General features: G+C 49.2%; 44 protein-coding genes and 2 pseudogenes (1 of these 46 running past the window's edge). 41 read left to right on the top strand and 5 right to left on the bottom strand.

What is annotated here, in order from left to right:
* The 27 genes and pseudogenes from WMO65_RS14800 to WMO65_RS14675 all read left to right on the top strand — a co-directional run.
* Positions 1-213, top strand: a pseudogene (locus tag WMO65_RS14800) (urocanate hydratase); the annotation flags it as partial.
* 23 nt (positions 214-236) lie between these two features.
* On the top strand, positions 237-1,490 hold the full coding sequence (hutI, locus tag WMO65_RS14795) for an imidazolonepropionase (RefSeq protein WP_054352853.1): 1,254 nt from the start codon (positions 237-239) through the stop codon (positions 1,488-1,490).
* 35 nt (positions 1,491-1,525) lie between these two features.
* Positions 1,526-2,419 carry a glutamate formimidoyltransferase gene (gene ftcD / locus WMO65_RS14790; protein WP_033142736.1) on the top strand — a complete coding sequence of 298 codons (894 nt, stop codon included), beginning with the start codon at positions 1,526-1,528 and terminating at the stop codon, positions 2,417-2,419.
* Between the two features lie 56 nt (positions 2,420-2,475).
* The gene (locus tag WMO65_RS14785; RefSeq protein ID WP_033142737.1) at positions 2,476-3,111 is read left to right on the top strand and encodes a cyclodeaminase/cyclohydrolase family protein; all 636 of its coding nucleotides are present in this window, start codon (positions 2,476-2,478) and stop codon (positions 3,109-3,111) included.
* A gap of 132 nt (positions 3,112-3,243) precedes the next feature.
* On the top strand, positions 3,244-3,516 hold the full coding sequence (citD, locus tag WMO65_RS14780; protein ID WP_033142738.1) for a citrate lyase acyl carrier protein: 273 nt from the start codon (positions 3,244-3,246) through the stop codon (positions 3,514-3,516).
* Positions 3,513-4,391 (top strand): HpcH/HpaI aldolase/citrate lyase family protein, encoded by an 879-nt coding sequence (locus WMO65_RS14775; RefSeq protein WP_033142739.1) that lies wholly within the window; start codon positions 3,513-3,515, stop codon positions 4,389-4,391. The genes citD and WMO65_RS14775 overlap by 4 nt, the downstream gene beginning before the upstream one ends.
* Complete coding sequence (gene citF, locus WMO65_RS14770) at positions 4,384-5,787, top strand: citrate lyase subunit alpha (protein ID WP_243128852.1); 1,404 nt, start codon at positions 4,384-4,386, stop codon at positions 5,785-5,787. The genes WMO65_RS14775 and citF overlap by 8 nt, the downstream gene beginning before the upstream one ends.
* 20 nt (positions 5,788-5,807) lie before the next feature.
* On the top strand, positions 5,808-6,245 hold the full coding sequence (gene glmS, locus WMO65_RS14765) for a methylaspartate mutase subunit S (RefSeq protein ID WP_018594830.1): 438 nt from the start codon (positions 5,808-5,810) through the stop codon (positions 6,243-6,245).
* Positions 6,246-6,260: 15 nt separating this feature from the next.
* Positions 6,261-7,649 (top strand): methylaspartate mutase accessory protein GlmL, encoded by a 1,389-nt coding sequence (glmL, locus tag WMO65_RS14760; RefSeq protein ID WP_033142741.1) that lies wholly within the window; start codon positions 6,261-6,263, stop codon positions 7,647-7,649.
* Complete coding sequence (locus tag WMO65_RS14755) at positions 7,633-9,081, top strand: methylaspartate mutase subunit E (protein ID WP_033142742.1); 1,449 nt, start codon at positions 7,633-7,635, stop codon at positions 9,079-9,081. The genes glmL and WMO65_RS14755 overlap by 17 nt, the downstream gene beginning before the upstream one ends.
* Before the next feature lie 90 nt (positions 9,082-9,171).
* The gene (locus tag WMO65_RS14750) at positions 9,172-10,422 is read left to right on the top strand and encodes a methylaspartate ammonia-lyase (RefSeq protein WP_033142743.1); all 1,251 of its coding nucleotides are present in this window, start codon (positions 9,172-9,174) and stop codon (positions 10,420-10,422) included.
* Positions 10,423-10,511: 89 nt separating this feature from the next.
* On the top strand, positions 10,512-11,450 hold the full coding sequence (locus tag WMO65_RS14745; RefSeq protein WP_033142744.1) for an alanine-tRNA synthetase second additional domain-containing protein: 939 nt from the start codon (positions 10,512-10,514) through the stop codon (positions 11,448-11,450).
* Positions 11,451-11,483: 33 nt separating this feature from the next.
* Positions 11,484-12,329, top strand: a complete 846-nt coding sequence (locus WMO65_RS14740) for a fumarate hydratase (protein WP_033142745.1) — start codon at positions 11,484-11,486, stop codon at positions 12,327-12,329.
* A gap of 32 nt (positions 12,330-12,361) precedes the next feature.
* Entirely contained in the window at positions 12,362-12,898 is a 537-nt protein-coding gene (locus WMO65_RS14735) for a Fe-S-containing hydro-lyase (protein WP_033142746.1), read from the top strand.
* Between the two features lie 216 nt (positions 12,899-13,114).
* Positions 13,115-14,722, top strand: coding sequence for a sensor domain-containing diguanylate cyclase (locus WMO65_RS14730; RefSeq protein ID WP_225305344.1), 1,608 nt, complete (start codon positions 13,115-13,117; stop codon positions 14,720-14,722).
* A 161-nt stretch (positions 14,723-14,883) separates the two neighbouring features.
* Entirely contained in the window at positions 14,884-15,750 is an 867-nt protein-coding gene (locus WMO65_RS14725; RefSeq protein WP_148393485.1) for a hypothetical protein, read from the top strand.
* 12 nt (positions 15,751-15,762) lie between these two features.
* Positions 15,763-16,587 (top strand): MBL fold metallo-hydrolase, encoded by an 825-nt coding sequence (locus tag WMO65_RS14720; protein WP_033142747.1) that lies wholly within the window; start codon positions 15,763-15,765, stop codon positions 16,585-16,587.
* Between the two features lie 276 nt (positions 16,588-16,863).
* Positions 16,864-17,655 carry an SseB family protein gene (locus tag WMO65_RS14715; RefSeq protein ID WP_033142748.1) on the top strand — a complete coding sequence of 264 codons (792 nt, stop codon included), beginning with the start codon at positions 16,864-16,866 and terminating at the stop codon, positions 17,653-17,655.
* A 14-nt stretch (positions 17,656-17,669) separates the two neighbouring features.
* A complete protein-coding gene (locus WMO65_RS14710; protein WP_148393484.1) occupies positions 17,670-18,476 on the top strand; it encodes an amidohydrolase family protein in 807 nt (268 codons plus the stop codon).
* Positions 18,477-18,521: 45 nt separating this feature from the next.
* On the top strand, positions 18,522-19,355 hold the full coding sequence (locus tag WMO65_RS14705) for a PHP-associated domain-containing protein (RefSeq protein ID WP_033142750.1): 834 nt from the start codon (positions 18,522-18,524) through the stop codon (positions 19,353-19,355).
* Between the two features lie 2 nt (positions 19,356-19,357).
* Complete coding sequence (locus WMO65_RS14700; protein WP_148393483.1) at positions 19,358-20,650, top strand: homoserine dehydrogenase; 1,293 nt, start codon at positions 19,358-19,360, stop codon at positions 20,648-20,650.
* A 2-nt stretch (positions 20,651-20,652) separates the two neighbouring features.
* Entirely contained in the window at positions 20,653-21,858 is a 1,206-nt protein-coding gene (locus WMO65_RS14695) for an alanyl-tRNA editing protein (protein WP_148393482.1), read from the top strand.
* Positions 21,859-21,865: 7 nt separating this feature from the next.
* Positions 21,866-21,997 (top strand): annotated as a pseudogene (locus WMO65_RS26565) (hypothetical protein); the annotation flags it as partial.
* On the top strand, positions 21,948-23,012 hold the full coding sequence (locus WMO65_RS14690; protein WP_353964000.1) for a phosphotriesterase family protein: 1,065 nt from the start codon (positions 21,948-21,950) through the stop codon (positions 23,010-23,012). The pseudogene WMO65_RS26565 and the gene WMO65_RS14690, both read left to right, overlap by 50 nt.
* Before the next feature lie 390 nt (positions 23,013-23,402).
* On the top strand, positions 23,403-24,380 hold the full coding sequence (locus WMO65_RS14685; protein WP_148393481.1) for an Rpn family recombination-promoting nuclease/putative transposase: 978 nt from the start codon (positions 23,403-23,405) through the stop codon (positions 24,378-24,380).
* Between the two features lie 394 nt (positions 24,381-24,774).
* Complete coding sequence (locus WMO65_RS14680; protein ID WP_148393480.1) at positions 24,775-26,577, top strand: ABC-F family ATP-binding cassette domain-containing protein; 1,803 nt, start codon at positions 24,775-24,777, stop codon at positions 26,575-26,577.
* A 132-nt stretch (positions 26,578-26,709) separates the two neighbouring features.
* Entirely contained in the window at positions 26,710-27,645 is a 936-nt protein-coding gene (locus tag WMO65_RS14675) for a tocopherol cyclase family protein (protein WP_148393479.1), read from the top strand.
* Here WMO65_RS14675 and WMO65_RS14670 read toward each other — a convergent pair.
* Complete coding sequence (locus WMO65_RS14670; protein ID WP_227210010.1) at positions 27,615-27,998, bottom strand: winged helix-turn-helix transcriptional regulator; 384 nt, start codon at positions 27,996-27,998, stop codon at positions 27,615-27,617. The two genes, WMO65_RS14675 and WMO65_RS14670, sit on opposite strands and share 31 nt — an antisense overlap.
* Before the next feature lie 234 nt (positions 27,999-28,232).
* Between WMO65_RS14670 and lon the strand changes: the two genes are divergently transcribed.
* On the top strand, positions 28,233-30,500 hold the full coding sequence (lon, locus tag WMO65_RS14665; protein WP_148393478.1) for an endopeptidase La: 2,268 nt from the start codon (positions 28,233-28,235) through the stop codon (positions 30,498-30,500).
* 48 nt (positions 30,501-30,548) lie between these two features.
* On the top strand, positions 30,549-31,175 hold the full coding sequence (locus WMO65_RS14660; protein ID WP_148393477.1) for a flavodoxin family protein: 627 nt from the start codon (positions 30,549-30,551) through the stop codon (positions 31,173-31,175).
* Positions 31,176-31,226: 51 nt separating this feature from the next.
* On the opposite strand, the gene WMO65_RS14655 is transcribed toward WMO65_RS14660, so the two are convergent.
* Positions 31,227-33,689: a cation-translocating P-type ATPase gene (locus WMO65_RS14655; RefSeq protein WP_118594059.1), complete on the bottom strand. Its 2,463-nt coding sequence runs from the start codon at positions 33,687-33,689 to the stop codon at positions 31,227-31,229.
* A gap of 143 nt (positions 33,690-33,832) precedes the next feature.
* Here WMO65_RS14655 and WMO65_RS26560 point away from each other — a divergent pair, with 143 nt between their 5' ends.
* The 9 genes from WMO65_RS26560 to WMO65_RS14615 all read left to right on the top strand — a co-directional run bounded on the left by WMO65_RS26560 (position 33,833) and on the right by WMO65_RS14615 (position 42,741).
* Positions 33,833-33,997, top strand: a complete 165-nt coding sequence (locus WMO65_RS26560) for an aminoglycoside 6-adenylyltransferase (RefSeq protein ID WP_353963999.1) — start codon at positions 33,833-33,835, stop codon at positions 33,995-33,997.
* A gap of 119 nt (positions 33,998-34,116) precedes the next feature.
* A complete protein-coding gene (locus WMO65_RS14650; protein ID WP_187370673.1) occupies positions 34,117-34,839 on the top strand; it encodes a hypothetical protein in 723 nt (240 codons plus the stop codon).
* A 64-nt stretch (positions 34,840-34,903) separates the two neighbouring features.
* Complete coding sequence (locus WMO65_RS14645; RefSeq protein ID WP_033142759.1) at positions 34,904-35,170, top strand: DUF1905 domain-containing protein; 267 nt, start codon at positions 34,904-34,906, stop codon at positions 35,168-35,170.
* 166 nt (positions 35,171-35,336) lie between these two features.
* Positions 35,337-36,212 (top strand): Rpn family recombination-promoting nuclease/putative transposase, encoded by an 876-nt coding sequence (locus tag WMO65_RS14640; RefSeq protein ID WP_033142760.1) that lies wholly within the window; start codon positions 35,337-35,339, stop codon positions 36,210-36,212.
* 747 nt (positions 36,213-36,959) lie between these two features.
* A complete protein-coding gene (locus tag WMO65_RS14635) occupies positions 36,960-38,642 on the top strand; it encodes an ABC transporter substrate-binding protein (protein WP_148393475.1) in 1,683 nt (560 codons plus the stop codon).
* Positions 38,643-38,855: 213 nt separating this feature from the next.
* On the top strand, positions 38,856-39,872 hold the full coding sequence (locus tag WMO65_RS14630) for an ABC transporter permease (RefSeq protein ID WP_033142762.1): 1,017 nt from the start codon (positions 38,856-38,858) through the stop codon (positions 39,870-39,872).
* A gap of 5 nt (positions 39,873-39,877) precedes the next feature.
* A complete protein-coding gene (locus WMO65_RS14625) occupies positions 39,878-40,768 on the top strand; it encodes an ABC transporter permease (protein WP_033142763.1) in 891 nt (296 codons plus the stop codon).
* Between the two features lie 13 nt (positions 40,769-40,781).
* Complete coding sequence (locus WMO65_RS14620; protein ID WP_033142764.1) at positions 40,782-41,756, top strand: ABC transporter ATP-binding protein; 975 nt, start codon at positions 40,782-40,784, stop codon at positions 41,754-41,756.
* Position 41,757: 1 nt separating this feature from the next.
* The gene (locus WMO65_RS14615; RefSeq protein ID WP_054352864.1) at positions 41,758-42,741 is read left to right on the top strand and encodes an ABC transporter ATP-binding protein; all 984 of its coding nucleotides are present in this window, start codon (positions 41,758-41,760) and stop codon (positions 42,739-42,741) included.
* An 87-nt stretch (positions 42,742-42,828) separates the two neighbouring features.
* On the opposite strand, the gene WMO65_RS14610 is transcribed toward WMO65_RS14615, so the two are convergent.
* Together WMO65_RS14610 and srtB are read right to left on the bottom strand one after the other, a co-directional pair.
* A complete protein-coding gene (locus tag WMO65_RS14610; protein ID WP_148393474.1) occupies positions 42,829-43,548 on the bottom strand; it encodes a hypothetical protein in 720 nt (239 codons plus the stop codon).
* Positions 43,549-43,623: 75 nt separating this feature from the next.
* Positions 43,624-44,499: a class B sortase gene (srtB, locus tag WMO65_RS14605; RefSeq protein ID WP_052099632.1), complete on the bottom strand. Its 876-nt coding sequence runs from the start codon at positions 44,497-44,499 to the stop codon at positions 43,624-43,626.
* A 160-nt stretch (positions 44,500-44,659) separates the two neighbouring features.
* Here srtB and WMO65_RS14600 point away from each other — a divergent pair, with 160 nt between their 5' ends.
* From WMO65_RS14600 to WMO65_RS14590, 3 genes are all read left to right on the top strand, one after another.
* The gene (locus tag WMO65_RS14600) at positions 44,660-46,111 is read left to right on the top strand and encodes an O-antigen ligase family protein (protein WP_148393473.1); all 1,452 of its coding nucleotides are present in this window, start codon (positions 44,660-44,662) and stop codon (positions 46,109-46,111) included.
* 161 nt (positions 46,112-46,272) lie between these two features.
* Positions 46,273-50,283, top strand: coding sequence for an efflux RND transporter permease subunit (locus tag WMO65_RS14595; protein ID WP_148393472.1), 4,011 nt, complete (start codon positions 46,273-46,275; stop codon positions 50,281-50,283).
* On the top strand, positions 50,264-50,887 hold the full coding sequence (locus WMO65_RS14590) for a TetR/AcrR family transcriptional regulator (protein WP_033142769.1): 624 nt from the start codon (positions 50,264-50,266) through the stop codon (positions 50,885-50,887). Before WMO65_RS14595 ends, WMO65_RS14590 begins: the two co-directional genes overlap by 20 nt.
* 54 nt (positions 50,888-50,941) lie before the next feature.
* Here WMO65_RS14590 and WMO65_RS14585 read toward each other — a convergent pair whose 3' ends face one another.
* Positions 50,942-50,977, bottom strand: the end of a protein-coding gene (locus tag WMO65_RS14585) for a 6-phosphofructokinase (protein WP_181014444.1). Its footprint extends 1,191 nt past the window's final position; only the last 36 of its 1,227 coding nucleotides appear in the window; its start codon lies beyond the right edge, outside the window; its stop codon occupies positions 50,942-50,944.

Genomic DNA, 50,977 nt, shown 5'->3' with positions numbered 1-50,977 from the left:
GAGATCTTACGGGCAGCGATCCCGTGGGATACCATGATCGGTGTATCGAGAAGGAGCTGGGGAAGATGCGAGCACTCCATCGAGACCGTAGCAGAGTACAACAAGACAAGGGAAGGGCAGGATTACATCACCATGCCGTACCTTGCAGATGAAGATATGATCGAGAGAGTATGCAAAGACGTTGTAGTGGAAGAGCATCACGCACATCACTGAGAAGCAGGAAAAGGAGATAAGACATGAAGAAACGTTACATCCGCCATGCCTCCGAGCTTGTGACCTGTAAGGGCAAAGCGCCGAAGCATGGAAAAGAAATGTCAGATATCGGCCTGATCTATGACGGCGCAGTGATCATCCATGACGATAAGATCATCGCTGTGGGCACCACAGAGGAACTGGATAAACAGGTAAATTCGGAAGAATACGAAGTGATCGACGCAGCGGGCAAAACCGTTATGCCGGGATTCGTGGATTCCCATACACATTTCATTTTCGGCGGATACCGTGCAGATGAATTCTCCTGGAGACTGAAAGGTGACAGCTACATGTCAATCATGGAACGCGGCGGCGGCATCAACGCCACCGTGGTTCCCACCAGAGAAGCTTCAGAGGAAGAACTGATGGAAGCCGGCAAAGAGCGCCTGAACCGCATGCTGGAATTCGGCGTGACAACCGTGGAAGGCAAGAGCGGCTACGGCATGGACTGTGAGACAGAGCTGAAAATGCTCCGTGCCATGAAGAAGTTAAATGAGACCCATCCGGTGGACATTGTATCCACATTTTTGGGCCCTCACAGCGTACTTCCCCAGTGGAAGGGAAAAGAAAGAGAATTCCTGGACGAACAGTTAAACCATGTAATGCCAAAGGTAAAAGAAGAGAATCTGGCAGAATTTGCGGATATCTTCACAGAGAAGAATGTGTTTACCGTGGAGGACTCCGAGTATTATATGACAAAAGCAAAGGAGATGGGCTTTAAGCTGAAGATCCATGCAGATGAGATCTACCAGCTTGGAGGCTCTGAGCTGGCGGCGAGAGTGGGAGCGGTTTCCGCAGACCATCTGCTGAAGGCATCCGATGAGGGCATCCGCCAGATGCGGGATGCCGGTGTGATCAGCACCATCCTGCCCCTGACTGCTTTTGGCTTGAAGGAGGAGTATGCCCCCGCAAGGAAGATGATCGACGAGGGCTGCGCAGTTGCATTGGCTTCTGATCTGAATCCGGGAAGCTGCTTTTCCAACTCCATCCCCCTGATGGTTGCCCTTGGATGCATTTACATGAATATGTCCATAGAGGAAGTCATCACAGCTCTGACCATCAACGGCGCAGCCGCTGTTGACCGCGCTGACAAAGTGGGAAGCATAGAGCCGGGGAAAGCTGCGGACATTATTTTCCTGAAATTCCCGTCCATTCATTTCATGCCGTATCATACCGCCATCAACCTGGTGGAGACGGTCATCAAGAATGGCGATACTGTTTATCATAAAGAGTGGTAACCCTAAATTCATTAAAACATAAAGGAGAAAATATCATGGATAGAATTATCGAATGCGTACCTAATTTCAGTGAAGGAAGAGACAAAGAGAAAGTCGAAAAGATCGTTGACTGCTTCCGTAACAGAGAGGGCGTTAAACTTTTGGACTACACTTCCGATGAAGACCACAACAGAAGCGTTGTAACCGTTATCGGTGAGCCGGAGCCATTAAAAGACGCAATGGTTGCAGCAATCGGTAAAGCAGTGGAACTGATCGACATGACAAAACATCAGGGCCAGCATCCCCGCATGGGCTGTGTGGACGTTGTTCCGTTCATCCCCATCCGCGGCGTGACAGTGGAAGACGCTGACGCAGTGGCAAAAGCAGTGGCAAAAGAGGCATCTGAGAAATTCGGACAGCCGTTCTTCTTATATGAAAAATCAGCGACAGCTCCTCACAGAGAGAATCTGGCAAAGGTTCGCCAGGGACAGTTTGAGGGTATGGCTGAGAAAATGAAAGACCAGGAAAAATGGAAACCGGACTTTGGCCCGAACACCATCCATCCTACCGGCGGTGTGACAGCGATCGGCGCAAGAATGCCTCTGATCGCCTACAACATCAACCTGGATACTCCAAATGTGGAGATCGCACAGAAAATCGCAGATAAGATCCGTCACGTAAAAGGCGGCTTCCGTTTCTGCAAAGCTATGGGCGTTATGCTGGAAGACAGAAATATCGCACAGGTATCCATGAACCTGACAGACTATACAAAGACTTCTGTTTACACTGTATTTGAAACCGTACGCATGGAAGCCAGACGCTACGGTGTCAATGTACTGGGCAGCGAGGTAGTAGGACTGATCCCGCTGCAGGCTATCGTTGACTGCGCAGAATACTACTTAGGCTTTGAAGGCTTTGATTCCAAACAGGTTCTGGAGACACGTCTGTAAGAAAACGGCAGGACACTGCACGTAATATAGAGTGGAATAAAGAGAGGTTATACGACATGAAAAATATGACAGTAGAACAGTTTGCCATGCAGACAGCCTCCAATGAACCAGTACCGGGGGGCGGAAGTATTTCCGCCCTTGCTGGTGCCCTGGCGGCAGCGCTGACAGAGATGGTGGCAGGACTCACCATCGGCAAGAAAAAATACGCGGAAGTGGAGGAGGAGATGAAGAAGGCAGTTGCTCCCATGCATGAGATCTGTGAGCACCTTCTGGATGACATCAAGCGCGACAGCGAATCCTTTGACCTCTACATGCAGGCCCTGACCCTTCCGAAGGAGACAGAGGAGGAGAAAGCAGCCCGTACGAAAGCCATGCAGGACGGCTTAAAGGCAGCCGTTGCGGTTCCTTTATCTGTGGCAAAACGTGCCTATGAGGTTATGCCCTACGCGGAAGTTATGGTGACAAAAGGCAACAAGACAGCAGTGACCGACGCACTGGTAGCCACTATGATGGCCAGAACTGCAGTCCTTGGAGCCCTTTTCAATGTAAAGATCAATCTGGAATCCATCAAAGACGAGGCTTTTGTGGAAGAGACCGCCAAAGAAGTCGCAGTCATAGAAAAAAATGCTCTGGCATACGAGAAAAAGATTCTGGCACAGGCCGGTGTCTCCAAGAGCACAGTGGAGGAATGAGAAAAAGCCGATTGACTTCGGCTTTTCCAGAAGGTTCCGTGTACGCGGAGGTTTCTGCAAAAGCCGGAGTCGACGGATTTTTGCGCGGAGGAAAGAAAGAAAAGAATATGTAATGCAGAAAGGAGAAAACCTGTGAAGATTCTCAAGAATGCAGTAGCAGGAACCCTGGAATCCAGTGATTTGTTCATTCAGATCGAACCGGATGACAAAGAGCTGATCCTGGAAATTGACTCTGTAGTAGCCAACCAGTATATGGATTCCATTCGGGCCGCTGTACTGGACACACTGAAAGAATTTGAAGTGTCTACAGGGAAAGTTTTTATCAAGGACAAAGGCGCATTGGACTGTGTGATCCGTGCGCGTATGGAGACCGCATTAAAAAGAGGGGGAGTTGAACAGCCATGAGACGAACCATGTTGTTTTTGCCGGGAAATACGCCGAACATGCTGATTAACGGTGACACCCTGGGAGCTGATACCATCATCTTTGATCTGGAGGATGCGGTATCTCCGGATGAAAAGGACGCAGCCAGAATACTGGTGAGAAACGCCCTTCGCTACCAGTCCTATCCGGGCTGTGAGACTGTGGTGCGGATCAATCCCACAGACACCGCGTTCTGGAAAGAGGATTTGAGAGCTGTCATTCCCCTGAAACCGGATGTGATCATGCCCACAAAAGTAAACGGCGGTGCCATGATCCGGGAAGTATCTGCCTGTATGGCAGAGGTGGAACGGGCAGCAGGAATAGAGGAGGGAACTGTTAAGATCCTTCCGCTCATTGAAACTGCTATGGGTGTGGAGAAGGCTTTTGAGATCGCGACTGCGGATGCCAGAGTGATCGGCCTGTTTTTAGGCGGTGAGGATTTTACCGCTGACCTGCACTGTAAACGGACAAAAGAGGGAAATGAGATTTTCTATGCCAGAACCAGGCTGGTGTGTGCAGCCAGGGCCTGCGGCATCGAAGCATACGATACACCGTTCACGGATGTGGAGGATATGGAGGGCCTTGAAAAAGACACAGAGTTTGCCAAGAGCCTGGGATTTGCCGGCAAGGCAGTCATCTCACCGCGCCATGTGGACATAGTCAATGCCGTATTTTCACCCACAGAGGCGGAGATCGCCTATGCCCACGATGTGATGGATGCCATTGAAGAGGGCAAGCGTCAGGGCAAGGGCGTGATCTCCCTCCGCGGCAAAATGATAGATGCCCCCATAGTAAAACGCGCCTCCCAGGTGCTGGAAATGGAGAAAGCCATTTATGGAGGTGCGCAGTATGAGTAAATTACTCGGTTCATTAAAAGAAGCCATTGAAAAGACAGGTTTGAAGGATGGAATGACGATTTCCTTCCATCATCATATGAGAAACGGAGACTATGTGCTGAACATGGTGCTCGCCCAGGCTGCCGAGATGGGAATCAAGAATCTGACCGTGAACGCAAGTTCCATATTTGATATCCATGAACCCATTATCGGACACATCGAAAGCGGTGTTGTCACTGGCCTGGAGTGCAACTACATGGGCGGCAAGGTGGGAAAAGCCATCTCCCGGGGAATCCTGGAAAAGCCCGTGATCTTCAGAAGCCACGGCGGAAGGGCCGGGGACATGGAGAACGGTTCCTCCAAGATTGACATTGCGTTCATCGCCGCACCCTGTGCGGACAATATGGGAAACTGCAGCGGCAAGTACGGACCGTCTGCCTGCGGTTCCCTGGGCTATGCCTTCTCTGATGCCATGCATGCGGACAAGGTGGTGGTTCTGACTGACAATCTGGTGCCCTACCCACTGAAAGATACCTCTATTGCGGAAGGATATATCGACTATGTGGTGGAAGTGGAGCAGATCGGCGACCCCACAAAGATTGTCTCCGGAACAACCAAGATCACCCGTGACCCGGTGGGACTGCGCATCGCAGGACTGGCCGCGCAGGTGGTAAAGAACTCCGGATACTTAAAAGACGGATTCTCCTTCCAGACAGGAGCCGGCGGTGCATCCCTGGCTGTTGCCAAATACGTGGAGGAGATGATGGAAAAAGACCATATCAAAGGCAGCTTCTGCATGGGCGGGATCACCGGATATCTGGTCGATATGGCGAACAAAGGGTATTTTGAAACCATTCTGGATGTGCAGTGCTTTGATTTAAAAGCTATCGAATCCATCCGTGAGAATCCAAAGCATCAGGAGATATCCGCTATGCGCTATGCTTCTCCGGCAGCGAAAAGTGCCGCGGTAGACAGCCTGGATGTGGTGATCCTGGGAGCTACCCAGGTGGACACGGACTTTAATGTAAATGTACATACAGACTCCAATGGTTACATTATGGGCGGCTCCGGCGGACACTGCGATACAGCGGCAGGCGCCAAGCTGGCGATCGTGGTGGCTCCCCTGATAAGGGCAAGACTTCCCCTTATCGTGGACGAGGTGCTCTGTAAATCCACACCGGGCAGCACCGTGGATGTGATCGTAACGCAGAGGGGCATTGCAGTCAATCCGGCCCAGAAGGAACTGAGGGAGAAATTAGAAAAAGCCGGACTTCCGGTAAAAGATATCAAAGAATTAAAGAAGATCGCAGAAGAGATTGCGGGCGTACCGAAGGCCGTAGAACGGGGAGACAGGGTCGTTGCGAAAGTCCTGTACCGCGACGGCACACTTTTGGATACCATTAAAAATACTATATAACTGGAAGGGAGCGGTTTACAGTGGATAAGAAAAAATTAGTCATCGGTGTTATCGGAGCCGATGTGCATGCGGTAGGCATCAGTATTCTGGAACATGCATTTACGGGTGCAGGGTTTGAGGTGATCAATCTGGGGGTTATGGTTTCCCAGGAAGAGTATATTTCAGCAGCCATCGAGACCAATGCTGACGGCATTATGGTTTCCTCTCTCTACGGACACGGAGAGCTGGACTGCAGAGGTCTTCGCGACAAATGTGATGAGGCCGGATTAAAAGGCATCCTTCTCTATGTGGGCGGCAATATCGTAGTAGGAAAACAGCCCTTTGACGAGGTGGAGAGACGCTTCAAAGCCATGGGCTTTGACCGTGTATTCGGGCCGGGCACTGCACCGGAGACAACCATTGCAGCGCTTTATGAGGACCTGGGAATCCCGGAAGAAGACCAGCAGGCAGCAGAATAAAAGGGGCGATGGAAAATGAAACCAGTTCTTTTGGTGGACTTTGGAAGTACCAACACCAAAGCGACAGCTGTTGACGTGGAGAATTGCGAGATTCTGGGAACGGCGGCGGCATATACAACAGTAGAGACAGATATCAACAATGGTCTTCATGATGCCATACAGATTCTGGAGAAGACCACAGGCCATCTGGAATTCGGTGAGACGTACGCCTGTTCCAGCGCAGCCGGCGGACTGAAAATGATTTCCTGCGGACTGGTTCCCGAGCTCACAGCCCAGGCTTCCAGGGAGGCATCTCTGGGTGCAGGCGCAAAGGTATGGAAGACCTATTCCTTCCAGCTCACAAAAGGCGACATGAAGGAGATTGAGGAATACCATCCGGATATTATCCTGCTTACAGGGGGAACAGACGGCGGAAATACAGACTGCATCCTGTACAATGCAAAGATGCTGGCAGGACTCAGCTATGACTGTCCTGTGGTCATTGCAGGCAACCGCTGCTGTGCGGATGACTGCCAGGAGATCCTGGCCGGTAGGACCACTTACATCTGTGAGAACGTGATGCCGAGGCTGGGCGAGCTGAACATTGAACCCACGCAGAAGCAGATACGGGAGATCTTCCTGAACCGCATTGTGCAGGGAAAGGGACTGACCCAGGCCATGGATCTGATGTCCGGCATTATCATGCCCACACCGTCAGCCATGCTGACAGCCATGGAACTTCTCTCAGACGGCTGGGACGAGATCCCCGGGATCGGAGAACTGGTGGGCGTGGATCTGGGCGGGGCCACCACGGACGTATATTCTGTGGCAGAAGGAAGCCCGGCCAACACTATGACCGTTATCAAGGGACTGCAGGAGCCTTACACCAAGCGGACCGTGGAGGGTGACATAGGGATGCGGTACAGCGTCAGGGGCATCATGGAAGCAGCAGGAGACAGAAAGCTTGCCAAGATCGCGGGACTTGCCCGGAACAAGGTAAACGAGCTTGTGGACTATCTGGAACACCACACAGATTACATTCCTGACAGCGAAGAGATGGAAAAGATGGATTATGCACTGGCATGTGCAGCCGTTGAAACCGCGGTTGCCCGCCATGCCGGTTCTCTGGAACAGGTCTATACCCCCAGCGGGCTGACCTTTGTACAGAGCGGAAAGGATCTGCGCCGCGTAAAATACGTGGTAGTTACGGGGGGCGCATTGATCCATGCAAAACACACAGAAGAAATTGCAAAGTATGCACTATTTGATGAAAGCAGTCCTGCCTCATTAAGGCCGGAAAAAGCGGAAATCTTAGTGGATAGAAAGTATATCCTGGCTGCCATGGGACTGCTATCAAAACAGTACCCCCAGGCTGCCCTGGAAATCATGAAGAAGGAGATTGCTTATTATGGACATAAGGAATAAGAAATTATCTGATGATGAGTTCTATGGAATACGGAAAGAGGTTATGGAACAGTGGCCTACCGGAAAAGAAGTAAACTTCGAGGAGGCCATAGATTACCATAAAGCGATGCCGGAGAGCAAGAGCTTTTCACGGAAACTGGCAAATGCCAAAAAAGAGAGAAAAACACTGATCCAGCCAAGAGCCGGTGTGGCACTGATCGACGAGCATATCAAACTGCTGCAGTATCTGCAGGATAAGGGCGAGGCAGATTTACTGCCCACCACCATTGATTCCTATACCCGTCAGAACCGCTACGAAGAGGCTGAGGTGGGAATCAAAGAATCTATCCACACACAGAAATCCATGCTGAACGGTTTTCCGGCTGTAAACCATGGCGTATTCGGCTGCCGTTCTATTATCGAGAATCTGGATACCCCGGTACAGGTACGCCACGGCACACCGGATGCCAGACTGCTGACAGAGATCTGTTATGCAGGCGGCTTCACAAGCTATGAGGGAGGCGGTATTTCTTATAATATTCCCTATGCCAAAGATGTGCCTCTGGAGAGAACGATTTATGACTGGATGTATGTTGACCGTCTGACAGGCATCTACGAGGAAGCAGGTGTTTCCATCAACCGTGAGCCATACGGCCCTCTGACCGGAACACTGGTTCCGCCCTCCATGTCCAACGCAGTGGCTATCATTGAGGCCATGCTGGCGGCAGAACAGGGTGTAAAGAACGTGACAGTAGGCTATGGCCAGTGCGGTAACCTGGTTCAGGACGTTGCAGCCCTCAGAGTTTTAGAGGAGCTGACAGAGGAATATCTGGAAAAATACGGCTATGAGGACGTGACCGTTACCTCCGTGCTCCATCAGTGGATGGGCGGTTTCCCGCAGGATGAGTCCAAAGCATTTGCGGTTATCTCCTGGGGAAGCTCTGTGGCGGCCCTGGCAAAAGCTACAAAGGTGATCGTAAAGACACCTCATGAGGCTATGGGCGTTCCTACCATGGAAGCCAATGCACAGGGACTGCGCTGTACCAAACAGGCTATCTCCCTTTTGGCAGACCAGGAACTGAAAAGCTCTGCCTTAGAGCTTGAAAAAGCCATCATCAAAGGTGAGACCTGTGCGATCGTGGACAAATGCTTTGAGCTTGGCATGGGAGATCTGGCACTGGGCGCCATCCGCGCAGTGAAGGCAGGTGTCCTGGATATTCCGTTTGCACCCAGCAAATACAATGCAGGCAAGATGCTTCCGGCCCGTGACTTTGAAGGCGCTGTGCGTTACCTGAACGTAGCCAACGTGCCGCTGCCAAGAGAGCTTAAAGACTTTAACCAGGGCAAGATTGAGCACAGAGCGAAAATGGAGAAGAGAAAAGCATCCTTCCAGATGGTCATTGATGACGTATATGCCATCAGCAAAGGCAGACTGGTTGGTAAACCAAAATAAAATCACAGCATAACCCGGAATATAGAAAATCAGAACTGCCCGGACATTCCGGGCGGTTACAGAAAATCACAATAATAGGAGAAGTGTATCATGAAAATTGTAGACGTTGTTTGTTCCAAAGCAAGAACAGGTTTTTTCTTTGATGACCAGAGAGCGATCAAAAAAGGTGCTGTAGCAGACGGTTCCGCGTACTTTGGAGAGACTGTGACACCGGGGTTCAAATCCGTAAGACAGGCAGGAGAAGCCATCTCCGTTATGCTGATCCTGGAAGACGGACAGATCGCATGGGGAGACTGCGCGGCTGTTCAGTATTCCGGCGCAGGCGGAAGAGACCCGCTGTTCTTAGCAGAAGACTTTATTCCGATCATTGAAAAATATATCAAACCGGAACTGGTAGGCAGAGAGGCAGACAGCTTTAAAGACCTGTGTGCAATGCTGGAAAACCTGCAGGTTGACGGTAAGAGACTGCACACAGCCATTCGCTACGGTGTAAGCCAGGCAATTCTGGATGCTGTTGCAAAATCCTCCAAGAGACTGATGTGTGAGGTAGTGGCAGATGAGTACGGCACAACCGTTTCCGAGGAGCCGATTCCCATCTTTACCCAGTCCGGTGACAACAGATATGACAACTCTGACAAGATGATCTTAAAGGGAGCGGCAGTTATGCCTCATGCCCTCATCAATAATGTAAAGACAAAACTGGGCGAGCACGGTGAGCTTTTGAAAGAGTATGTAAAATGGTTAAGTGACCGTGTGCTGAAACTGCGCAATGACGAGAATTACATGCCTGTATTCCACATTGACGTATACGGCACCATCGGCGCTATCTTCGGCGTGGACAACTACACCGCAATGGCAGATTATCTGGCAGAGCTTGAGGAGGCCGCAAAACCTTTCCACTTGAGGATCGAAGGACCTATGGACGCAGAGGAGAGAGAAAAACAGATGCTCTGCTTAAAGGGATTAAGAGAAGAAGTGGACAGAAGAGGCATTGACGTGGAGCTGGTTGCCGACGAATGGTGCAACACTCTGGAAGATGTAAAATACTTTGCAGACAACAAAGCAGGCCATATGGCTCAGATCAAAACACCTGACCTGGGCGGCATCAACAACATTGTGGAAGCTGTTCTTTACTGCAAGGAAAAAGGCTTCGGCGCTTATCAGGGAGGTACCTGCAACGAGACAGACCGTTCCGCACAGGTCTGCGTAAACTGCGCAATGGCTACCAAACCGGACCAGATCCTGGCAAAACCGGGTATGGGTGTTGACGAAGGATACATGATCGTCTACAATGAAATGCAGAGGATCATTGCCCTTAGAAATGCGAAAAAAGCAAATTAAATGAAAATGAATGACTATGCCAGACGGTTCTGCGGGCTTCTGCCTGCAGGATTGTCCGGCTATTTCAGCATTTTGGGAAGGAACAGTCTATGGCATATTCAAAACAGATGCAGGAAGGAAACCTGTACAGCTTTTATTTTGCGCCCAGAGGAAACCGTCGTATGGCGGATCTGGGGATGCAGCTCAGTCAGATGTATTTGAGCCCTTTTGACCATATTATAGGAATCATAGGAGATGCCGGAGCGGGAAAGAGCCTGCTCATAAAAGGTATGTTTCCCGGTATTGACCTGACCAATGACGATGAGGGCGTGAATATCAGGCCCCTGCCCCTGCTGCATGAGGACCTGACGGACCCGTTCTCCCCGCATACTTATCATCTGGATATCCGCTTTGAATCCGCATTTACCCAGATGCATGTGCTGGCGGACACCATTCTGGATGCCGCCAATCACGGGAAACAGGTCATTGTGGAACACTTTGATCTGATCTACCCCATGTTGCACAGAAATGCGGATCTGCTTGTAGGCATTGGCGAGGAGATCATCATCACCAGACCGAACATGTTCGGCCCTCTGCCGGAGAATATAGCGAATATTGTGCACAAATCCGTAAAATACAGGAAGATGGCCCATACCCTGGAGGATCTGTGCGTGTACTATATGGGAGACGGCTTTGCCCAGGACGGCCCGCGCTCGGATGTGCGCCACGGATTCGTGCTGGAGTTTGAGGAAAAGCCGGATGTGGATTTATATGAGCTGGAGAAAAAGGTGAAGGATGCAGTGAAGCAGGATTTATCTGTATCCTACTATGATGAGAACCACGTGCAGATCGGCGAGATGGTCCTGGAGTGTCTGGGGCCGCGTATGCATGTATCCAGCACAGGAAAAATAGAGGATTTCACCCTGGTAAAAGACTATCCCATTGATCCCAGAACCGGCTATTATATGCTGGTGGGACTGATCGGTAAGCACAGGTCTGAGGATTTGTCAGACTTTAACCGCATTGACGTGAAGCGGCAGTTAAGCTGAGCAGGGAAGAAATAAGATTTGGAGGAAAAAGGCATGGTTCGTAGTGTAAACGTTGAACTTTTAACAGATAACATCAAAGAGATGTGCATTCAGGCCAACCACTATCTTGCCCCGGATATGGACAGGGCAATGAAGAATGCCTGTGAGCGGGAGACAAAACCGCTGGCAAAACAGATTCTGGGACAGCTTCTGGAGAATCTGGATATTGCGGGAAAAGATATGATCCCCATCTGTCAGGATACAGGCATGGCGGTGGTTTTTCTGAAGATCGGACAGGATGTGCATTTTGAGGGCGGCAGTGTGGAAGAGGCTGTAAATGAAGGTGTGCGCAGAGGGTATGAGGAAGGATATCTTCGGAAATCCGTTGTGGGGGATCCTCTCATCCGTGTGAACACAAAGGACAACACCCCTGCTATCATCCATTATGAGCTGGTCCCCGGTGATCAGGTGGAGATCACGGTGGCACCTAAGGGCTTCGGAAGCGAGAATATGAGCAAGATCTATATGCTGAAACCGGCGGACGGCGTGGAGGGTGTAAAGGACGCCATTATAAACGCTGTGCGGGAAGCCGGGCCTAACGCATGTCCACCTGTAGTTGTGGGTGTGGGCATTGGCGGCACCTTTGAAAAAGCGGCCATTCTGGCAAAGAAAGCCCTCACAAGAGAGGTGGGAACCCATTCAGAGCTGGAGCATATCAAAGCGCTGGAGGAGGAACTGCTGGCAAAGATCAATGGTATCGGTCTGGGACCTGCAGGTCTGGGCGGAGACACCACTGCCCTTGCCGTGAATATCAATACATATGCCACCCATATTGCGGGCCTGCCTGTGGCAGTGAACATCTGCTGTCATGTAAATCGGCATATTGTGAGGACAATCTGATCAGAATCTGATGAGAGTAAGGAGGTTACGCTATGGATAGATATTTGAAAGCGCCGCTTGACAGGGAAGAAGTGAAGACACTCCAGGCAGGCGATTATGTGTATATTACGGGAACTATTTATACAGCAAGGGATGCGGCCCATCTCCGCATGGATCAGACACTGGACAGAGGGGAAAAGCTTCCCATTGAGATGGAAGGCAATGTGATCTATTACATGGGTCCCACACCTGCCAGGGAGGGACGTCCCATCGGCTCCGCGGGACCGACCACGGCCAGCCGCATGGACAAATACGCGCCCAGGCTTCTCGACCTGGGCCTTACCGGAATGATCGGCAAGGGAAAGAGGAAAAAAGAGGTGACAGATGCCATTGTCAGAAACGGAGCTGTGTTCTTCGCAGCCGTGGGCGGGGCAGGAGCTCTGCTCTCCAAATGTATCAAGAAAGCAGAGGTCATCGCTTATGACGATCTGGGAACAGAGGCTATCCGCCGGCTTGAGGTGGAGAATTTCCCTGTGATCGTAGTCATTGATTCCCAGGGCAGGAATCTCTATGAGGAAGTAATGAAATAGTATAGGAACCGGTACAGCGGAAGGAAAATACACCTTCCGCTGTTTTTGTATATATCTCACAGTTACATGACAAAAATATACAAAAAAGAACAGAACGGGACAACGCTTCACCTTTACCTCTTCCTTTGTTATATGATATAATTACATAAAATGCAGGAAAAGTAAAAAGGATATAAAAGTGTAATGGAAGACTACAAACCTGGGGGGAATACGTTTATGCAGCGGAAAAAACTGGAGGGCCGGAAAAAGACGGCGGTTATGGCAGCCGTCTTTCTTGCGGTCAACATACTGGCAGTCTGTCTGATCGGCAGAGGGGAGATAAGAGCAATTGACGGAAATCTGGCAGAACATGCAGGTGACACGGGAACGGCTTTCCATGAGATCATGGAGAATTACAAGCACTCCTTCCGGCTGTTTGCAGAGATGATGACCCAGGAGATCGGAAACCATCCCGAGCCTGACTCCATCTGGGATTATTTAAAAAGCATGGATTCTAAAATGCTGGAGATTGAGGGAGACACTTTTGACGGGCTTTATATGTATTACAAAGGCCGCTATCTCTATAGCTGGGACACGCCATATTCCCAGTACGAGGAAACCGGGTATGTTGCAACTGAGCGTCCATGGTACAAAGCTGCTGTGGAGGGAAAAGGAGAGATTGTATTCACACCCCCTTATATGAGCTACGCAAACCATTACATTCTGACTACGATCTCACAGCTTCAGCCTGACGGGGAGACTGTCTTTGCCTATGATATCAAAATGGGGGATATCCAGAATCTGGTGTCAGGACTGGACCGCTATGAGAAGGAACAGGTAATGATATTCGACGGCAGCGGAACCGTTATAGGAAGCACGGAAGAAAAGTATCTGGGAGGCAGCCTGTACGCGTCTTTGGATGAAACAGCAGACAGTGTGGAGGCTGCCAAAAAAGAGATGGAGGATGCCGCATCCGGTGCCCCGGAGGAACTGGCAAAGGCCAAAGATAAGAAGGAAGCAGCAGAGGCATTCTATGCTTTCAGGCAGGATTTGGGGAACGGGATGGAGAAGCTTCTTGATAAAAAAGAAGAGACGGTCCGTCTGAACCTGAACGGCAGGTCACAGTTCGGATACCTGCACAGGGAGCAGGATTTTAACTTTCTTGTATTGGTGCCTGCCATGTCCATTGTGAAGGCCACCATGACGGTATGGCTGATTCCTCTGCTTCTGACGGAGCTTCTGCTCATCTACGTCATAGGACGTGTCAGCAAGGGAATAAAGAACCGGGAGCTGAGAGATGCCTATGTGGAGCTTGGACAGACACAGAGAAGACTTGAAATCGCCCTGAGCGCGGCCCAGAAGGCTGCGGCAGTGGATGACCTGACCGGAATGATGAATTTCAAGTCCTTCCGCAAGGAAATCACCTCAGCCCTGGATGATATGGAGGAAGAGGAGAGAGGTATTCTGGTCATGATAGACGGAGACCATTTTAAAAGCATCAATGATAACTACGGACACAGTGTGGGGGATGAGGTGATCAAACTGACCGCACAGATGATCATCGGACGAATCAGGACCGTGGATCTGGCTTCCCGTCTTCACGGCGATGAGTTCGCAATTTTTATTGCCAACACCTCCGATTATTCGGTTGCCAGACGGATCATGGAGGATATCAACAACACCATCGGCAAAGAGGCAAAACGCCGCAATATGCCGTCCATCACCCTGTCAGCAGGCGCTGTGATCGCCGGACACGGGGATACCTATCTTTCCCTGGCAAAGGCGGCAGATGAAGCGCTCTATGAAGCAAAGGTCACCCACAACGGCGGATTTGCTTATCAATAAAAGAATATCTGACTTGTGAAAAGAAAAGCACAAAGGCTGTAGGCTCCGGCAGAGAAGGAGTGGCAGCTTTTGTGTTTTTATTGTTTTATGGTTATATCTGTCATTGGAATAAACGGAAACTTAGGGTATAATATGGAATAGAAACAGGAAAGGAAAACGCCATGAAAAAAAAGACATTGATTATAATTGCAGTAACAGGTGTGCTGGCCGCTGCTGCGGCTGTTTCGGTTTTCTGGTTTGGAAAGGAAAAAAGGGACAGGGAGGCAGAAGCTGCGTCTTTGGAAGCCCTGTTTTTGCGGGACGGGACCGGTGAGACGGTGGGAAACTATCTGTTCGTAGATACCAGAAACGGAACCCCTTTTACAGGCCCTCTTCCAGAGGGTGCTGTTCTGGATGAACGGGGAGATGAGCTGGAATCGTGGGAGCTTGAAAACGGCGACGTGGTAAAAATCTACGGCAACGGCGCTATGACCATGTCCTATCCGGGTCAGTATCCGGGTATCACCAAAATCGTAAGGATGGAAAAAGAGAACCGGGAGCTGCTGGAACAATACGGTGAACTTCTGAAGCAGTTCAGTTTCCAGGAAGAAGCCTCCTCCCTGCCTTTTTTGAATCTGGAGTACAGCCAGCCTCAGGCAAATGTCACAGCAGCAGTAAACACTGTCGGCGGCTACCGCTGGGAATATGAAAATGAGGACGGTGAGACGGTCAGTGAAACCACAGACGCACCTTCCATTCTGCAGTGGAGCCAGTATGAGGAGATAAAGATACAGGAGCATACGGAAGTAAAACTTGTGTTTTCAAAAGAACCGGAAGAGATCACGGTGATCCGGTACGACTCTTCCATGCAGGGACAGGCAGGGGAGTCAGGGACAGAACCTGAGGGGGAATCCGTGGCGGTCTCTGCGGGGGAAGAGGGCAGTGTCCTGCAGGCAGAACCGGGATTTATCTACAGTGTAAAAGTGAAATGGGACAACGGGGAAGCGGAATACGGATTTCAGACCTTCCCCATGCCTTCCCTGCAGTAGAGGAGGCAGCAGATGAAGATAACGATATTGAATGAAAATACAGTTTACAGACAGGGGCTTTTTGCAGAACACGGGCTGTCTGTTCTGATCGAGGAGAATGACAGAAGGTTTCTGATGGATACAGGGCAGAGCGATGTGTTTTTAAAAAATGCGGAGACCCTGGGTGTGGACCTGACAAAACTGGACGGTATCATACTGAGCCACGGCCATTATGACCACTGCGGAGGCATGGAATATCTGGATGGCAGCGGCGGGATGCCTCCTGTGTACATACAAAAAAGCGCCTTTGAAAAGAAATACAGCGGTATGGAAGAAGACAAGCGCTTCATCGGCATTCCGGACAGCCACGCTGACTGGATGGCCCATGTCCGCTATACCAAAGACCTGGAAGAGATTGCCCCAGGCTTCTGGCTGATCGGGAAGATCCCGTACCGCACGGATTTTGAAAAGCGGCCTGCCGGCTTCTGGATCCGGGACAAAAAAGACGGAGGGCTTTGCTGGCGGGCAGATGAGATGGAAGATGAACAGATACTGGCCGTGAGCACAAAAAAAGGACTGTGCCTGTTCATGGGCTGCAGCCACAGAGGTGTGGTCAACTGCATTCTGCGGGCAGAGGAAGCCTTGCCGGATATACCTGTTTACAGTGTATTTGCAGGTATGCATCTTGGCAGGGCAGGGGAAAAACAGATCACAGGGACGATTGAGAGCCTGCAGAAGATGAACATCCCGGTGCTCATGCCGGTCCACTGTACGGGAAAAAGGGCAGCAGGCATGATGGCAGCGGCATTTGGAGATTCCTGTATCCTGCCGGAGACCGGACAGGTGCTGGAGTTTTGAGGTTACTGTTCACTGCGTGCCCAGCAACCCGCTTTGCGATGCACAGATATGGAGCATTCTGCTCCATATCGCGCTGGCTGTCTCGGGATTTTCATGCCTTCGGCCTGAAAACACCTCGCGGGACAGTGGCGTGTGAACAGTAATTTGTAAATTTCCTGCCATAACACAGAATGCAAATTTTTGAGGACAAGAACGGGATTTGGGTGTATACTAAAAGAAGAAAAAGCTGGCAGATTTCTGCCGTTAAAAAAATATACAACAGGAGAACATAGAACAATGGACAAAGTAAGAATGGAGACAATTAAGAAAATTCAGCAGATGGAAGCCTTTTACGTGCTTTTTTCCAGAGGAACCAACAATCCTTTTATCATCTGCGATCCGGAGACATATAATGATCAGGTGTGGGTCTTTGAGGACAGCAAGGATTTGGAGGAAAAGGCAAAACCGTATATGGAGCAGAAAAATCCTGTGGCCTCCATCAAGGTGGAAAACAAAAGTTTCCTGAATTTTTATTCCACACTTTTTACACTGGGTGTCAATGAGGTGGTTTTTGTGGAAAAGGATAAGACCACGGAATTTGACCTGGAGGAGATCGTGCGCAGACCGGATTTTTCCCAGCTCCCGGAGAACCAGAGACCGCTGTTTAATCCCCAGCTTCAGCTCACAGGCATTTATTTCATGCAGGAATTCAGAAGGGGCGTGGAAATGTCTGAGAAGGCGAACATCAATGAGCTGGAAGAAGAGATGGCAGCCAATCTGGTAAAGAGCAAATTTCTGGTGGCAGTGGAGAAGCAGGAGGAAGGCCAGGAAAATGTCCAGGTCCCCTATATCAAGAACAAGAACGGCGATGTATTCCAGCCTATTTTTACAGACCCGGGCGAATTCGCAAAGTTCAACAAAGATAAGAAGTTTAAGGCTGTCGTGGTAGAATTTAAAAATCTGGACAAAATATTAATTCCGCTGGCAAAAGGCGTTGTGGTCAATCCCCAGGGCTTTAATCTTATTGTCATGAGTGAACAGTTTGAAAATCTGCTGAAGCGTTTCGGAATCCAGAAAGAAAGCAAATAGGCGGGGCATCCAAAATGATCATAGATTTCCATACACATATATTCCCGGATAAAATAGCCGGGGCTACCATAGAAAAGCTTTCAAAAGCATCCGATTCTCCGGCATATACTGACGGAACCAAGGACGGACTTAAAAGATCCATGGAAGAGTCCGGGGTGGATATATCCGTAGTCCTGCCGGTGGTGACAAAGCCGCAGCAGTTTTCGTCCATTAACCGCTACGCAAGGGAGATCACTCCGGAAGAGTTCTGCGGCGGCGGTGAGTTTCTCTCCTTTGGCGGCATCCATCCGGACACGGAGAATTATAAGGCAGAGGTGGACCAGATCGCGGATATGGGCCTGAAGGGGATCAAGCTGCATCCGGACTATCAGAGAGTATTTATTGACGATATCAGGTACATGCGTATTATGGACCGGGCGGCAGAGCGGGGACTCATTGTCGTTGCCCATGCAGGGGTGGACGTGGGGCTTCCTGAAGTGGTACACTGTACACCAAAACGTGTGGAACATGTGCTTCGCCAGATAGACGGGGGAATCCTGGTAATGGCACACATGGGCGGCTGGAACTGCTGGGAGGATGTGGAGAAGTATCTGGCAGGCAGCAGGCTTTATTTTGATACCGCTTACAGCCTGGGACATATGGAGGATGAACAGTTCATACGTCTGTCCCAAAAACACGGCGTGGATAAAATTTTGTTTGCCACGGACAGTCCATGGGATGGTCAGAAGGAATTTTTATGCCGTTTACGGGAAATGAATATGAAAGAGGATGAAAAAGAAGCCATTTTGGGGGAGAATGCGAGACGAATTTTAAAGCTGTAGATTTGTTTTGAGATCTGCAGCCTGTTGGGAAGGAGATGTTTTGTCGTGAAAATTGACATGCACTGCCATACAAAAGAAGGATCTATAGACGGCAAAGTGAGCATCGAAGAATATATCCGTATGCTGAGAAACCAGGGATTCGGCGGAATGCTCGTGACGGATCATGATTCTTATGGGGGATTCCGCCATTGGAAAAAGAATATCAAGGGTCAGAAATACTCAGATTTTGTGGTGCTCAAAGGAATCGAGTATGACACGCTGGATGCAGGACATATTATTGTCATTATGCCGGAAAGCATCAAGCTTCGTCTGTTGGAGCTGCGGGGGATTCCCATTCAGATGCTGATTCCCATAGTACACAACTATGGCGGAATCCTGGGACCGGCTCATCCCTGCGGGGAAAAATATATGAGCTTTATGAATGCCAAGGCCTATAAGAGGAATCCTGATATTTTAAAAGAATTTGATTTTATTGAGACCTTTAATGCCTGTGAATCCTTAGAGGTCAATGAAAGGGCAGCCAGGCTGGCAGAGAAGTACAATCTGACAGGCACGGGCGGAAGTGACGCCCACAGGGCTGACTGCGTGGGAAAAGCATACACAGAGGTGCCGGACACCATTACCTGTGAATCGGATCTGATCACGGAGATCATCAAAGGCACCAAGTTTGAGTGCGGCGGCGAGATCTATAATAAGACCACCAAGGACAAAATAGGTAAGGCCAATGCGGTTCTGGTCCATTCCTTTTGGGTCTATAACAAGATTGGTGGATGGAGCAAGGCCTTTAAACGGAATAACAAGATGAAAAAAGGGTTTATCGAGAGGGTGGAGCAGGTTGTGAAACCCAAAAAGGAGGAGCCGGAGGACGGAGAAGAATAGTTATGAGTGAAAAAGTGATAAAAGCTGCCCTGCTGGGGCTTGGAACCGTTGGAAACGGTGTATATAAAGTTCTGAAAAACCAGAGAGAAGAGATGGAGAAAAAAATCGGAGCCGTGGTGCAGGTGGAGAAGATCCTGGTCCGCAATCTGAAGAAAGCGGCTGCCAAGGTGGAAGATCCTTCCATACTGACCAATGACTGGAAGGCCATTCTGGAGGATCCGTCCATTGAGATCGTGATCGAGGTCATGGGTGGATTTGAGCCTGCAAGGACTTATATTCTGGAAGCGCTGCGGGCAGGCAAGCATGTGGTGACGGCAAACAAGGATCTGGTGGCCTCCAATGGCGGGGAGCTGTTAGACTGCGCGGCTGAGCACCAGTGTGATTTCCTTTTTGAAGCAGCAGTGGCCGGGGGCATACCCATTATCCGGCCGCTGAAGCAGTGTCTGGCCGGCAATCATATTGAGGAAGTCATTGGCATTGTAAACGGCACTACCAACTTTATCCTGACCAAAATGACCCAGGAGGGGATGGAGTTCTCTGAGGCGCTGGCTCTGGCCACAGAGCTTGGCTATGCGGAGGCGGACCCGACTGCGGACATCAGGGGATATGACGCAGGGCGCAAGATGGCGATCATGGCATCTATTGCCTTTAACTCACGGGTGACTTTTGAGGATGTGACCACTGAGGGCATCACCCATATCACAGCAAAGGATATCCGCTATGCAAAAGAGCTGGGCTGTCTGATCAAGCTGCTGGGACTTGCAAGGAACACAGAGACGGGAATCGAAGTGCGGGTACAGCCCATGCTGATCTCCGAGAGCCATCCCCTGGCTTCTGTGAATGACTCCTTCAATGCGGTCTTCGTAAGAGGAGACGCTGTGGGAGATACCATGTTCTACGGCCGAGGTGCCGGCGAAATGCCCACAGCCAGTGCCATCGTTGGGGATATATTTGATATTGTAAGGAATATCCGGTTCGGCTGTACCGGAAGGATAAGCTGTACCTGTTACAAAGAGCTGCCTGTGAAGAAGGCAGATGACATGGACAGCCGCTTCTTCCTGCGCCTGCAGGTGGATGACAGACCTGGTGTGCTGGCCAGCATCGCCAGTGTGTTAGGCAATAACGACGTGAGTATTGCGCAGATGATACAGAAAAATAAAGACGGGGATCTGGCTGAGATCGTGGTCGTGACATCAAAAGTGCGGGAAGGCAATTTCAATGATGCCATGATGATAATCGAGGGCATGAGTGTGGTACATAAGGTTTCGGCCCTGATCCGCGTGTATGGAGACTGAACATGACTGAAAAATTATTTTACAGAGACAGCATGATAAAAGAATTTCAGGCGAAGGTGGTTTCCTGCAGCCCGCTGTCTGAGGAAGAATATACAAATAGAGGAATAAACTATGAGGTGGTTCTTGACAGAACCGCCTTTTTCCCGGTGGGGGGAGGCCAGTATGCGGATACCGGTGTTCTGCGCCTGGCGGATTCGCAGATCCGCGTTCTGGATGTGAGAGAGCAGGACGGCATTGTCCTTCATTGTACGGACATACCGGCAGAGCCCGGGACTGCTGTTACGGGGGTACTGGATTTTGAGGAGCGTTTTTCCAAAATGCAGCAGCATACGGGAGAGCACATTGTATCCGGGATCGTAAACCGGCATTTCGGTTACCGGAATGTGGGATTTCATCTGGGAGATGAAGCTGTGACCATGGATTATGACGGCCCTCTTTCCGGGGAAGAGCTGCGCAGGATCGAGTGGGAAGCCAATCAGGCAGTGGCAGAGGATATCCCCATAGAAGTCCTGTATCCCACTGAGGAGGAGCTGGATACCATGGTCTACCGCAGTAAGATCGAGATCGAGGGTCAGGTCCGCATTGTCCGTATTCCGGGATATGATACCTGTGCCTGCTGTGCGCCCCATGTAAAGACAACCGGAGCGGTGGGAATGATCAAGATCACCGGTGCTATCCATTATAAAGGCGGCATGCGGGTGAATATGCTCTGTGGTTTCCGGGCGCTTGAAGATTATAACAGAAAAGAGGAGAGCGTGGCAGCCATATCGGTCAGACTTTCAGCCAGACAGGAGGAGGTCGTGCAGGCAGTTTCCCGCCTGGAGGAAGAGATTGCCGGACAGAAAGAGAAGATCAAACGTCTGCAGGAACACTATCTGAAACGCCGTTTGTCAGAGGTCACACCTGATACACCGGCAGTGCTTCTGTTTGAGGAGGAGCTGGACCCGGCCGCTATGCGTCGTTTTGTCAATGATGCCATGGAGATCACTGAGGGTATCTGCGGAGTATTTGTAGGCAGTGACAAGGCGGGCTACCGCTATGTTCTGGGCAGTTCAGGAAGAGATATCACTGCTCTTGCAAAAGAGATGAATCAGGCCTGCAGCGGAAAAGGCGGCGGCAGACCACCCATGGTACAGGGGTCTTTGACAGGGAAACGGAAAGACGTAGAGAAGGTGCTTTGGGGCCGGAAAATCTCCCGCAAAGTGTGACGTACAGGCTGCTGAAAGCAATTTTCAGACACGCTCCGGCGTATATTTATGGATTGGAGGGTTTTACATTTATGAAACGAGTAACAACCGTGTGCGGGGATATTGCTCCGGAAGAATTGGGATTTACGGATATGCATGAACACATTATGTTCAACGGCGCAGATATGGGGGCAATCTGCAGACCGGCCATGCCCACGGACCTGCCGGTCAAATACGAGGATAAGGTCTCCCTGGAGAATATCGGATTTTTGAAGAGAAACTTTCCGCTGGTGCAGGATGCCATGGATCTGAACGACGAGGCCGCCATGACCCGGGAAGTGCAGGAATATAAAGATTCCGGCGGAGATTCCATGGTGGAGCTGAGTGTCCCCGGAATCCGTCTGGATGTGGAAGCAGTCAGACGGATCTCAGAGAAGACAGGCGTCCATGTCATTACCGCTGCCGGTTATTATGTGGAGACTTCCTGGAATGGAAAATATGACGGATGGAGTATCCGGCAGTTTTATGACCATCTGATGGATGAGATCGAAAACGGAATCGAGGATACGCAGATCCGGCCGGGCTGTGTAAAGATTGCACTAAACGATTTTACAGAGGCGGAGGAAAAAGCGCTGAGAGCCGGCGGCCAGGCGGCAAAAGACACGGGGATGTCCATTACCGTACATCCGGATTATGCCTTCGGCGGCACGCCGGGTGAAATCGTGGAGATCCTCATGGAAGAAGGCGTGAATCCGGAGAAGATTGTTATCGCCCACATGGAGACAACCGTGAAAAGACCCATGAAGGAAATGGTCCTCTATCCGGAAAAATGGGGACTGGATCTTGACGTGGCAAAACGTGTGCTGGATAAAGGTGCAAATTTTTCAGTGGAATTTTTATCAGGTGACATCGGCCTGGAGGCCCTCGGAACCGCGCCGATTCCGGACTGGATGAAAATGGCAGGCATTGTGCGCCTTATCCAGCAGGGATACAGCCGCCAGATCGTACTCGGCACAGACATGTGTGTAAAGACCATGTGCCGACAGTTTGGCGGAGAGGGATACTGCAGGCTGACAAAGTTCGGTGTGCCTGCCCTGAAGAAATACGGTGAGGTCTCTGACCTGGCTGTCCGCAATATGACTGTAAACAATCCGGCCAGGATTCTTGCATACTAAATCAGGGCACTGTATTTTTTTGTTAAGGGTATAAAGAAATTACATAATGCATAGGAAACAGGGGTATCGTTCCGTCTTTGGGAATCGGATACTCCTGTTTTTTTGCTTCAAAGTGTGCTGTTGTCTATAGGAGTACCGGTATATAGTTGTTCTTGAGCAATATTAAAAACAGATATTGCAATATAATAATATGCATTATATAATAGGAGTATAAGCAGAAGAAATAATGTTTATTTGTTCTTATTAAATTTTATAGAAAGTTCATTTGCTCTTTTTTTCTCCGCATGATATTCTGGAAACATCAAATCGCTGCATCCAGCAGCATATGTATCCATTCCGGCCGTTCGGCCAGACGATTTCCAGAAATTAAAAATGATATAAGGAGGAAAAATGGGAGTAAAAGATAATATCATTACGCCGTATTTTGAGGACTCTACTGTGTTCTGTGATTTTATAAACGGTGCTGTTTTTAAAGGAAAACAGGTATTGCGGCCGGAAAACATAGAACAGTTACCAAGAGAATTGATCATGCAGCTTCCCTGGGAAACGGATGACAGATCAAATCAAAAGACCTTGATAAGAGATACAGTGAAACAGGCATATTTTCATACAATGTACGTGATCTTTATTTGTGAAAATCAAAGTGAGGTGCATTATGGAATGCCGGTGCGTATGCTTCTATACGATTCTGTCCAATATGGGGAACAGATGAAAAAGAGGCAGAGAGAAAATAAGAAAACCGGAGACTTGAAAACATCAGCGGAGTTTCTGTCTGGTCTTCATAAAGGAGAGAAACTTATGCCGGTAGTAAGCGTTGTTTTTTATTATGGAGACAGTCCCTGGGACGGACCGCTCAGCATGGAGGAAATGATTCTGCTGCCGGATGATACGGCAGAATTAAAGGAGTATCTGCCGGGGTATAAAGTGCATTTGATCGATGCCAGGAACACAGACCCGGATAAATTTTCGGGTGATTGGAAAGTGATCCTGGAAACATTGAGATGCGGAAACTGTAAGGATGATCTGATAAGATATGTAGAAAGTCATGAAAAAGAACTGGAAGAATTATCGGCGAAAGCAAGCAGAGCTCTGCTTACCATGCTGGGCCGGGATATAAAAGCAGAAAAGGATAAGGAGGAATTTACTATGTGCAGAGCATTGGAAGAATTAAAAGAAGAAGCAAAAATGGAAGAAGAGATTCATGTGATCCGCAAATTGCTGAAAAATGAACTCACACCGGCAGCCATCAGTCATTGGCTTGATATGGACAAGGCATATATTGATAGGATTGTGGAACTGCAGAATCAATACCCTGACTACAGCAATGCACAAATCCTGGCTGAATATGAGGTATCAAATGCAAAATAATTTTACAAATGATGCAAAACCTTTCTATCCTGAACCCATATGAGGGCACAGCAGCCTGAAGTCTTCAACATCCTGACAGGAAATCCACCATGCATCCGGCGGACCTGGTGTATGCCATAGATAAGGGAAGGTTACTGTTCACGGCCAATGTCCCGGGAGGTGTTTTCCCCAAGGGGATGCTGCGCGATGCGAAGCAAAATCCCGAGTTAGCCAGCGCCAAAATGCAATTTATTGCATTTTGTGTGCATCGCGAAGCGTGTTACTGATCACAGAACTGTGCTTTTGCAGGGCCGTGAACAGTAACAAGGGAAGGCTGTCCGGATAGAAGTTGACGTTCTGTTAAAAATCATTTATGATGAATATGGTCAGAATGAGAATAAGAGGAGCGTCACAAATGAACATATTAAATATAGAACATATCAGTAAAATATACGGAGAAAAGACAATCTTCGAGGATGCATCTTTCGGCATCCACGAAGGTGATAAGATAGGCATCATCGGGATCAACGGCACAGGAAAGACCACACTTCTCAGAATGGTTGCGGGAATCGAGGAGCCGGATGCAGGACAGATTGTCAGACAGAACGGACTGCGCATTGCATATCTGCCTCAGAACCCGGAATTTCCTCAAGATGCAACGGTCTCTTCCTATGCCCTAGGAAAGTCGGCGGAGACAGACTGGAAGGTGCAGAGCAATCTGACGAAGCTTGGAATCGCGGAGTATGACACACCGCTTGCACAGTTGTCAGGAGGGCAGAGAAGGAAGGTGGCTATGGCTAAAGTGCTGGCCTCTGATTTTGACGTTCTGCTGCTTGATGAGCCTACCAATCATCTGGATGAGGAGATGATCGTCTGGCTGGAAGAGTACCTGCGGGAGTACAGGGGCGTGGTACTCATGGTGACCCATGACCGCTACTTCCTGGATAAGGTTTCCAACCGGATTTTAGAGATCAGCCGGGGAAATATGTACAGCTATGATGCCAATTATTCCAGATTCCTGGAGCTGAAGGCCGAGCGGGAGGAGATGGAACTGGCATCTGAGCGCAAACGGCAAAGTGTCCTTCGGATGGAGATGGAGTGGGCGAAGCGCGGCTGCAGAGCAAGGAGTACAAAGCAGAGGGCAAGGCTGGAACGTCTGGAAGCTTTGAAAAACGGTAAGGCTCCGGTACAGGACCAGGCGGTGGAGATGGATTCCGTGGAGACAAGGATGGGGAAAAAGACCATCGAACTGCACCATGTGAGCAAAAGCTATGGTGAAACCAAATTGGTGGATGATTTTGACTACATTGTGCTGAGAAACCAGAGACTGGGCATTATCGGTCCCAATGGCTGCGGAAAATCCACCCTGATCAGAATGATCGCAGGTCTGATACAGCCGGACGCGGGAGAGATTGAAATCGGGGAGACCATAAAGATCGGCTATCTGGCACAGGAAGAACCGGATCTGGATACGAACCAGCGGGTGATCGACTATATCAAGGATATTGCGGAGTATGTGCAGACAAGAGACGGAAAGATTAGTGCCTCCCAGCTCCTGGAACGCTTTTTATTTACACCGGATATGCAGTACACGCCTGTGTGTAAACTCTCCGGCGGAGAGAAGAGAAGACTGTACCTGCTCTCCGTGCTCATAAGCGGAGCCAATGTGTATATTCTGGATGAGCCATCCAACAATGTGGATATCCCTACGCTCACCATTCTGGAGGATTATCTGAATTCTTTTTCCGGGATCGTGATCACAGTGTCCCATGACAGGTATTTTCTGGACAATGTGGTGGACCGGATCTTTGAATTTGACGGCAATGGCCATCTGCAGCAGTATGAGGGCGGATACACGGATTATCTGGAAGCCAGGAAAAACAGGTCTGCAGGTACGGACAGCGGTGTTTCCCTGAAAAAGGAGATACCGGAGAAAAAAGAAGGGTCCAAAGAGTGGAAGCAGAGCCGTCCGGCCAAACTGAAATTTACGTTCAAGGAACAGAGAGAATATGATACCATCGACGATGACATTGCGGCTCTGGAGGAGAAGATAGAAAAACTGGACAGAGATATGATGGCAAATGCCACCAATTCATTAAAGCTGTCTGAGATTACTGCCGAGAAGGAAAAGGCGGAGGCAGAACTGGAAGAGAAGATGGAGCGCTGGGTCTATCTGAATGACCTGGCGGAAAAAATAGAAGAACAGAAAAACGCCTGAACAAACAGCGTATAGCGTTTAGAAATGCCGTACATCCTAACTATGTCAATAAAAAAGACGCAGTCATATGGGTACAGCCGGTAAAACACCGGTGCCCATGTGCAGATGAATTGAGACATAGAGGTGAAGAACATGAAAGAAACATGTATTCATAAGGGATGTGCGGCATTTTTGTTCCCTTATTTTGAAGGCTGGTATCTGAAACACCAGAACCGGGACGATACCATTGCATTTATTCCCGCAGTCCATGCGGATCAGAACGGACAGTGGACCGTATCCCTGCAGATCGTGACAGAGGAGGGTTCCTGGTATTTTACTTATCCCAAGGAGGCCTGCCGCATCAGCAGAAAGCCCTTTGGTGTAAGGGTGGGGAGAAATATTTTTACGGAAAAGGGGATAAAGCTGGATATAAAAAGCAGAGATTTGACAGTAAAGGGAAGTATTGCGTATGGGCCTTTTGACAGGCTGAAGTATGATATTATGGGATTCTTTAAATATATTCCTTTCCTGCAGTGCAGCCACGGTGTGCTGAGCATGCATCACAGTCTCAGAGGCGGACTGACGGTAAACGGCAGGAAAATCTCTATGACAGGCGGAAGAGGGTATATAGAGACAGACAAAGGCCGTTCCTTTCCGAAGTCCTATCTCTGGACGCAGTGCGGATTCGGGGAACGCAGCAGTGTTATGCTGTCTGCTGCGGATATTCCCTTTTTGGGTTTTCATTTTCAGGGGTGTATCTGTGTGGTACACTGCAGGGGCAGGGAATACAGAATGGCAACTTATCTGGGCGTCCGCATAGAGGAATACGGGGAGGGCAGAGTGACTGTCAGGCAGGGGAAGATGCGGCTCTGTGTACACAGGCTGGAGGAGGCATCCCATGACCTGAAAGCCCCCGTGCGCGGGGAGATGACCCGCACGATCCGGGAAAGCCCTTCCTGCCGCGTCAGATATGAATTCTGGCTGGGGGACGGGCTGGTATTTGATATTATTTCAGAACATGCATCCTTTGAGCAGGCAGATGAAAGTGAGGGCAGCACCTATTTTACCTCCCGGCATTCTCCGCAGTAGGGGGATTGTGTCCGGAGTTTATCCATATGGATTTTCCCCCATTCGGACAGGCTTTCAAGCGGCTCCAGAATGCTGCGCCCTTCTTTTGTGAGGGAATATTCCACCCGGGGCGGTATCTCATTATACTGTTCCCGGTGGACAATTCCGTTTTCTTCCAGTTCTTTTAGAGACTGGGAGAGCATCATATTGGTGATACCTACAAGCTTTCGTTTCAGGCTGTTGTACCGCACGGATTCTTCCCGTGCCAGGATACAGATAATGGGGAGCTTCCATTTTCCTCCCACCAGATTCAGGGCGTACTTCAGCGGACAGACCGTGTTGTTTTCCTCTTTTTCCATGGATGATGCGTACATAAATCCTTTCCTGCAGCCGTTCAGTCAGTTGAACAGCTGCCTTTTCCTTTCTATAGGATCTGAGTAGGTATGAAAAAACATACCTGGTATGAAAATACTGCGTACTTGTAAAATAATTATTGAATGGTAAAATTATATCACAATACTTGGCGGATTCCAACGGATTCGCTATATATTTTAACTTGATGCTAGCACTCGATTGGATTGAGTGCTGATAAAGTGAGGAGGATGTATATGATTACAATACCTATTTTTGATATGATGATACTGCCGGGCGTTACCTTTTTTTTCAAAAAAGATATTTTTACAGACCAGGAGATAACAGCAGAGCATGTGGGCGAGGATGTTCTGTTCCTGATGATGAAGCAGGATAAGAAACGGGAGGACATGACACCGGAGGATATCTGTCCCATAGGGGTTTCCGGTAAGATCGAAAGCATAGACGAGGAAGGAAATATTCGTGTCCGTACAAAGGAACGGGTCACAATCTCCGATGTGGAGGTGACCATGCAGTCCATATCCGCCTCAGCAGCCATCTGCGGTGAAGTGGAGGATATTTCCGATGAAGAGATGCAGAAGCGTTTTGAGACACTGAAAAGAGATTTACTGAGATTTGTGCAGATGTTTCAGTGGGGCGTGTGGGCAAGGAGCTTTATCCTGCACTGGAAAAATATGAATGAGATCCTCTGCGCCCTCTCCGGTTACCTGAATCTGTCCTGGCCGGAAAAATATGCTGTTTTGGAGGCGGATACCAGAGGACAGAGATGTGAACGGATCGAGAAGGCCATTTACGAGTTTATCGAGCTGTTCAAAGTCAGCGAGGAGGCCCAGAGTGCCCAGAAGGAGACGCATGAACAGGCGTACAGAGAGTCAGCCATTAAAAAACAGATTGATTTTCTGCAGAATCAGTTGGATGAGATGCATCCTGAAAACATTTCCGATGTGCGCAGATTTGAGAACAAACTAAAAGAGTCGGGTATGAACGAGGAGGCACGAAAAGAGGCTGAAAAGGTATTAAACCGTATGAAGCAGGAGGGCAAGGACAGTCACGAGTACGGTCTTCTCTACGATTATCTGGATTTTGTGACAAGCCTGTCCTGGAAAACGGGTGAAAACCCTGACATCGATCTGGGTGAAGCGGAAAAAATCCTGGATGAGGAACATTACGGACTGAAAAAAGTAAAGGACAGGATCATCCAGCAGATTGCTGTCATGGCATTGAATAAAAAACAGTCAGGCTCCATTCTTCTCTTTGTAGGCGCTCCCGGTACCGGAAAGACAAGTATCGGGCAGAGTATTGCAAAAGCCCTCCACAGGGAATATGTAAGGATCAGCCTTGGCGGTATCCGGGATGAGGCGGAGATAAGGGGCCACAGAAGGACGTATGTAGGCGCCATGCCCGGTCGGATCATGGAGGGCATGAAGCGAAGCGGAGCCATGAACCCGGTCATGGTATTGGATGAAGTGGATAAGCTGGCAAAGGATTACGGCGGTGATCCGGCAAGTGCACTTCTGGAGGTGCTGGACCCGGAACAGAACAACAGCTTTACAGACCACTATATGAATGTGCCCTATGACCTGTCAAACGTATTCTTCGTCTGCACGGCCAACAGCACAGACACCATACCGGAGCCGCTTTTAAACCGCATGGAAGTGATCCAGTTCCCGGGATATACACCCATTGAAAAGTCCCATATTGCAAGAAAGCATCTGCTTCCCAAGGCTATGAAGAGTATGGGCATCAAGGCCCAGAACCTGAAGGTGACGGATGAGGCCATTATGAAGATCATCAGCGGTTATACGGCAGAGGCCGGTGTCCGCGGTCTGAAAAAACAGATGGATATCCTGTGCCGCTTTGCTGCGGTGAAGCTGGTCAGGGGAGAACAGAAGAGCATCACAGTCAGTGAAAAACGTGTCCCTGAATTTTTAGGAAGGAACGCCATGCATCATGAGGGGATTCTTCAGGAAGCCGTACCCGGTGTGGTGACAGGTCTGGCCTGGACCCGGGCGGGAGGAGAAATTCTGTTCGTGGAGACAACGCTGACCAGGGGAAGCGGAAAGGTGAGGATCACCGGACAATTGGGAGATGTAATGAAAGAATCCGCTGAGATAGCCCTGACACTGGTAAAGGCCATGTACCCGGAGGAGACGAAGCAGCTTGACGAGAAGGACCTGCATATCCATGTCCCCTCAGGAGCGGTTCCAAAGGACGGCCCATCTGCGGGAATCACCCTGGTGACTGCCCTGTCCTCCCTTGTGACAGGAAATGCGGTCAGCCCGGAATATGCCATGACAGGTGAGGTTTCACTCCGCGGCGGCGTTATGCCTATCGGCGGCCTTCCCGAGAAACTGATGGCAGCCCAGAGAGCGGGTGTGAAGAAAGTATTTATCCCTTATGAAAATGTGGAAGACCTGGAGGAAGTGGCAGAGGAGGTGAAGGAAAAGCTGGAGATCATACCGGTGAAAAAAGCAGCGGAGGTCCTGAAACGCGTTTTTTCATAAAAATGTGCGGAAAAGGCAGCGTCAGCAGACGGGAAAGAAGGTAGATAAATGAAAGTTCTTTTGATCAACGGAAGTCCAAACGAACACGGCTGTACCTACACAGCCCTCTCAGAGACAGCGGAAACGCTGCAGAAACACGGGATTGATACAGAGATCCTGTATCTGGGCAAAAAGCCGGTGGCGGGCTGCATTGCCTGCGGCAAATGCAGAGAGACAGGAAAATGTGTCTTTGACGACAAGGTAAATGAGGTGATAGATAAACTGGACAGCATTGACGCTATTGTAGTCGGCTCTCCGGTCTACTATGCAGGCCCCAGCGGGCAGCTCACCGCATTTCTGGACCGTTTGTTCTACAGCGGCGGCGGCAGAATGGCCGGAAAGCTGGGAGCCAGCGTGGTATCCTGCAGAAGAGGCGGTGCCAGCGCGGCATTTGACCGGCTGAACAAATATTTCACCATCAGCAGCATGCCGGTTGTCTCATCCCAGTATTGGAATCAGGTACACGGATTTATGCCGGAAGATGTGAGAAAAGACGGGGAAGGACTGCAGACCATGCGTACTTTGGGAGAGAATATGGCATGGCTGCTGAAATGCATTGAGGCGGGCCGTGAAAAGGGTATTTCGCTACCGGAATATGAGGAGCGCATAGCAACACATTTCATTATGCAGAAATAAAAGAAACGAGTGCAGGATACCGGCGGTAAGCGGCGGCAGCCTGCATTCGTTTTATGATAATCCGTTTATCCCGTGCTCTTTTAGACGGAGATAAAGATTGCGGCATTTTTCGATTGCCATGGTGAGGTATCTGAGCACCGGTTCTGTGGCAATGGCAAATACCACGAAGAGCATAATACATTTGGTGGACATGCCGGTGAGGGCAAACAGGTTGTTTAAAAACAGACTGCAGAAGATAAGCCCGGCAATGGTTCCCAGCAAAATCCCCACACGGATCTTGTTCATGGGCGCGCTGATCTTGTAGAGGATCATAAATCCCACGATTGCCAGCAGCATGGTGGCCGCGGTTGAGATATCCGTGGAGTTTACTCCAAAGGTCCGCCCGAACACCACCAGCGCTCCTACTGCCAGAACGTCCGTCAGTGCCGCCGGCATGGCTTTCAGGCATACATTGGTGAGAAAATGCCCCTTGATGATATTTTTATTCGGCTCCAGCGCCAGGAAAAAGGCCGGGATGCCGATGGTGAACATGCTGATCAGGGATACCTGTGAGGGTTCCAGCGGATAGGTCAGCATAAATACAACTGAGAACAGGGAGAGCAGGAAGGAAAAAATATTCTTAACCAGGAACAAACTGGCGGAACGCTGGATATTATTTACCACCCGCCGTCCTTCCAGAACCACCTGCGGCATACAGGAAAAATCAGATTCCAGCAGTACAAGCTGGGAAGCCTGGGCTGCCGCGTCACTTCCTGAGGCCATGGCAATGCTGCAGTCCGCATCCTTCAGGGCCAGCACATCGTTGACACCGTCTCCTGTCATGGCAACTGTTTTGCCGGCTTCCTTTAAGATCTGTACAAACTGTCTCTTCTGGTTGGGAGTGACACGCCCGAAGACGGTGCTGTTCAGGACAGCCTCCCGCATTTCCGCGTCTGTCTCCAGTTCCGAGGCATCCACATAATTCTCAGCCCCGGCGATACCTGCCTGCTTTGCCACTTCAGATACCGTAGTGGGATTATCCCCGGAGATCACCTTCACCTCCACACCCTGCTCGGCAAAGTAGGTAAAAGTCTCCTTTGCCTGCCTGCGGATGGGATTTGCAAGGAGAATGTAACCTAAGGGGATGATGGGGCATTGGAGCGCTTTGCCGTCAATCTTTTCCTCATAAGTTCCGAATACCAGGACGCGGGAACCTTTGGAGGCGTATTCTAATATTTCATCTCTGTAATCCTCATAATCCTCTTTCAGCACAAACTCCGGGGCGCCCAATACACAGGTCACATCCTCAAAGGTCACACTGCTGTATTTGGTGGCAGAGGAGAAGCCTGTTTTGCTCACGGCCTTTTTGCCGGAGGTGGTTTTGAAATGTTTTTTGATGGCAGCCATGGTGATGTTGTCACTGCTCATGGCCGCTGCAAAATCCCCGATCATCACAGACAATGGTTCCATCTCTTCGGAATCGTAATCTTCCGTTGCAATGACCTCCTGGACTTCCATGGAGTTTTCCGTGATGGTTCCCGTCTTATCCACACAGAGCACGTTGACCCTTGCCAGCGTTTCAATGCATTTCATATCGTGCAGCAGGACTTTTTTCTGGGCCAGGCGGATGGAGCTTACGGCCAGAGCTACGCTTGCGAGAAGGTACAGCCCTTCGGGGATCATGCCGATGACAGCAGCCACCATGGAGGTGACGCTGGAACGAAACGCCTCATGCTGGAAGAAAAATGCCTGTATGAACAGCACAAGGCCGATGGGGATAATGGCGATGCCCACGAATTTTACCAGCTTATCCAGGGAGCGTATCATCTCTGACTGTTCCCCGCTTTGCATTTCCTTGGCCTCCAGAGTCAGGCGGGAGATGTAGGAATCCTTCCCCACTTTGTCAAGTCTTGCATGACACTGGCCGGATACGATGAAGCTGCCTGACATGAGCCGGTCGCCTTTTTTCTTGGTGATCTCATCCGATTCACCGGTGAGCAGGGATTCATTTACCTGCACTTCCCCGGCGCTGACCTCTGCGTCTGCGCAGACCTGGTTGCCGGCTTTGAAGATGACCATATCATCCAGCACCAGTTCCTCGGCATTAACCACTGAAGTTTTGCCGTTACGCACCACTGAGGCATTGGGGGCATTTAACATGGTCAGATTATCCAGGACCTGTTTGGCACGCACCTCCTGAATAATACCGATCAGAGTGTTGGCAATGATGACTGGGAGAAAGGTCAAATCCCGGAAAGATCCCACGATACAGAGCAGGACTGCCAGCACTACGAAGATTAAGTTAAAATATGTGAAGACATTGTCATGTATGATTTCCTTTGTGGTCTTGGACGGCGGGTCCACCGCTTTGTTGGTCCAGCCGTGAAGTCTGTGCTCCTGCACCTGCTGGCTGGTAAGCCCGGTTTTGTAATCCGGATGATACCGGGTGGTTGGAATCCTGCGGTCCTTTTTTTCCTCTTGACTGTCAGATAGCTGGGGTTTTGTTTGTTTTTTCAGTTTTATCTGTTTTTTCACGAGTATACTCTCATTCCTTCCTGACGAAGACATTTTGTCTTTCGTATTTTCTGTATCTGATGCATATATTCTAACACAGAAGAGAGAAAAATACCAATTTATACACACAATTTTTGGACCTTTCATCCATTTTTTATACAGGTGTGGCAAAGGGGATGGTCCGTGATCAGATGCCTTATGCAAGGATGTATCATCAGGTGGTTCATGTTGAGCTTGAAAAAATGGCTGAGTGGTATATTGCGGCGGAGCATGATTTTTCCGTTTCCACAGGGATGCCGGAGAAAAGGATTATGATGTTACATAAATAACGGTTGGACTGTGCGGGAATAAAAGGTATAATTACAATAGAAAACAAAAAAATTGTTTCATATTGTGTTTCTGGTTAATGTTTATGTATCTGTAAATGAGTGATACGGGGGGATTGGGTATGAAGAATTTTTTAAAAGGTGTTATGATATTGCTGTTTGTTTTACTTATCTTTTGGGCAGGATATACGGTAGGAACGAACCGTATGGATCAGGAGGATTTTGGTGATTCCGCTGTTTTTTATGCTGAGATACTGGAAATAGACGGCAGATCCATGCTGGTATCAGGGCTGAAGGAAAATGATGTGAATTACAGAGGCGAGTTTAGTTTTCAGGTTACCGCTGATACAAAGATAGAATGGCATCATACGGATATAGCCTTGACCGAACTGATGCCCGGACAGCATGTATCCATTACCTTTTCAGGAGGAGTTCAGGAAAGTTATCCTGCGCAGATACAGGATGTGAGCAGGATCATTCTGCTGGATGATGTAAATCCTTTGAGGGATAAGGCGGAGATCTCATCCGTAAAGAATTATTATATGAATGCAGAGGAGCTGGGAAAGACAGAGCAGAGTCTTCCCTGTCTGACACTTCTGGATAAGGATAATTTTGTCTTTTCGTATGATGTCCTCAGTTCCTATATTCCTATGGGAACGTATGAGATCACGGATGGGGAACTGATCGCGACGGATAAAGAAAAAGGGAGCCGGTATGTCTTTGAGGTAGTAGATGAAAATACATTGAAATTTATACAGGAGAAGTCCGCGGATGTATCTCTCACAGAGGAGAATGCAGGAGCCGTAATTACAGACGGGGCATTATTTGAACGGAAGCAAGTATGAGTATTTTCTCTGTTGGATGGCAGGCAATAGTTTAGAGAATCAGGAATTCAGGAGGGAATGAGGCATGAATACAAGAATATATGAATTTGAGGCGGTTATAAAAAAGGTGCCGGATATAGATGGCGCATATATTGAATTTCCTTTTGATGTACGGGAAGAGTTCGGAAAAGGAAGAGTGAAAGTCCATGCAACCTTTGATGGTGAGCCGTATGACGGAAGCCTGGTGCGGATGAAAACACCAGGCCATATTATAGGAGTAAGGAAAGATATCAGGCAGAAAACAGGGAAGCAGCCGGGGGACAGGATTAAGGTTACCATACAGGAGAGATAAATGGGGAAGAACCATATGATCAGCAGGCCCGGTGTTTGGAAAATAGGACTGAAATTCATAAGCGATATGCGATGAATTAATTTGCAAAAATAAAATAAATATGGAAATTTTAATTGTATTATGATATAATAAAAAAAGAATTCCTCTGCCTGCGCGGAGGTTGCTTATGAACCAAAACAGAAAACTGGCACAGCTGATGTTTAAAGATAATTTTATGTTCGGCGCGGTCATGGTAAATGAAGAAATCTGTCAGGATTTCCTTGAACTGGCAGTAGGCTTTCCAATTGAGAGAGTGGAGATCAGTAAAGAGAAAAGTATGATTTATCACCCGGAATACCATGGTATTCGGCTTGACATTATTGCCAGGGATGAAAAAAGGACCCATTACAATGTTGAAATGCAGGTGGCAAAAAGACCTCATCTGGGAAAAAGAGCCAGATATTATCACAGCCAGATGGATATGGAGCTGCTTCTTACAGGAGAAGATTACGCAGCACTTCCTGCATCTTATGTGATTTTTATCTGTGATTTCGACCCATTTAGCAGTAAAAAATACCGCTATACCTTTCAAAATATCTGCGCGGAAACAGGCAGGCCGATGAATGACGGGAGCACGGTTATTTTTTTGAGCACCTGTGGCGAAAATGAAGCAGAAGTACCTGAGGGACTTGTTCATTTCCTGAAATTTGTCAAAGCTGATTTAGCAGACAGTATCCAGGACTATCAGGATAGCTTTGTCAGAAAAATCCAGGAGTCCATGGCAAGAATAAAGAGCAGCCGGGAAATGGAGGAGAGGTTTATGTTGCTGGAAGAGTTATTGAGGGAGGAACGCGCTGAAGGAGAAGCAAAAGGACTGGTACGCGGCAAAGCTGAGGGTATCCTGCTTTTGCTGGAAGATTTGGGTTCTGTACCGGATGGACTTAGAGAAAAAATATTGGAAGAACAGGATATGGATATTCTCTCAAAATATTTAAAACTGGCGGCACATGCAGAGTCTGTACAGGAGTTTGCGGACAAGGCAAAGAATATAATAAATCGATAATCTAAAAGTGGATGCAGCAATCATCGAAATGCTGCATCCATGTCATACAAATCTATGTCGAATCAGGCATATAATAAATCCAACTATGAACATGATCAAAAATGACAGACAGAGGAATTCCGATATAATTATAGTAATCTTGAGCATTTGTTTATCTGCAGGAAACTTTTGCATATTTTAAGCGTTGCCTGCAATATACTAACAAGATATGCAAGTGTTTGGCAAAAGGTTCTCTTGCATGTCTGTTAAGGAGAGACATTTTATCCAAAAAACTCGAAAATATTCATGATTCATACAGAAATGTCTCCCATAAAAAGACAAATGTACACTCGCACATCATGCATATAAAAATCTATACAGAAAAATTTGCAGGAAAAACCAAGCCAACTTGCAAATGATGAATATAAATATACATTCATCCTGAATAAAATATCATTTCTATACTTATATACAAATCAAAGCCAGATAAAACCGGTCTGCATAACCATAACAGCCCAGACCGGTCTGCGTATTTACTGCGTTCACCGCACGAAAAGGCAGTGCCGGCAGGCATCCGGCCCACGTCAAAGTGACTGTAACGGTTACGCATAATCATACAATAAATGCAGGATAAGAAATTAAAACTTGTAATTTTTCTCTATCTATAGTAAAATGGTTAGCACAGAGTTCTTTGTGTTTACCACGTCAAAGTGATGTCAAAATGACAGGACACAGGGAGCGCTGCGTGAATCAAAGGAGGGATTTTCTATGAAGAGAAAAGTAATTGCGGCTTTGCTCTGCACATCTATGGCAATCACCCTGATGGCAGGATGCGGAAGCAACAAGAAGACTGGCGCAGACAATGCCAGTGACACAACAAAAACAGAAACTGCCGGTGATGAAGGAAATGCGGATGCGGATGCAGAGACGGAAACCGGAACAACCGAGAAAAAAGCAAGCGGCGAGATGCTGACAAAATTTGCTGATGTTCCGGAAGATGTGGACAAGGAGCAGACACTGAGATATGCGCAGGGCGCCGACCCACGTGGTCTTGACCCGGCTATGATCGATGACGGTGAGTCCTCCAAACCAATCTGCCAGATGTATGAAGGCCTTCTGAAATACGGCGACAGCGATACAGAGGTAGAACCCTGCCTGGCTGAGTCATGGGAGATCAGTGAGGACGGCCTTACCTATACCTTCAAGTTAAGAGAAGGCGTAAAATTCCACGACGGAACAGATTTCAACGCGGAAGCAGTAAAATATAATGTTGACAGACAGACAGTCAATAAAACAGAGGACATGCTCTACGCTGACTTCGTATACGGTGATGTTGCAGAGTGCAACGTAGTGGATGAATATACCGTAGAGTTCAAACTCACCAAAAAATCCACACCGTTCTTAAACAACCTGGCTATGTCTCTGGGTGCACCGATGGTTAGCCCAACCGCATGTGACGCGGCAGACGGAAACTTAAATGAAGCTCCGTGCGGAACAGGCCCTTACAAATTCGTAAGATGGGATAAGAACGAAGCAGTTGTTATGGAAAGAAACGAAGACTACTGGGGTGACAAGGGAGTTGCAAAAGAGATCATCTTCTCAACCATTCCCGATAACTCCGCACGTGTAGTTGCCCTGACAAACGGGGAAGTAGATATCATCGACGGTATCGACGCTACTGTAGTTGACCAGATCACATCTGCAGGCTGTCTGTTATACCAGGCAGAAGGTATGAATATCAACTATATGGCATATAACACACAGAAAGTGACAGACCCTGATGTGAGAAAAGCATTATCTGAGGCAGTAAATATTCCGGAACTGGTTGATAGCCTTTACAAGGGATACGCTTCCCAGGCTACCAGCATTCTTCCCACCTTTATGCCGGGCTACAGCGCAGATGTAAAACAGACAGCGTACAACCCGGATGACGCTAAGAAGATTCTGGAAGAAAAGGGCATCACGGAACTGAAGATGATGGCTTATACAAACCCGAGACCTTACAATACTGCAACAGGCCAGACATTGGCAGAGGCTCTGCAGGGATACTTTGACAAGGTAGGCGTAAAAGTTTCCATTGATTCCTATGACTGGACAACATACAAAGAGAAGCTGGGCGCAGGCGATTATGACATGTGCCTGTACGGCTGGATCGGTGACAATGGTGACCCGGATAACTTTATGTATCTGTTAGCTCATGAGGACCCGGAGATGAACGTTGCCCTGTACCGCAATGAGGAGTACAATACCATGCTTTCCGAAGCAGCCTCCATGGAAAACGGTGACGACAGAAATGCAGCATATGCCAAGATGGAACAGAAGATCGCAGACGAGAATATCTGGCTGCCGATTTCCCATCAGCAGAACCTGTCAGGCTATGTATCTAATGTACAGAACTTCATCGCACATCCGACAGGAAATGTTTTCTTGAGCAAGACATATAAGAACTAATCAGGTAAAACGGGATTGCATAAGGGCAGAGAAATCTGCCCTTATATGCGGTCTAAAAGCTTGTTTTACCGGGGAACAGTTCATCTCTGAAAGGGCTCTGCAGGATAAACCCCTTGAGAAATGAATTGTTCCGGAGGAATTCAGCAAAACAGCGGCGGGCGGAGACAAATTACCGAGCGCAGATTGAAACAAAAGAAAAAGAGAGGTCAAGACATGTTTAAGTACATAATTAAACGGCTTTTACAGCTCATACCCGTTCTCTTCGGTGTATCCCTGATTGTGTTCTTTCTTATGCGTGTATGCGCACCGGACCCGGCGCCTATCGTTCTGGGTCAGCACGCAACCAGGGAGAGCATGGAGGAATGGCGTGAAGCCAATGGGCTGAATGAACCTGTGGTCACACAGTATGTTGATTTTATCAAAGGAGCAGTCACCGGTGATCTGGGAACTTCCTATTATACAAAAGCACCTGTGACAAAAGAGATTGCCAGCCGTTTTCCGGCAACAGTGGAGCTGGCTATTATAGCGATCATCCTGGCAGCTATTTTCGGTATTATTATCGGCGTGGTGTCTTCTGTGAAGAAGAACTCCATATTTGATAACGGAGGTATGCTGCTGTCCCTGGTCGGTGTATCGGTGCCTATTTTCTGGCTCGGAATCATGCTGATCATCCTGTTTTCCGGCATCCTTCACTGGCTGCCTTCCAGCGGACGTATTGACCCGTCTCTGCGCCCGGACACAGTGACAGGTTTTATGATCATTGACAGTATCATCCAGGGAGATACGGTAGCTTTGAAGGACGCTGTCGTACATATGGTACTTCCGGCAGTGACCCTGAGTCTGTATTCCATGGCCATCATTGCCCGTATGACACGTTCCAGTATGCTGGAGACCCTGAACCAGGATTATATCCGTACAGCCAGGGCAAAAGGTATCAGCGAAGGCAAGGTGACAAGAAAACATGCGCTGAGAAATGCAATGCTTCCCGTCACCACCGTTATCGGTCTGCAGCTCGGCTCTCTTTTGGGAGGTGCTGTGCTGACAGAATCTGTGTACGCATGGCCGGGTATCGGCAACTACACAGTACAGTGTATTATGAAATCGGATTTCCCGGTGGTGCAGGGCGTGGTTCTGCTCATTGCAGTGATATTCGTGCTGATGAATCTTATTGTGGATGTGATCTATGCGTTTCTGGATCCGCGTATTAAGTTTGAGAAGAAGGAGGTGTAACCGTCATGCGGAAAAAACAACAGGTACAGACAACAGGGGAGGCACTGGAAAAACCGGAATCCCAAATCCGCGTGATGTGGGACACCCTGAAAAAGAACAAAGCAGCAGTGGCAGGCCTTGTAGTGATTCTGTTTTTCCTATTTTTAGCTGTTATGGGAGACTGGCTGGCTCCCTATGACCCGGAATACTCTGATATGGGGCACACATTTGTGGCACCCTGCAGGGATTACTATTTCGGAACAGACCAGCTTGGACGTGATATCTTTTCACGTGTGCTTTCGGGTACGAAGATTTCTCTTTTTGTAGGTGTGGCTGCTGTGGCTTATTCCCTGCTGATCGGGACCGTGCTTGGCTCAGTGGCAGGCTATTTCGGAGGGAAGGTGGACTCCTTTATCATGAGATGTATGGACATCATGCTCTCAATCCCATCCATTCTTCTGGCCATCACCTTGATGGCAGCCCTTGGCAAAGGACTTGACAAGGCCATCATTGCCATCGGTACGGTATCCATTCCGGAGTACGCGCGTATTGTGCGAAGCTCCATTTTGTCTGTCAAGGAAAATGATTATGTGGCGGCTGCCAAGGTTGTGGGAAACTCTGACAGGAGAATCATTTTCCACCACATCCTTCCTAACGTGGTCAGCTCCATTGTGGTAAGGGCAACCCTGGGTATCTCCACTGCCATTCTGGATACGGCAGCTCTTGGATTTTTAGGTATGGGCGTGCAGCCTCCCATGGCAGAGTGGGGAGATATGCTGGGGCGTGCGAGAACTTATATATTCTCCGCTCCCTACACACTGATTTTCCCGGGTCTTGCCATTACCCTGGCAGTGCTGGCATTCAACCTGTTTGGTGACGGCCTGCGGGACGCGCTGGACCCGAAAGAACGAGTATAAGGAGGACCGTATCATGTTGTTGGAAGTAAAAGATCTGGAGACAGAATTTAAAGTAAAAAGAGGTACGGTCAAGGCGGTAAACGGTGTCAGCTTTGAAGTGGACAAGGGAGAGATCCTGGCAGTTGTGGGAGAGTCCGGTTCCGGAAAAAGTGTTACCTCCCTCTCCGTTATGGGCCTGATCCGTGATCCGGGCCGTGTGGCAGGGGGAGAGATCCTGTTTAACGGTGAGAACCTGTTAAAGAAGAGCACAAAGGAGATGCAGGCTGTCCGCGGGGACAAGATCTCCATGATCTTCCAGGAGCCAATGACCTCCTTAAACCCGGTGTACAGAGTCAAAGACCAGATCATGGAGACAATTCTGACCCACACCACCATGAACAAAAAGGAGGCTCTTAAAAGAGCCATTGAAATGCTGGATCTGGTAGGGATTCCTGCGCCGGAACAGCGCGTGAACGACTATCCCCATCAGATGTCAGGAGGTATGCGCCAGCGTGTCATGATCGCCATGGCACTGGCCTGTGACCCGGAGCTGCTGATCGCGGATGAGCCTACAACAGCCCTTGACGTGACCATCCAGGCACAGATCCTGGATCTGATCAACCGACTGAGGGAAAAGCTGGGTATGGCAGTGCTGCTGATCACCCATGATCTGGGTGTTGTGGCTGAGACTGCAGACAAAGTAGTGGTTATGTACTGCGGCCGTGTAGTGGAGCAGGCAACCGTGGAGCAGCTTTTCACGAAACCTCTGCACCCCTATACACAGGGGCTTCTGGATTCCATCCCGAAAATGGATGAGGACAGAGAGCGGCTTTATATGATCAAAGGTATCGTACCGGATCCCATCCATCTGCCAAAGGGATGTTCCTTTGCAGACCGCTGTGACAAATGCATGGAAAAGTGTAGAGAGCATATGCCGAAGCTGTCCGTCACAGAGGATGGAAGAAAAGTAAGATGCTTCCTGGTAAGCGACGAAGTGGAGGGTGAGTAAGATGAGTGAAGAGAAGAAAGAAGTCCTTTTGGAGGTAAAACACCTGAAAAAGTATTTCGATGTGGAGACAAATTTCTTCGGAAAACCCACCGCTGTTTTAAAAGCTGTGGACGATGTATCATTTAAAATATATAAAGGTGAGGCCCTGGGCCTGGTAGGAGAGTCCGGCTGCGGCAAATCCACCATCGGCAAAATGCTGGTGGATCTGTACAAACCAACCGCCGGTGAGATCCTGTACGACGGAAAGGATATCTCCAAGCTCTCCACAAAGGAGAGGCGGAAATACTGTAAGGATATTCAGCTCATTTTCCAGGACCCCTATGCATCCTTAAATCCCCGTATGACAGTGGGGGATATTATCGGAGAGCCGATCCGCATCAACAAACTGATGCCGGATGACCAGGTGGAGGACAGGGTTACATATCTCATGAACTGTGTAGGCCTTGCAAACCACCAGAGAAACCGTTATCCCCATGAGTTCTCAGGCGGACAGAGGCAGAGGGTGGGCATTGCCCGTGCGCTGGCTGTACAGCCCAAGCTGATCGTCTGTGATGAGCCGGTATCCGCGCTGGACGTATCCATTCAGGCACAGGTACTGAACCTGCTGGATGACTTAAAGGAGGAGTTCGGCCTTACCTATCTGTTCATCGCCCACGGACTGAATGTGGTGAAACACATCAGCGACCGGGTTGGCGTTATGTACCTGGGCAAGCTGATGGAGGTGGCAGATAAGCGTGAGATCTATGATAACCCGCTGAACCCTTACACACAGGCACTGCTGTCAGCCATCCCCTCCACGGATATTACAAAGAAAAAAGAGAGGATCATCCTGACAGGAGATGTTCCCACACCCATAAATCCTCCGGCAGGCTGCCGCTTCTGTTCCCGCTGCTTTAAGAAGACAGAAGGGTGCGATACGGTGATCCCGGAATTAAAGGATAATGGAAACGGACATATGGTCGCCTGTCATCTCTATGACAAATAATAAAATCCTTCCTATAAAATACAGAGACAGCCCCGGCGGATTCGCTGCCGGGGCTGTCTCTGTATTTTATAAGAAGGATTTTGTCAATCAGGCTTTTTTACCCTTTTTTGAAACTGCGGTCATTACGCCAAGTGCTGCTGCAGAGAGGAGCATGATCATGGTGTAGTCCTCGTTTCCTGTCTTCGGGGATTTTTTGGCAGCAGTGGTTGTCTTCTTTGTTTTGGCTGCTGTTGTTTTGACCGGAGTTTTTTCTGCTTTTGCAACCTGTACCACAATACCGATTGGAGAAAGGCTTGTGAAGGTGGCTGTCACGGTTCCGTTGCCCACACTGTCCGGCTTAATATATTCAATTTCTCCGGTCAGGTTTCCGTCCGCATCTGTGAGATAATGAACCACGGTCACGGTATCACCTGGTTTTACACCGTCAACTTTAAAGGTCAGAGTAACTTTGCCGCTGTATTCTTCGCCGGCTGCAGTTGCAACGCCTACTTCATATAAGCCGACCAGCTTTCCGGGAGCTTTGCTTGTGTCGATCTGTTTCGATAACTCTTTTACCACATCTTCATCCACTTTGTTGTAATCCAGGGCGATGGTGACAAGAGAAGTGCCGTTTTCCCCCACAGCAGATACTTTGTCAGTTGCAGCCTTTTTGAGGAACTCTTCTTCCTCCGGTGTCAGGCCGTCATCATCAGGGTCTTCTTTTGATACATCCCCTCCGCTGGCAACAGGCGCGGCGTAAGCGGTCATGGCGGTTGCCATGGTCAGCACTGCTGCAGTCACTACAGCCAATAACTTTTTCATCTTCATCTTTTTAAATCTCCTTTCAAAGTAGAAATATTATATAAAGCCGTGCTGCTTTATATTCCCCCTGACGGCTGTGTCTCAGTAATCCTCGCTGGAAGTGAGCACTGCCTGTACAATAAAACGCCTGTCATTTTGTCCTCCGTTTTCGCATGTAGACAGGGTAATGATCTTATCCGCAGAAGTTACCTGTACATCTTTTCGCAGATGCTGTTTCGGCATGGTACCGCTCTTTATATTGTCCAGATAGGACTGGAATAAAGCGGTATCCCCGTTCATGCTGGGTTCCCCCAGAATATGGCTGTCATCAATCTGTCCGCAGTTAAAGACAGTATATGTAAGCAGTTTATAATCTTTTGTATAGATAAGAATCGTGGGATGCGTATCAAAATAAGCCTGATCTTCATACTGATGGAGAGAGCCGAACATGGACTGATCTCGCTGGTTATGTCCATAGAGAATGGTGTTGGAATCACTCATATCCAGGCTGTTGATGCTCTCAATGAAAATGGCGCCGGGCTGTACCTGATTACCTGCCGGGTCGTGGTTGAGATAGTAGGTATCGTCTGACGGATGGCATAGGAGCGGATAGTCTATGACGGTATCGGGAATGGTGATCCAGGCAAAGATATCTTCATTCTGTTCTCTCAGCCCTTCAAAATCAATGGGGAAGGATTTCCTTTTCTTTTCTTTTTCAAGAGCTGCCTGCCTTGCGGCTTCCTCCTCCGCAGCTTTTTTAGCCCGCTGTGCTTCTTCCTCTTCCTGCCGTTTCATTTCCTCTTCTGCTTTTTTGTCCTCTTCCTCCTGCTGCTTTCGTGCCAGTTCCTGCAGCCGTTCATATTCCTTCTGCGCTTTTGCGTCCTGAACCTTTGTGTTCACAAAAGCACAGGTGCTGATCACAAATATAGCTGCGATCACCAGAAATAAAATACGGAACCATTTGCTGTTTCTGTTCATGCTTTCTGTGCCCCCATATATTTGTTGGTATTGCACTTATAAATATCATTATACCATGATATGAAAATAAGTAAAGGAAGAAATGGTTAAAATGACGAATAATCTTTCTTGTTTTCGCTTTTTTTGATATAATATATCTAAATGTTGTGGGAGGAAGACTATGAGCGAACTTTGCGAAAAAGGAAGAAAGGTTTACATCTGTCTGGTGGCGGGCGTGTTTCCGCTGTTCTTTACAGATTATTATTATAATATACAGAAGTCAAAAAGCTGTTTTTTTATTGCGGTTACCATTGCCGCGGCCGTTTTTTGGTGTGTGACAGCGTTTATGGGGCAAAGAGGAAACCGGAAGGCGGAGACGGCGGATATCTGCTTCTTGTCTCTGGGGGCAGCGGTGCTGGTATCCTCGGTCCTGTCTCCTTACGGGATGGCATCCTTTACGGGAAGCGGAGGGAGATGGGCGGGAGCCCTGCTGTATGTGTGTATGTGCCTGTGTTATCTGCTGGTATCAAGGAACTGCTGCGACCTATCCTTCTTTTCCCTTATATTCTATACCATCGGGGCAGTGACCGCAGCGGTAGGGATTCTGCACTTTGCGGGCGTGGATTTCTGGGGGTTTCTGGAACACGTTCCTGAGGGGCTTACAGGAGCCTATCTTTCCACCATTGGGTACAGCAACATTTTTTCCGGGTTCTGCGCACTGCTGGCGGTTTCCGCTATGGCGGGATTCTGCCTGGGCGGGGAGCGGGAGGTTCTGGCTGTCTGTTTTATAGGATTTCTGGGATTGTTCGCAGGAAACAGTGACGGGGGCTTTCTGGGAGTTTTCGCCGGATTCCTTTTCCTGCCCGCAGCCTTTTACAAAAGTAAGATATATCTGTACAGGATCACACAGACAGGGGCTGCCTTTTCTGCGGCCTGCTTTGCAGCCTGGCTTCTGGGGAAAAGGGCAGTCTGCAGCTATACGGCACTGCCCGGATACCTGGCATCCTGGCAGACAGCGGCAGCGGGACTGGTGTTATCTGCCTGTCTGTACGCGGCAGTGAGATGGGGCCTGAAAGAGGATTGGTGGAAACAGGCGGCAGCCGGAGTGCACCGTTATTATATGCTTTGCCTGGGCGGGGTGGCGGCGATAGGGGGACTTGCTTTCGGGCTGGTGAACGCAGGGGTGCTGCGGGGACCGGGTTTTCTTCGGGTCACGGACTTTTGGGGCAGTAACCGGGGATATATCTGGAAACGGACCTGGGAGCTTTTTTTGGAGGCGCCGCCTGTGCGGAAGCTGTTCGGATACGGACCTGATACACTGAAACTTCTCATGATGCAGACAAGCAGCGGAGAGATGGTAGAAAAGACGGGGCAGATTTACGACAGTGCCCACAATGATCTCCTGCATCTGCTCCTTACCACCGGAATCTTCGGGACAGCCGCCTGGGCGGGGTGTTTTGCCGGTGTATGCCGCGCGGTGTGGAAAAACAGAAGAGAGGAGATATATCCCTGGCTGATTCCCTTTCTCTGTATGTTTCTTCAGGGGTTCATCGGAATCCTTCAGCCGGTGACCACACCTTTTTATTTTCTGCTGGCAGGCCTCTGCGTGGGCCTGTCCCGGAAAGATGTCTGAATATTCAGGCTGCCGGGCATGCCGTGAACCGTAATATATTTGGAAGTTTATGCAACTTTAATAAATAGATTTGTTGACACACCTACTGGAAAGACATATAATTTTTACATTAGACTGACCGGTCAGTCGGTCGGCCGATCAAAAATACAGGAGGACTTCAAATGTTATCGCGTTTTAGTGTGAAAAAGCCCTATACCGTCATTGTGGCGGTGGTGCTGGTGATTCTTTTGGGCGTGGTGTCTGTGACGAAGATGAACACGGATCTGCTGCCCAGCATGAATCTGCCCTATGCAATTGTAATGACCACCTATGTGGGAGCCAGCCCCGAATCGGTGGAGGAGACTGTTACAAAGCCTATTGAACAGAGTATGGCAACAGTCAGCAATATCAAGAATGTAAGCTCTGTTTCCAGGGAAAATGTATCCATGGTGATCCTGGAGTTTGAGGAGACCACCAATATGGATTCCGTGTCACTGGAGATGCGGGAGAATCTGGATCAGATCAAAGGGTACTGGGATGACTCGGTGAGCAATCCTATTATTATGAAGCTGAACCCGGATATGCTTCCGGTCCTGGTGGCAGCCGTGGATGTGGATGGCCTTACGGCTGCGGAGCTTACCGATTACATAGAAGATAATGTACAGCCCAATATCGAGAGCATAGATGGGGTTGCCAGGGTTTCCCAAAGCGGCGGCGTCACCGAGAGTGTTGAGGTGCGGATCAACCAGGAGAAGCTGGATGCCATGAACCGTAAGGTTCAGGATGCCATAAACGGCAAGTTCGCCGAGGAGGAGCAGAAGCTCAATGATGCCCAGGCAGAGCTGGATTCCGGAAAAAGTGAGCTGGAAAGCGGTCAGAGTGAACTGGAAAACGGCCAGAATGAAGCGGCCTCCCAGATTGGGGAGGGAAGCGGACAGCTCTCCCAGGCCCAGAGTGAACTGACGAAAAGTGCGGCTGAGGTGGATATGCAGCTTCAGAACCTGGAGAGCAAACAGACAGAGCTTGACAGTCAGTCCAAGCTGCTGCAGGCCACAGAGGAAGGCCTGAACCTGACTGTGGAAAAGCTGACAGAGGCAAAGAATAAACTCCTGGAGGCCCAGGAGGGGAGCCAGAAGCTGGAGGAAGGGATTGCGGCGATTCAGGGGCAGATAGAAGAGCTGGAAGAACAGCTGAGTGCCCTGACACCTGAAAAACCTGACAGTATGACAGATGAGGAATGGCAGCAGGCCATTGCCCAGCTCACAGCAGCCAAAGAGGAGATGGAGAACAAAAAGGCGGAGATGGAGCAGCAGCTTGCCGCTCTGAATGAGCAGCTTTCCAAGCTTGACCCTGTTGAGGTAGTGGATAAAGGGCTGGATGCCGCTAACAAAGGACTGCAGGAAATCGCAGGGGCAAAAGCCCAGCTTGCAGAGGGCCAGGCCCAGTTAAGCGCAGGGATACAAAAGCTGCAGGAGGCAAAGGCCCAGATCGAGGCAGGACAGTCCCAGATGAGCGCAGCTCAGATCCAGCTTGAGACCCAGAAGATCATGGCCTCCATTCAGCTCAGTTCCGCTTCTTCCAAGATTGCCATGGGAACGGCCCAGTTGGAGGCAGCCCAGTCCCAGCTTGACTCAGGCAGGGAACAGTTAGATGAGGCGAAGGAACAGGCGCAGGACAAAGCGGACTTAAATACGATCCTGACATCTGATATGGTTAAGGGTATCCTCACGGCAGAGAACTTTGCCATGCCTGCAGGCTACGTGACGGAGGACAACAAGGAGTATCTGGTCAGAGTAGGAGATAAGGTGCAGGATGTGGACAGTCTGGGGGATCTGGTCCTTCTGGATCTGAAGCTGGACGGACTTGCATCCATCCGTCTGTCTGATGTGGCTGATATCAGCGTTACCGATAACTCCGCAGACGTGTATGCCAAGATCAACGGCAACCCCGGCGTGATGCTCTCCATAGAGAAGCAGACCGGATATTCCACGGGGGATGTGGCAGATAAGATTCTGGAGCGTATGGATGAACTGGAAAAGGAAAACAACGGTCTGCATTTTACAACGCTGATGAATCAGGGTATTTATATTGATATGGTTGTTAATTCTGTTCTGCAGAATATGCTGTACGGCGGTATTCTGGCAATCCTGGTGCTGTTTTTATTCCTGCGGGATATTAAGCCTACTTTTGTCATTGCCTGCTCCATCCCCATCAGTGTGGTGGCAGCTCTGGTGCTCATGTATTTCTCAGGAGTTACGCTTAATATTATTTCCCTCTCAGGACTTGCCCTTGGTGTCGGTATGCTGGTGGATAACTCCATTGTTGTTATAGAGAATATATACCGCATGCGAAGCCTGGGAATACCTGCCAGAAAAGCTGCTGTGGAGGGCGCGAAGCAGGTGGCGGGAGCCATCGTCTCCTCCACTTTGACAACGGTGTGCGTATTTGCGCCTATTGTATTTACAGAGGGAATTACCCGTCAGCTCTTTGTGGATATGGGTCTGACCATCTTCTATTCCCTGGTGGCCAGCCTTGTCGTGGCGCTGACACTGGTGCCCATGATGTCCGCCGGACTTTTAAAGCGGGCGGAGGCAAAGCCGTCAAAGTTTCTGGATAAGGTACAGAACTTTTACGGTCGTATGATCCATAAGACACTGACGCACAAAGCCTGGGTGCTTTTGGGAGCCCTGGTTTTGTTTCTGGGAAGCATGTACCTGTCCGTGCGCAAGGGTACAGAATTTTTCCCGTCCATGGAGAGCACACAGGCAAGCATGACTGTGACCACGGATAAGGGAACGCCGCTGAAGGAGACTGCGGCGAAAGCAGATGAGGTCATTGAAAAAATTTCCGATATAGATGATATTGAGACCATCGGAGCCATGGCCGGAGGCTCCTCCATGTCTATGGGCGGAAGCTCCACCAATGAAGTCACCATGTACCTGGTGCTGAAGGAAGATAAGAAGCTGGACAACGGACAGCTTGAGAAAGAAATACTGAAAAGAACCAAGGATGTAGAGGGCTGTGAGGTGGTGGTTTCCACTTCCAATATGGATATGAGCGCCCTCGGCGGCAGCGGTATACAGATAGAGATCAAGGGAAAAGACCTGGAACAGCTCCAGGAGATTGCCACAGACCTGGCCGGCAAGATTGAAAAAGTGGAGGGCACCCAGAATGTCAGTGACGGCTTGGAGGAGACAGACTCCCAGTACAAGGTGGTTGTGGATAAATCAAAAGCCATGCGGCACGGCCTGACTGTGGCACAGGTGTTCCAGGAGATAAATAAGAAGATCGCTGAGGCCACAAGTGCCACCACTATCTCCACAGCAACCAAGGATTACGACGTATATGTCAGAAGCGAGAAGGATGAATCCCTCACAAGGGAACAGATCGCGGACATAACCATCCAGACTACCAATGCGGAAGGGGAGACAGAGGAGATAAAAGTGGGGGATATCGCCGACTTTGAGGATTCCGTAAGCCCCCAGGCGATCAACAGGGACGGACAGTCACGCTATATGTCCGTGACAGCGGAGATCGCGTCCGGTTATAACATCGGGCTTGTAAGCCAGGATGTACAGAAGATCCTTGACAAATACACCATACCGGAGGGGTACACAGTTGAAATGAAAGGTGAGGACGAGAGCATCAATGAGGCCATGGGGCAGCTCCTTCAGATGCTGGCGCTGGCGCTTGTGTTCATGTACCTGATCATGGTGGCACAGTTCCAGTCCCTGCTCTCTCCGTTCATTATCATGTTCACCATTCCACTGGCATTTACAGGCGGTTTCCTGGGCCTTCTTGTCAGCAACAAGCCGGTCAGCATTGTGGCAATGGTTGGATTTGTCATGCTGTCGGGCATCATTGTAAACAATGGTATCGTGCTTGTGGATTACATCAATCAGCTCCGCAAGGACGGCATGGAAAAGAGGGCGGCGATCGAGGAAGCCGGCCGTGCCCGTCTGCGCCCCATTGTAATGACAGCGCTCACCACCATCCTCGGCCTTGTCACTATGGCTATGGGCATGGGTATGGGTGCGGATATGGTGCAGCCCATGGCAATCGTCACGATCGGAGGTTTGATCTACGGTACACTGCTGACCCTGTTTGTGGTGCCGTGTATCTATGATATACTGAACCGCCGTCATTATAAAAAGGATGAGGAGAGATTAGTGGATGAAGGAGAAGCTCAGTGAGAAGGAACTGGCTCTTTTTCAGGCGGTCATCGACCTGATAGAGGAAGATGCGGACATTCACTCCATTAAAGTATCTGATATTACCAACCGGGCCGGGATCGGAAAAGGCACGGCGTATGAATACTTTTCCAGTAAGGAGGAGATGGTGGCAAAAGCCATCATCTGGTCCGGGGAGAAAATGTTTCAGAAAATTATGGAGATACTCCGAACGACCGGAAGCCTGAAGGGACAGATTATGGCAGTGCTGGATTTCATCGAGACAGAGATGAGTGAGAGCAGATGCAGCACACAGCTTATGCGTCTGCAGGGGCAGGAGTGCAGAATGAAGGAGAATCTGTACAGGGAATTTACAAAATTCGGCGGCCCCCAGTGCCAGGTGGAGAATGTGCTCCGCATTCTCATGGAACAGGGAAAGCAGGAAGGGACCATCCCTGTAAAGATGCCGGAAACATTTGTGACCATGGTATTGATGGCCGGATTTATGAGTTATTTTGTATACCTGCTTGAGGGACTGGAGACAGAGGAGGTTCCGAGAGAGCAGACGAAAGAATTTTTACAGAGAAATATTCTGCTGGCTTTCAGCAGCAGCGAAGAACAGAAATAAGAGAGAGGGGATCCGGCGGTAAGCGGGATTCCCTCTCTCTTGGTATGAAAGATTTTATTTTCTATATACAAATGCGGGCAGGCCGTCTGT

This window comes from Blautia caccae (genome assembly GCF_040095955.1).
Taxonomy (GTDB): Bacteria; Bacillota; Clostridia; order Lachnospirales; family Lachnospiraceae; genus Blautia; species Blautia celeris.
Note: the sequence above shows the minus strand (reverse complement) of the source record. Positions and strands in the feature narration are given on the sequence as shown.

Bases quoted from the DNA above. Each gene is read 5' to 3' on its own strand.
- hutI (WP_054352853.1), top strand. From the start codon at position 237: ATGAAGAAACGTTACATCCGCCATGCCTCCGAGCTTGTGACCTGTAAG.
- ftcD (WP_033142736.1), top strand. From the start codon at position 1,526: ATGGATAGAATTATCGAATGCGTACCTAATTTCAGTGAAGGAAGAGAC.
- WMO65_RS14785 (WP_033142737.1), top strand. From the start codon at position 2,476: ATGAAAAATATGACAGTAGAACAGTTTGCCATGCAGACAGCCTCCAAT.
- WMO65_RS14775 (WP_033142739.1), top strand. From the start codon at position 3,513: ATGAGACGAACCATGTTGTTTTTGCCGGGAAATACGCCGAACATGCTG.
- citF (WP_243128852.1), top strand. From the start codon at position 4,384: ATGAGTAAATTACTCGGTTCATTAAAAGAAGCCATTGAAAAGACAGGT.
- glmL (WP_033142741.1), top strand. From the start codon at position 6,261: ATGAAACCAGTTCTTTTGGTGGACTTTGGAAGTACCAACACCAAAGCG.
- WMO65_RS14755 (WP_033142742.1), top strand. From the start codon at position 7,633: ATGGACATAAGGAATAAGAAATTATCTGATGATGAGTTCTATGGAATA.
- WMO65_RS14750 (WP_033142743.1), top strand. From the start codon at position 9,172: ATGAAAATTGTAGACGTTGTTTGTTCCAAAGCAAGAACAGGTTTTTTC.
- WMO65_RS14745 (WP_033142744.1), top strand. From the start codon at position 10,512: ATGGCATATTCAAAACAGATGCAGGAAGGAAACCTGTACAGCTTTTAT.
- WMO65_RS14740 (WP_033142745.1), top strand. From the start codon at position 11,484: ATGGTTCGTAGTGTAAACGTTGAACTTTTAACAGATAACATCAAAGAG.
- WMO65_RS14735 (WP_033142746.1), top strand. From the start codon at position 12,362: ATGGATAGATATTTGAAAGCGCCGCTTGACAGGGAAGAAGTGAAGACA.
- WMO65_RS14730 (WP_225305344.1), top strand. From the start codon at position 13,115: ATGCAGCGGAAAAAACTGGAGGGCCGGAAAAAGACGGCGGTTATGGCA.
- WMO65_RS14725 (WP_148393485.1), top strand. From the start codon at position 14,884: ATGAAAAAAAAGACATTGATTATAATTGCAGTAACAGGTGTGCTGGCC.
- WMO65_RS14720 (WP_033142747.1), top strand. From the start codon at position 15,763: ATGAAGATAACGATATTGAATGAAAATACAGTTTACAGACAGGGGCTT.
- WMO65_RS14715 (WP_033142748.1), top strand. From the start codon at position 16,864: ATGGACAAAGTAAGAATGGAGACAATTAAGAAAATTCAGCAGATGGAA.
- WMO65_RS14710 (WP_148393484.1), top strand. From the start codon at position 17,670: ATGATCATAGATTTCCATACACATATATTCCCGGATAAAATAGCCGGG.
- WMO65_RS14700 (WP_148393483.1), top strand. From the start codon at position 19,358: ATGAGTGAAAAAGTGATAAAAGCTGCCCTGCTGGGGCTTGGAACCGTT.
- WMO65_RS14695 (WP_148393482.1), top strand. From the start codon at position 20,653: ATGACTGAAAAATTATTTTACAGAGACAGCATGATAAAAGAATTTCAG.
- WMO65_RS14685 (WP_148393481.1), top strand. From the start codon at position 23,403: ATGGGAGTAAAAGATAATATCATTACGCCGTATTTTGAGGACTCTACT.
- WMO65_RS14680 (WP_148393480.1), top strand. From the start codon at position 24,775: ATGAACATATTAAATATAGAACATATCAGTAAAATATACGGAGAAAAG.
- WMO65_RS14675 (WP_148393479.1), top strand. From the start codon at position 26,710: ATGAAAGAAACATGTATTCATAAGGGATGTGCGGCATTTTTGTTCCCT.
- WMO65_RS14670 (WP_227210010.1), bottom strand. From the start codon at position 27,998: ATGTACGCATCATCCATGGAAAAAGAGGAAAACAACACGGTCTGTCCG.
- lon (WP_148393478.1), top strand. From the start codon at position 28,233: ATGATTACAATACCTATTTTTGATATGATGATACTGCCGGGCGTTACC.
- WMO65_RS14660 (WP_148393477.1), top strand. From the start codon at position 30,549: ATGAAAGTTCTTTTGATCAACGGAAGTCCAAACGAACACGGCTGTACC.
- WMO65_RS14650 (WP_187370673.1), top strand. From the start codon at position 34,117: ATGAAGAATTTTTTAAAAGGTGTTATGATATTGCTGTTTGTTTTACTT.
- WMO65_RS14645 (WP_033142759.1), top strand. From the start codon at position 34,904: ATGAATACAAGAATATATGAATTTGAGGCGGTTATAAAAAAGGTGCCG.
- WMO65_RS14640 (WP_033142760.1), top strand. From the start codon at position 35,337: ATGAACCAAAACAGAAAACTGGCACAGCTGATGTTTAAAGATAATTTT.
- WMO65_RS14635 (WP_148393475.1), top strand. From the start codon at position 36,960: ATGAAGAGAAAAGTAATTGCGGCTTTGCTCTGCACATCTATGGCAATC.
- WMO65_RS14630 (WP_033142762.1), top strand. From the start codon at position 38,856: ATGTTTAAGTACATAATTAAACGGCTTTTACAGCTCATACCCGTTCTC.
- WMO65_RS14625 (WP_033142763.1), top strand. From the start codon at position 39,878: ATGCGGAAAAAACAACAGGTACAGACAACAGGGGAGGCACTGGAAAAA.
- WMO65_RS14620 (WP_033142764.1), top strand. From the start codon at position 40,782: ATGTTGTTGGAAGTAAAAGATCTGGAGACAGAATTTAAAGTAAAAAGA.
- WMO65_RS14615 (WP_054352864.1), top strand. From the start codon at position 41,758: ATGAGTGAAGAGAAGAAAGAAGTCCTTTTGGAGGTAAAACACCTGAAA.
- WMO65_RS14610 (WP_148393474.1), bottom strand. From the start codon at position 43,548: ATGAAGATGAAAAAGTTATTGGCTGTAGTGACTGCAGCAGTGCTGACC.
- srtB (WP_052099632.1), bottom strand. From the start codon at position 44,499: ATGAACAGAAACAGCAAATGGTTCCGTATTTTATTTCTGGTGATCGCA.
- WMO65_RS14600 (WP_148393473.1), top strand. From the start codon at position 44,660: ATGAGCGAACTTTGCGAAAAAGGAAGAAAGGTTTACATCTGTCTGGTG.
- WMO65_RS14595 (WP_148393472.1), top strand. From the start codon at position 46,273: ATGTTATCGCGTTTTAGTGTGAAAAAGCCCTATACCGTCATTGTGGCG.
- WMO65_RS14590 (WP_033142769.1), top strand. From the start codon at position 50,264: ATGAAGGAGAAGCTCAGTGAGAAGGAACTGGCTCTTTTTCAGGCGGTC.